The following is a 57,671-nucleotide window of genomic DNA, read 5'->3' as shown; positions in this document are numbered from 1 at the left end:
CCCAAACCTGCCGCCAAGGAAGTCGGCAGGCTCGAGAGCGAGGGCGGAGGGGGCGTTGCCGTGGGCAATGCCGATCAGGCGGGCGAAGCCGACTACAGCCATCAAGGCCAGACCCATACCTTGCGCGACGGGGCCGTGGTCATTGCGGCCATCACCTCCTGCACCAACACCTCCAATCCCAGTGTGATGATGGCGGCTGGGCTTGTGGCCAAAAAAGCCCTCGAGAAAGGTTTGCAGCGCAAGCCATGGGTTAAAAGCTCGCTGGCACCGGGGTCCAAGGTAGTCACCGAATACTTCGACGCGGCCGGTCTCACGCCCTACCTCGATGAGCTCGGGTTCGACCTGGTCGGTTATGGCTGCACCACCTGCATCGGCAACTCAGGTCCGCTGGACGAGCCTATCGAAAACGCCATCAGCAGCGCCGACTTGACCGTCGCCTCGGTATTGTCCGGCAACCGCAACTTCGAAGGCCGCGTGCATCCACTGGTCAAAACCAATTGGCTCGCCTCACCGCCCCTGGTCGTGGCTTATGCACTGGCTGGCAGCGTGAAAGTCGACCTGACACACGACCCACTGGGCACTGACAAGCAGGGGCAGCCGGTCTATCTGAAGGATATATGGCCTAGCCAGCAAGAGGTGGCCGAGGCGGTGGCCAAGGTGAGCACAGCCATGTTCCACAAGGAATATGCCGAGGTGTTCGCAGGCGACGAGCAATGGCAGGCTATCGAAGTGCCACAGGCTGCCACGTACGTGTGGCAACCGGACTCGACCTACATTCAACACCCGCCTTTCTTCGAAGGCATCGAAGGACCGGCGCCGCGGATCACCGATATCCACAGCGCCCGCATCCTGGCCCTGCTGGGCGACTCGGTGACGACCGACCACATCTCTCCGGCCGGCAACATCAAGGCCGATAGCCCTGCGGGTCGTTACCTGCGCGAAAAGGGCGTGGAGCCTCGCGATTTCAATTCCTACGGGTCACGGCGCGGCAACCATGAAGTCATGATGCGCGGTACGTTCGCCAATATTCGCATCCGCAACGAGATGCTTGCAGGCGAAGAAGGCGGCAATACCGTGCATGTGCCAAGCGGCGAGAAGCTGTCGATCTACGACGCCGCCATGCGCTATCAGGAGCAAGACACGCCCCTGGTCGTGATCGCCGGCCAGGAATACGGCACAGGCTCCAGCCGCGACTGGGCTGCCAAGGGCACGAACTTGCTTGGCGTTAAAGCAGTGCTGGCCGAAAGTTTCGAGCGTATTCACCGCTCCAACCTGGTTGGCATGGGCGTGCTGCCGTTGCAGTTCAAGGCAGGCCAGGATCGTAAACAGCTTGGCCTGACAGGCAGAGAGCAGATCGATATCACTGGCCTGGAAGGGACGGCCATTGTGCCGGGCATGAGCCTGGCACTGACCATCACCCGCGAAGACGGCACGAAGGAGCAGATCGAAGTGCTCTGCCGGATCGACACCCTCAATGAAGTCGAGTACTTCAAGGCGGGTGGGATCCTGCACTATGTGCTGCGTCAGTTGATCGCCGCGTAGGCCCCGCGAGGGTGCCAGTCTGCGCGCAGGCTGGCACCCTCTTCCCAAGCGGGCATTGCTAGCCCATGCCACCTCAAGGTACTCATGTAGAACCCCGTGCGAACCAACGGCGAGCAACTGCCAGTAGCTCACCCGTACCTGCCATGCACTGCCATGGATCAACCCCTGTAAATATCCCCTCAATAATCCGCGCACCGTGCCGATACCAGTCCAAAGCCCTGCGGACATCCTAGCCATGCGCAACAACCAGCCCATTACCCAGAGAGAACGGACTTTCCCTGCCAAGCAGCGGTTGATTTCCACCACCAATGCCAAAGGTGTGATCACTTACTGCAACGATGCCTTCATCGAAATCAGTGGTTTCACCCGCGACGAATTGATGGGCGCAGCGCACAACCTGGTGCGTCATCCTGATGTGCCGCCTGCCGTGTTTGCTCACATGTGGCAGACCCTCAAGCAGGGCCAGCCCTGGATGGGCATCGTCAAGAACCGCTGCAAGTCGGGTGACCACTATTGGGTCAACGCGTATGTCACACCGATTTTCGACAACAACCAAGTCGTCGGCTTCGAGTCGGTGCGCGTCAAGCCCACCGCTGAGCAGATTCGTCGTGCCGAGGCCCTGTACCTGCGTATCAACCAAGGTAAACCGGCAGTACCGCGGCGTGACCGGTGGCTCCCCATCTTGCAGGACTGGTTGCCCTTCATCCTGATCAGCCAGATCGGCTTCCTGATCGGCAACTGGCTTGGACACTCATGGGGCTTTGCCTTGGCAGCAGCGTTGTCTGTCCCCCTGGGCCTGCTTGGGCTGACCTGGCAACAACGTGGGCTCAAGCGCTTGTTGCGCCTGGCCGAGCAGACCACGTCCGATCCGCTGATTGCGCAGATGTATACCGACAGCCGCGGCGTGCAGGCGCGCCTGGAAATGGCCATGCTCAGCCAGGATGCCCGGATGAAGACCTGCCTGACACGGTTGCAGGATAGCGCCGAGCATCTGAGCGATCAGGCCCGTCAGTCCGACGAGCTGGCGCATATGAGTTCATCAGGCCTGGAACGCCAGCGCGTGGAAACCGAGCAGGTCGCTGCCGCAGTGAACCAGATGGCTGCTACCACCCAGGAGGTGGCCAACCATGTGCAACGCACCGCCGATGCGACCCAGCAGGCCAATCGCTTGACAGGCCAGGGCCGTCAAATTGCCGGTGAGACCCGAGCAGCCATCGAACGCCTGTCGGCGGCCGTTGGAGAAACTGGGCAGACCGTGACGCAATTGGCCAAGGACAGTGACGAGATCGGCGGTGTGGTCGATGTCATCAAAGGCATTGCCGACCAGACCAACCTGCTGGCGTTGAACGCCGCCATCGAAGCGGCACGGGCAGGCGAAATGGGCCGGGGCTTTGCCGTGGTTGCCGACGAAGTGCGGCAGCTGGCCCAGCGCACGGCTGAGTCGACCGGGCAGATTCACGGCCTGATCGCCAAGCTCCAGCAAACCGCCAGCAACGCCGTGACGACCATGGAAAGTGGTCACCGCCAGGCCCAGGAGGGTGTCGATCGGGTGATGCAGGCTGACGAGGCGCTAGTGGGCATCAGTGAAGCTGTGGCGAACATCACCGACATGGCCACGCAAATTGCCGCTGCGACCGAGGAGCAGACTGCGGTAGCCGACGAGATCAGCCGCAACATCAGCACCATTGCCGACCTGGCCGACCAGACGGCCGAACAGGCACAGCATTCGGCGGTGTTGAGCGAGGCCCTCAACAGCACGGCGGGTAGTCAATATTCACTGGTTGAGCGTTTCAACCGCTAGACCTGACAGCCTGCGAGGGGTCGGCATCGCCGGCCCCTCGTATTGACCAGCGCTACCAATCAAGCCGCAGTTGGGTTTCGAAATGGCGAGTTTGCCCGGTCAACGGGTCATCGAAGCGCAGACTTTGCGCCAACAGTTTCAGCGGCCGTTGATAGTCATCCTGACCCTCGAGCAATGACGGATAGAACGGATCATTGCTGATGCCCGCCCCCAGCGCAGCCATGTGCACCCGCAGCTGGTGCGTCTTGCCCGTGATGGGCGAGAGCTCATACCGCCACTGCTCCCCGTTCTTTTCCAATACGCGGGCGTGCGTCTCGCTGTTGGTCGGCCCCTGCACCTCATGCATGCGAAAGAACGGCTCTGCGTGTTCCAGGCGGCTGCGGTGCACCAATGGAAACACGTGTTGCTCAAGGGGGGCAGCAATGGCCTGGTAGCGTTTATCGATCCGCCGCTCTGGAAACAAGCGTTGGTAAGCGCTGCGTGACTCAGGGTTGGCTGAAAACAGTACCAGCCCGGCCGTGTGCCGATCGATACGGTGCAGGGGCACCAGGTGCGGATTGTCCAGACGATGAATGAGACGGCGTAGCAAGGTCTGCTCCACGTACTCACCCCCCGGCGTTACCGGCAGAAAATGGGGTTTGTCAGCCACCACCAGGTGGTCGTCCACATGCAGTATCGCTTCCTGCACGGGAATCACCCGCTCGTTCGGCACCTCGCGAAAATAGTGCAGGCGCAGGCCGCGCTTATAGGGATGATTTGCCGAAATGGCCTGGCCGTCGGCGCTCAGCACACGCCCCCGGGTAAAACGGTCCACCCACTGGCTACGGTCGATGGCCTTGAAGTGATCGCACAGGCAATCGAGCACCGTAGCCCATTGACCTGGGGGCAGACATACCGTGCTGGCTTGCAGTCGGGCGGGGTCGAATGAGGTCATCGTTGGGCTCGGAACCTGGCTTGGCGGCGTATTATCCTTCAAGCCCCGCCGATCAGCCAGCCTGGGCCAGCGACTCGCTGCGCGCCTTGAGCCAGCGCAGCACCTGAACAGGCTCCCAGCGGCTGGGGTCGTACAGCGCATACACCAGCCCTTCATAACCCACCACATCCAGCCCTCGGTGATAGCCAGCCCGCTGAAACAGCGCCTCGACCTCGGCGAAGCAGGTATTGAAATGCACCTTGCCGAAAGGCGTGCGATCATCGGTGACCAGACCTTCAAACCGAAGCTCCAGGACAGCGTCGGCCACCCTGTCGACGGGCATCCGGTTGACGCTGTACTTCAATTGCTCGACGTTGAGCATGGACTCACCCTAATACTGTATTTATGTACAGCATACGAATATCCTTCCGTTGCCGTCAATCGATGTCATACCAGCCCAGGCAGGTAACCGTCCCCCCCGCGCAAGGTGAGTACCTGTCGGCGTGGTACGCCATGGGTCACGGACAGATGCACCCATTTGTCGAACTCCAGTATGAGCTGATCGAATGCGATCGGGCTTGTGCTTATCCGGCGCGCCGTGTCCCTGGGGGATAGCCCGCTGACCGTAAAATCAGCGGCAAGCCCTTGCAGGTGCTGACTACTGGCGGCGCCACCCACTAGCCGATTGAGGTGTTCGCTGCGATAGCCGCTGCTGATGATGATCGGCGCCGCGAGCAATCTGCGCACCTGCTCAAGGGTGGTGCAGAGCATTCGAAGGTTGTCGATGACCGGTTGCGGTGGGGTGTTGTCCAAACCTTCCCGAGCGGCGACCCGAGAAATGATCATTTCATCGAGCGTAAAATGTGGAGTGAGCAACATGGCATAGAGGTCCGATGGCGATTGGCGAGGTCGGCACCAGAGGCTTGGTAGGTGCCTGGACGCGATCATCGGACAGGCGCCCGCTGCAATGGAGCAGGGTCACGGCTCCTATAGAGGGTTGATTACCTCAGGAAGGCCGCTACTTGATCGGCATCGAACGGCCAGGCTAATTCAGCCTCGTTATCGCAGCGGCGCAGGACGGGGATGACGAGACCGTAGCGTTCAAACAGCGCTTCGCTCTCGGCGATGTCGACCAACTCGACCAGTAACCCATGGTCGACGAAAGGCATCAGCACGGCCTCCGCCACCTCGCACAGGTGGCATCCCAAGGTGCTGAACAGCTGGCATTCTGGCAACATGACACGCATCCCCAATGGCTTTCGCAGGTCATTATTCTAGGCCGCACTGCCGATGCCTGCACCTCTAGCCTGTCAGTCCTGGCTTGTGGCGCCTATGCGATGCAAGGACAGGTCAGCCCCTTCGAACTCCTGTTCGTGACTGAGCCGCAACCCCAGCACCTTGCGGATCGCGCCGTAGACCGCCAGGCCGCCGATCAGTGCCACCCCTACCCCGGTCAACGTTCCCAATAGTTGACTCCAGACGCTGACCCCACCCAAGCCACCCATCCAGACCTGGCCAAAAACGCCGCAGGCGATACCGCCCCACACCCCACACAACCCATGCAGGGGCCAGACACCCAGGACATCGTCGATCTTCCAGCGATTCTGCGCAGCGGTGAATGCCCATACGAACAACGCTCCCGCCACCAGACCCGTAGTCAGCGCGCCCACGGGATGCATGAGGTCGGAGCCTGCACAAATGGCGACCAGCCCGGCCAGCGGGCCGTTGTGCAGGAAACCCGGGTCGTTGCGACCGACCAGCAAGGCGGCCAGGGTACCGCCGACCATGGCCATCAATGAATTGATAGCGACCAGGCCGCTGATGCCCTGCAAGGTTTGCGCACTCATCACGTTGAAGCCGAACCAGCCGATGATCAGTATCCAGGAGCCCAAGGCCAGAAAAGGGATACTCGATGGCGCGAACGCGACCAATCGCCCTTCACGGTAACGCCCGCGCCTGGGGCCCAGCAGCAGGACCGCAGCCAGTGCCAGCCAGCCGCCCATGGCATGCACCACTACCGAGCCGGCAAAATCATGGAACGGCGCTCCAAAGTGCTCATGCAACCACCCTTGGACACCGAAGTTGCCATTCCACACCAGCCCCTCGAAAAACGGATACACCAATGCCACGATCAACGCCGTAGCGCACAGTTGCGGTGCAAAGCGCGCTCGCTCCGCGATCCCGCCCGAGATGATCGCCGGTATAGCCGCTGCAAACGTCAGGAGGAAAAAGCATTTGACCAGGCTGTAGCCGTTATCGATAGCCAGTGTGGCAGCAGGCTGAAAAAACTCGACCCCGTAGGCTACCCAATAACCGATGAAGAAATAGGCAATTGCCGACACGGCAAAATCGCTCAGAATCTTCGACAGTGCGTTGACTTGATTCTTGTAGCGCACGGTGCCGACTTCAAGAAACGCGAAGCCGGCGTGCATGGCGAGCACCAGAATGGCGCCTACCAGAATGAACAACGTGTTTGCACCGTTGACCTGAGACTGCATCGCGCTTGATGTCATATCCATGAAGCAAAAGCACCTGTCGGCACCATTAACGCTCAGTCGAGGCTCACCCTGCACCGATTCGGTGCCAGGCAAGGCGGGTTGGGCGCTTGCCACGAATGGATGAACGCCGTATCTGGCAGTCTGGGCATTTTGGGTTAATGTTTAGGCATGGCGGTGGGTACACGCCCCGAAGCGGCGCAGTGCATTCAACAGATGCCCTGCAACGATGCAAAACTTAAGCAAAGCCTGTACCAGTGTGGTGACTTGAACCTTCCAGCAGCCACGTCACTCGAAGTACCAACATCAACCGACAGGGAGAGACACATGGCCAGCAATTCGGCAAAGCATGCACAAGATGTACTGATGGCTGACTTCCAGGCACTGGTCCGCGACACGGAGAAGCTGCTGGCCGATACCGCCAACTTGGCAGGTGACCAGGCGCAAGCGCTGCGCGAACAGATGCACGAGCGCCTAGCGCAGGCACGCGAAACGCTGGAAGTCACACAGGAATCGCTGCGCGAACGCAGCCAGGAAGCACTGGGCAGCGCCGAGCAGTATGTCCAGGAGAAACCCTGGCACGCCATTGGGATCGCAGCCGGCGTGGGCCTGGTGATCGGCCTGCTGGCGAACCGTCGTTGAGGGGTTTTCATGGACAATGACGCCATCGGCACCGGCGCCACCGGCAAACGGCTCGGTGCAGCTGTTCTGGGGCTGCTACACAGCCATATAGAACTGTTCGGCATCGAACTGCAGGAGCAGAAAGGACGCACACTACGCCTGTTGCTGTTCGCAGGTCTGGCACTGGTTTTCGCGCTGCTGCTGTTGACAGCGCTTTCCGGGTTGGTGCTGGTTTTGCTCTGGGACACCTACCGCCTGGCCGGCATCATTGGTCTGTGCGTGTTTTATGGACTGGCAGCGCTGTATTGTGGCCTGCGCCTCAAGAGCGCGGTGTTCGACGAGTCCTCGCCCTTCCACTCCACGCTTGAGGAACTGGCCAAAGATCGGGAGCGCCTTCTGCCATGAACCTGCCTGACTTGCCCAATACACGTAACCCGCGGGAACTGCGCAAGGCGTTGCTGCGCTTGCGCATGGAAATGCACCGCCAGGAAATCCGCCATGAAACCGGCCAACTGCTCGAACCTGTACGGCGCATACGCGGCATGGGAAGCTCGCTGCATGCCGGGCTCGGCATCAAGCATGCGCCACTGTGGGGCATAGGGGCGGTAGTGGCCATGGGCTTTTTGACTGGCAAGGGCGTTCGAAGTGGTGGCCTTCCCCGCCTTGTGCGCCTGGGTGCCAGTTTGATTCCCCTGGTGAAGCTGTTCATGCAGAGCAACCGTCGGCGCCGGTAACCCACACCTCACGCCGCGTCAGGGGTTCATCGCGCACAGGAACCCCTGACACGGCGTATGCTCGGCTCTACCCCTTCAGGAGACTGCGCCTTGGATTGGCATACCCTGCTTACCCGCGAACGCCTGGGCAAAGCGCTATACAGTGCTGAAGAATTGGGGCGCAGCCCTTTTCACAAAGACCATGACCGCATCATTTTCTCCGGCGCTTTTCGTCGCCTGGGGCGCAAGACCCAGGTTCATCCTGTCACCAGCAACGATCATATCCACACGCGCCTGACGCATTCGCTGGAGGTGAGTTGCGTAGGCCGCTCGCTTGGCATGCGCGTTGGGGAAACGCTACGTACGAGCCTACCCGACTGGTGTGAACCGAGTGATCTGGGCATGGTGGTGCAGTCAGCCTGCCTTGCCCATGACATCGGCAATCCCCCCTTCGGACACTCCGGCGAAGATGCCATCCGTCATTGGTTTCAGCAGGCCGCCAATCGTGGTTGGCTGGACGACATGCGCGACGATGAACGGGCTGACTTCCTCAATTTCGAAGGCAATGCCCAAGGCTTTCGGGTACTGACGCAGCTGGAGTACCACCAGTTCGATGGGGGCACCCGCTTGACCTATGCCACCCTCGGAACCTATCTCAAGTACCCCTGGAGCGCTCGTCATGCCGATGCCCTGGGCTACAAAAAGCACAAGTTCGGGTGTTACCAAAGCGAATTGCCTCTGTTGGAGCAGATTGCGAGTCGTCTGGGCCTGCCCCAGGTAGATGATCAGCGCTGGGCACGTCATCCCCTGGTGTATTTGATGGAGGCTGCCGATGACATCTGCTATGGCCTGATCGACCTGGAAGATGGCTTGGAAATGGAGCTTCTACAGTACGCTGAAGTCGAAGCGCTGCTACTCGATCTGGTGGGCAACGACCTGCCAGAAACCTACAGGCAGCTCGGTCCAGGTGACTCAAGGCGTCGTAAGTTGGCGATCCTGCGCGGCAAGGCGATCGAACATCTGACCAATGCGGCGGCACATGCCTTCGTGGAACAGCAAGATGCACTGCTTGCCGGCCAGTTGACCGGCGATCTTGTCGAGCACATGCACGGCCCCGCCAAACGCTGTGTACTGCACGCCAAGGCGATGGCGCGGAACAAGATTTTCCAGGACAAGCGCAAAACGCTTCACGAGATCGGTGCCTACACCACGCTGGAGATCCTGTTGAACACCTTCTGTGGCGCCGCATTGGAACAACAGGGTGGCCGCACGCCCTCGTTCAAGAGCCGCAGGGTGTTGGATCTGCTCGGCAACAATGCCCCCGACCCCCATGGTTCGCTTTATCAGGCCTTCCTGCGCATGATCGATTTCATAGCCGGGATGACGGACAGTTACGCCACCGAAATGGCACGGGAGATGACAGGTCGTTCCGGTCCTGCCTAAACACGCCTGGAAAGTCGCCGACCTTCGCCTTCAAACGGTCCAGTAGGGAAAACCTTACTTCAGATTCAACCAACGCTGGACACTGAGTTGAAACCCTAAACATCAGTTAACAAACAAGGTTTGACTTTAGCTATTAATGCAATTGTACGTAAGTAGTTTTGGTTAAGTTTGTAGGCCATTTCCTATATACGGTTATTGAGCCGCCCTCGCATTACTTGCCGCTTTCAACTGGGTTAAGGTGCCAACTGTCACCCTCATTGATAGCAGGGAAGTAAAACATGTACTCCATATTCATCGTCGACGACCATCCGGTGATCCGGCTGGCAGTGCGCATGCTTCTGGAAAATCAGAATTACACAATCGCTGGCGAATCGGACAACGGCGTGGACGCCATGCAGATGATCCGCGAAACCAACCCAGACTTGATCATCCTGGATATCAGCATCCCCAAGCTCGATGGCCTGGAAGTGTTGGCAAGGTTTCAATCCCTGGCAATGCCACAGAAAATCCTTGTGCTGACCGCGCAGTCGCCGGCGCTGTTCGCCGTGCGCTGCATGCAATCAGGGGCGGCGGGCTATGTCTGCAAGCAGGAAGACCTGAGCGAACTGCTCAGCGCGGTAAAGGCGGTATTGGCTGGGTACAATTACTTTCCCAGCCAGGCCATGCAGCCTCATCTACCTGTTGACAACGACTTGCAACTTCTAAGCACTGTCAATGATCGGGAACTGATGGTTCTTCAACTTTTTGCACAAGGGCGGACCAACAAGGAGATTGCAAAGGGCATGTTTCTAAGCAGCAAGACGGTCAGCACTTACAAGAAACGCCTCATGCACAAACTCGAAGCCAGCACGCTGGTCGACCTGATCGACATGGCCAAGCGCAACGCACTGGTCTGAGGGCTCCATGGCACGTTCTATCGCCCTCCTGCTCCTGGTCGCCATGCTGCTGGGCAACCTGGCTAACGCCGGGCAGCAAGGCGCGTCCCAGTTGTCCTTGGTCGCCCGCTCCACTGCGCGACCCGCCATACCTGCAATTACCCCAGAACAGCAGCAATGGTTGAATGCTCGCCACGAACTGGTGATTGGCACATCTGCTCCGGATTATCCACCTTTCGACATCAGCAGTGGCGGGCGCGACTATCAGGGCCTCACCGCAGAGTACGCCAGCCTATTGGGCAAGGCGCTTGATCTGCCGGTCCGCGTGCTGCGCTATTCAAGCCGCCAAACGGCGCTGCAAGCGCTCAAACAAGGCGACATCGATCTGCTGGGCAGTGCCAACGGCTATGACGCCAACTATGAAGGCGTGGTGCTGTCGCACGCCTACGCCATCGACCAACCCGTGCTGGTCACCCGCGAAGACGAACACCGGGCGCTGGATACTGGCCTGTCAGGCATGCGCCTAGGCATGCTGTATCACTACCTGCCGAGGAAAGAGGTACTCAGTGTCTATCCCGATGCCAAGGTCCTGGCCTTCGGGTCATCCAGCGAAGCCCTGAATGCGGTGGCGTTCGGCCAGGCAGACGTCTTCATCGGCGACACGATCTCCACCCACTACCAACTCAACCGCGGTCACCTTCCAAGGCTGCGCATGGCCAGCTTTGGCAACCATGAAGCGTTTGGCTTCGGCTTCGCCCTGCGCGAACAAGACACGGTGCTGCTCGCGCTGGTCAATGCGACGCTCGACAGTCAGTCCTCCGCCCTGCGGTCGAGCATATTCAAACGCTGGAGCGCAGGCAGCGATCTGCTTCTGACCGATCGCAAGCTTCGACTGACGCGTACCGAAGCGCAGTGGTTGCAGCGACATCCGGTCATGCGTGTCGTTGTCGACGGTACGGCAGCGCCATTGTCATACTTCGACAACTCGGGTTATTTTCGTGGCATCACCGCCGACCTGCTTGAGCTGATCAGCCTGCGTACGGGCTTGCGCTTCGAGGTGCAACGGGCCAGTGGCATCGCGGACATGATCGCACGGGTCAAGGACGGCCGCGCCGATGTCATCGCCGCCTTGGCAAGCGGCAGCATCGACCAGAACGATCTGCAGATCAGCCAGGCGTATCTGGACAGCACTTATGTGCTGGTCAATCGCAAGGGCAACGCGGCAGCCACTTCGCTGGACGAACTGCGCGGCAAGCGGATCGCAATCACACGCTACAGCGCCCTGGACACCATGCTCTCGCGCTATCACCCGCAAATCGGCTGGATCGAAACGGAAAGCTCGTACTATTCCATGGCCCTGCTCAACAGCGGAGCAGTGGACGCCGTCATCACAACGCTGATCGACGCCAACCACGCGTTGGCCAGCAATCCTGACCTGATCATCCGCACCACAGTGGGCAGTGAGCCTGCCAGTTATGCCATGGCCACCAGCACACCTTCCAAAACCCTCATTTCGATTCTGGACAAGGCGCTTTCGAGCATTTCACCTGAAGAGCTGGGGGTGATCAACAACCGCTGGCGAGGCTACACCCTGTTCGAAGATACCCAGGGCGAGGGCTTTCGCCGCTTGACGGTACTTGTAGCCCTGGGTGCAGCGGTATTGCTGTTGCTGGCATTGCTGTGGAACGCCCGTCTGCGTTTGCAGATCCATCAACGCCAGCAAGCGGAGCGCGCCCTGAACGATCAGGTGGCATTCATGCGTGCATTGCTCAACGGTACGCCACACCCAATGTACGTTCGTGATCGAGAGGGTTGCCTGCAGAGCTGTAACTACAGCTACCTCGAAGCGGTGCAGGCCAGTGCCGAGGAGGTCCTGGGCAAGCAACTGGAGAGCAGCCTGTTTGCCGACCGCGAGCAGACCCGACAGATCCAGGACGACTATCGCAAGGTGATGGCGGCCGGGTCGCCCTTGATCATGGACAGGCCCTTGCACATCAAGGGCCGGGAAATCACCATCTACCACTGGATCCTGCCCTACCGGGATTCGCTGGGCGAGGTCCAGGGCATCATTGGCGGATGGATCGACATCAGCGACCGCCGCCAGTTGGTCAACGAGTTGCGCCAGGCCAAGCAGCAGGCCGATGACGCCAACCGAGCCAAGAGTACCTTCCTGGCCACCATCAGCCATGAAATCCGCACGCCCATGAACGCAGTCATCGGCATGCTCGAACTCGCCGTCAAGCGTGCCGAGCAGGGCCAGGTCGATCGCGGCGCCCTTCAGCTGGCTCACCATTCGGCCAAGGACCTGCTTGGCTTGATTGGCGACATACTGGACATCGTGCGCATAGAGTCAGGGCACCTCACCCTGGTCCCCGAGGTGGTGGATCTGGCTGCATTGCTCGAGTCGGTGGGGCGTATCTTCGAGGGCCAGGCCCGGCAGAAAGGGTTGGCGCTGGAAGTCATCATCGAGCCAGCGGCACGTTGCCATGTGCTGCTAGACCCCTTGCGCTTCAAGCAGGTGCTGTCCAATCTGGTGAGCAATGCCATCAAGTTCACCGAGCACGGCCAGGTACGCATCCACGCCAGGCTTGTACAAGACACAGACAGCGCCAGCTCGCTGCTGGACATGGAGGTGCGTGACAGCGGCATCGGTATCCACCCGGACGACGTACAACGGCTGTTCAATCCGTTCGTTCAGGCGAACCCGCACAGTCAGGGGGCACGCGCCGGTACGGGCCTGGGCCTTACCATTTGCCGTACACTCTGCGAAATGATGGGCGCCGACCTCAGCATCAAGAGCCTGGAAGGCCTGGGCACCCAGGTCCGGGTGAAGATGCCGTTGCAACAAGCTGATCCTGCAGTGCGATCGACACCGGCAGTCGAGCGTTTGCAGGCACCTGACCCCCACCTCAACGTACTGGTGATCGATGATCACCCTGCCAACCTGCAACTGATGGCACAGCAGCTCGGTTACCTCGGGCTGCAGCACGCCACGGCCACGGACGGTCGCGAAGGCCTGATGGCCTGGCGTGCAGGCGACTTCGACGTGCTGGTGCTCGATTGCAACATGCCCCACATGAACGGCTACCAGTTGGCGACGGCGGTACGCACCGAAGAGCAGCGGACAGGACGAAGGCGCTGCACGATCCTGGGCTATACCGCCAACGCACAACCCGAGGTACGGCGCAAATGCCTGAGCTCGGGCATGGATGATTGCCTGCTCAAGCCCATCAGCCTCAGCACCCTGAGTCAACGCCTTGCAGCAGTGAACATGCAGCGTCGGAAAAAGAACCGGTGCAAGCCGTATTGCCTTAATGGGCTCAGCGCGGTGGTCGGGCATGACCCGGCTGACCATAGGCGATTTCTCCAGACGCTGCTACAAAGCCTGGAGACAGACTTCACGCTTTTGATGGAGCTGCAGCCTGATAAAGATCAGCAGGCAATCGCCGCCCATGCGCATAAAGTCCTGAGCGCAGCACGCATGCTAGAGGCGGCAGCGCTGATGCGAGCGTGCATCGCCCTCGATTGTGACGAACTCACACCTGCCCAAGTGCGACTGCGACGGCAAGCCCTAGCCCGGCACATGCGGCGCGTGCACCGAGCGCTGACGCTGGACCTGTCGACAACCACGTGCACGCAGGCGGGCAACCGGGCGTGTTAACTGATAGACTGCGCGGCGTTATTACCTAAGAGGATTGTTTCATGGCCACAAACCGCTCCCGTCGTCTGCGCAAGAAGCTGTGTGTCGACGAGTTTCAGGAATTGGGCTTCGAGCTGAACCTGGAATTCAAAGAGGATCTGGATGACCAGGCAATCGATGCATTCCTCGACGCGTTCCTTGCCGAAGCCATGGATGCCAACGGCCTCGACTATGTCGGCGGTGACGATTACGGTCTGGTGTGCTCGGTCAAGCGTGGCTCGGTTACCGAAGAGCAGCGCGCTGCCGTCGAAAGCTGGCTCAAAGGCCGCAGCGAATTGACCAAGGTTGAAGTCAGCCCGCTGCTCGACGCCTGGTACCCGGAAAAGCCGATCAACAAGGCAGAGTAATGCTCTGTCGGGTTCGTTCGCAGAAGGCCACCCCCAGGGGTGGCCTTTTTACTTTCGGGTCTGCGCAAAAGCTGCGGTGCTTAACACACACTCGCCGCGGCGGCCTGATGTGAAACCCATGTGCATCGAACTGGCGCAACCCCGGGGGGCTTGGGGCATAATGCGTGTGCATTCGTTCTGGGGCCATCATCCATTTATAGCCCCAATGCCCTTTCTCCTCGTTGCAGGGTATCTGTTTATCATGATCAAAACGCTCCGCCCCATCGTACTCGCCGGCCTGTTGCTGCCTTTGGCCCTGACCAGCCAGGCAGCTGCGGTCAATACAAACCTTCCACCCAAGGTGCAACAGGCACTCAAGGCCAATAAGCTGCAAGACACGGCATTGTCATTGGTGATGCTGCCCTTGGATGGCCCCGGTACAGCCACGGTGTTCAACGCCGACGTGTCCGTCAACCCTGCCTCGACCATGAAACTGGTCACCACCTATGCCGCGCTGGAGCTGCTGGGGCCGACCTACCAGTGGAAAACCGAGTTCTTCACCGACGGTACGCTCAGCAACGGTGTACTTAACGGCAACCTCTACCTCAAGGGTGGGGGCGATCCGAAGCTGAACATGGAAAAGCTGTGGTTGCTGATGCGTGACCTTCGCGCCAACGGCGTGCGCACCATCACAGGTGACCTGGTGCTCGACCGCAGCCATTTCGTGCAGCCCAACCTGCCGCAATTCAATGACGACGGGGGTGATCAGAACAAGCCGTTCCTGGTGAAGCCTGACGCGTTGCTGGTCAATCTCAAGGCCTTGCGCTTCGTGGCGCGTAACGACGGCGGCAGGGTCAGCGTTGCCGTGGAGCCGCCGATTGCCAGCATTCGCATCGACAACCAGGTCAAGGCTGTCAACAGCAAGAATTGCGCCGGCGACGTACGCTACAACCCCGTGCCACAGCCCGACGGCATCACCGTGACCGTCAGTGGTCAGTTGGGCGATGGCTGCAACTCCCAAACCTACCTCTCGCTGCTCGATCATCCGACCTATGCCGCCGGCGCGGTGCGTGCCATCTGGAACGAGCTGGGGGGTACCATCCAAGGTACCGACCGCATCGAAAACGTGCCTAAAAGCGCACGGTTGCTGGCGCGCGCTTTCTCGCCGGACCTGGTGGAAATCATCCGTGACATCAACAAGTACAGCAACAACACCATGGCTCAGCAGTTGTTCCTGAGCCTGGGTGCCCAGTTCCGTACCGATGCCGATGGCGATGACGCCCGTGCCGCGCAGCGTGTCGTGCGTCAGTGGCTGGCCAAGAAAGGCATCACCGCGCCGCACCTGGTGATGGAAAACGGCTCAGGGCTGTCCCGCGCCGAACGCGTGAGCACGCGTGAGATGGCAGCCATGCTGCAAGCGGCCTGGAAAAGCCCCTACGCGGCCGAGTTCATGAGCTCGCTGCCGCTGGTGGGTATGGATGGGACCATGCGCAAACGCCTCAAGCGCACCGCCATGACCGGTGAGGGCCACATCAAGACCGGCACGCTCAACACCGTACGGGCAATCGCGGGTTTCAGCCGTGACAGCAACGGCCATACCTGGGCAGTGGCCGCTATCCTCAACGACCCCAAACCGTGGGGCGCCTCGCAGGTGCTGGACCAGGTGCTGCTGGACCTCTACCGCCAGCCCAGCGCAAACGCCAGTACAGCCGCCAAGTGACCTGCATGGCCTGTGCCCCCGCAAGGGCACAGGCGTCGGCGCATCACCGCAACTGCAGCTTCCAGGCGCGATGGATGCGGTTGTTGCGGGCGAAGTCCGGGTCAAGCGTCTGGGCGGTGATCTCTTCCACGGCGTAACGAGCAGACAGGTGCTCGTCGAGCTGGAACTTGCGGAAGTTGTTGGAGAAATACAGCACACCACCCGGGGCCAGCCGCGCCATCGCCAAGTCCAGCAACTGAACGTGGTCGCGCTGAACGTCGAACACACCTTCCATGCGCTTGGAGTTGGAGAACGTGGGCGGATCGATGAAGATCAGGTCGTAGCTTTCACGCTCGGCCTCCAACCACGTCATGACATCCCCTTGTTCCAGACGATTGCGCTCTGAAAAGCCGTTGAGCGCCAGGTTGCGCCGCGCCCAGTCCAGGTAGGTTTTCGACAGGTCGACGCTGGTGGTGCTGCGCGCCCCGCCCTTGGCTGCATGCACGGTAGCCGTCGCGGTATAGCAGAACAGGTTCAGGAAGCGCTTGCCGGCCGCCTCACGCTGAATGCGTAAGCGCATCGGCCGATGGTCCAGGAACAGGCCGGTGTCGAGGTAGTCGGTCAGGTTGACCAGCAGCTTGACCCCCGCTTCCGACACTTCCTGAAAGCGACCTTCCGTGGCCTGGCGCTCGTACTGGCGGGTTCCGCTTTGACGCTCCCGGCGCTTGAGCACCACGCGTTGTGGCGAAATACCAAGGGCCTGGGGGATCGCCGCTAGCGCGTCGAGCAGGCGCGCTTGTGCCTTGTCGGGATCGATCGAACGCGGCGCGGCGTATTCCTGCACGTGCACCCAGTCCTGATACATGTCTACAGCCAGGGCATACTCGGGCATATCCGCATCGTACAGTCGATAGCAGCTGACCTGTTCGCGGCGAGCCCACTTGCCCAGCTGCCGAAGGTTTTTCTGCAGGCGGTTGGCGAACATCTGCGCACCCTCGGACAGGCGAGCAGGCTGGCTGGCCACCTGCGCTGGCTGGTGGGCTTGCAGGGCTTCAGCCGGTTCGGTACGGCGCTCGCCGGTCACGAACTGGTCCGGCTGGACCTTGAACAGCAACAACTTGCAGGGCAGTGCACCGTTCCAGAATGCGTACTGCTTGTGGCTGCGCAGGCCCATGCGCTTGCCCAGTTGCGCAGCGCCCGTAAAGACGGCGGCTTCCCAACCCATGCATGCCTGACGCAGGCGTTCGCCAAGGTTCTGGTAAAGGTAAAGCAGGCTGGCTTCGTCACCCAGACGCTCCCCGTAGGGTGGGTTGCTGATGACCAAGCCTTTCTGGTTCTGGTCCGGGCGCGGCTCGAATGTACTCACTTCACCCTGATAGATCTTCACCCAATCGCTCAGGCCTGCGCGTTCGACGTTGTTACGCCCTGGTTGTATCAAGCGAGGATCGGCTTCATAGCCGCGGATCCACAACGCAGGTTTGGCCAGGCCAGCTTCAGCCCGCGCCTGCGCCTGATCATGCACCTTGCGCCAGAGCGCAGGCACATGGCCCAGCCACGCCGTGAAGCCCCAACGCTCACGCTTGAGGTTGGGGGCGATGTCCGCGGCGATCATTGCCGCCTCGACCAGGAATGTGCCGACACCACACATGGGGTCGGCCAGTGCGCCGCCCTGGGCAGCGATGCGTGGCCAGCCGGAACGAATCAACACGGCGGCAGCGAGGTTTTCCTTGAGCGGTGCTGCACCTTGCTGCAGGCGATAACCACGCTGATGAAGGCTGTGACCGGAGAGGTCCAGCGACAGGATCGCCTCACCCCGGTCAAGGCGCAGGTGCACGCGCACATCCGGGTCGATCTTCTCCACCGACGGGCGTAGGCCTTCACGGTTGCGCAGTTTGTCGACAATGGCGTCCTTGACCTTGAGAGCGCCGAAATGAGTATTGTCGATCCCTGACCCATGACCGCTGAACTCAACGGCCAGGGTGCCATCAGCGGCCAAGTGGTCAGCCCACTCCACGGCATTGACACCGTCATACAGGTCGTCGGCGTTTTTCATGGAAAACCGCTTGAGCACCAGCAATACGCGGTTTGCCAACCTGGACCACAGGCACAGACGGTAGGCTGTCTCCATGTCGGCAGCCCCGCGAATAGCCGAGGTGTGTTCACGCACCTCATCCAGGCCAAGGCTGCGGGCCTCTTCTGCAAGCAGGCTTTCAAGGCCTTTGGGACAAGTGAGGTAGAGTTCGAAACGGTCCGACATGAGTTATCCAGCACAGTAGGGCTATTAGACTGGCGCTGCGACGCATCGCGACGCCCTGTTTACCTGCACCCTTTTCCGACAGGTGTGCAAGTGGCCACGCTCCCTTACGCAAGAGCGATGACCGGGCCGCCCGACTTACCCATCCATGCCTGACGGCACAAACAGCTTAGATCATCGAGCAGTACATACATTCTCGCGACACCGGGACCTAGGTGACCCTTCGTCGCATTTCGAGGTATTTCAAATGCCTCACAGAGGCGATGGCAAAATGGCGTCAAACTTCGGCTAACCCCCGATCCTGCGGGGCTGCGGCGGGAATAAGGATGAGTCGCATTTATTTACTTATCCCCTGACCCTTGGAAAGGTTACGTGCTTATGACAAATCGATCATTCCCACCGTCACCTGCATTGGTTAGAACTGAGCACAGGCCGCATCGCAACGAAGCGGCACTTCAGGCTCGCGACGCCGGCAGCGAGCCCATACCGGCAGAACGATTCTGCCCGGCCTCCATGAGGCCGACGGGACATTACAGTCAACAAGTGAGGGCAACACCCTATGAGAAGACTTAAGCGTGATCCGTTGGAAAGAGCATTTTCACGTGGCTACCAATATGGAGTCACCGGCAAATCCCGGGAGCTTTGCCCCTTTACCCTGCCATCTGTTCGTCAAGCCTGGATCAACGGCTGGCGGGAGGGCCGTGGTGACAACTGGGACGGTATGACTGGCACCGCCGGTATCCACAGGCTCAACGAAAATCACGCCGTAGGCTGATAGAGGACATTCACGCGATTTACCAGGCACGCCCCACCAGGGCGGCGGGCTGAGGCCCAAGGGCCCCTTCATGGGGCCCTTTTTTTGTGGGCAAGCTTACCGCTTGGGCATGGCGGCGATGGCATCCACGGCTTCTCGAATGAGCGCCGGCCCTTTATAGATGAAGCCCGAGTAGATCTGCACCAGGCTCGCACCGGCGGCGATCTTCTCGGCCGCATGTTTTCCTTCCGTGATGCCCCCTGCGGCAATGATTGGCAGCTTGCCGCCCATCTCACCGGCCAACACCTGAACGATACGTGTGCTCTTCTGGCGTACGGGGGCACCTGAGAGCCCGCCTGCTTCACCGCCGTACGGCAGGGCCTCCACGCCTTCGCGCCCGAGCGTGGTATTGGTCGCGATGACCGCGTCCATGCCTGACTCGACAAGCGCAGCGGCCACCAGCGCCGTTTCTTCATCGCTCATGTCAGGGGCAATCTTGATGGCCAAGGGCACATGCCGGCCATGACGGGCGCTCAGCTGTGCCCGACGTTCCGCCAAGGCATCGAGCAATTGCTTGAGCGAATCCCCGAACTGCAGGCTGCGCAGCCCCGGGGTGTTGGGTGAGCTGACATTGACAGTGACGTAACTGGCCGCGCTGTAGACCTTGTCCAGGCAGATCAGGTAATCGTCCACCGCGCGCTCGACTGGCGTGTCGAAGTTCTTGCCAATATTGATACCCAGCACGCCCTTGTAACGGGCAGCGCGTACACGGCCCAGCAGATGATCAACCCCAAGGTTATTGAAACCCATGCGGTTGATGATGGCAGTTGCCTCTGGCAAGCGGAACAGCCGAGGTTTGGGGTTGCCAGGTTGCGGGCGAGGCGTGACAGTGCCGATCTCGACGAAACCGAAGCCCAGCTGGGCGAAGCCGTCGATGGCCGTACCGTTCTTGTCCAAGCCAGCCGCCAGACCTACCGGGTTGGCGAAATCCAGGCCCATGACCTTGACCGGCAATGAGGCCGGGCGCTTGCACAGCTTGCCGTTCAAGCCAAGCCGGCCGCCGGCACCGATCAGGTCCAGCGACAGATCATGAGAAGTTTCCGGTGACAGTTTGAACAGCAGCTGGCGGGCCAGGGTATACATGGGCAGGCAAGACTCGGGGTGAGTGAGGGGGCGATTATAGCTATCACCAACGGCACAGGACAGCCCGATGTTGGCCTGCAGGTTTTCTGCGGAGGGCTGCCTGGGCAGATGAACGTACAGACAAATGTCTAGCAGGCAAGCACTGCCTTGGCTGGGCCTTACACCAGTGCTTGCCTGCTAGACATCACATGCTGTCATGCAGGCAAAGAAAAACCCGGCCGAGGCCGGGTTTTTCATGAAGCTTCAAACCAATTACTTGGCCTGGGCTTCTACCTGAGCTTCAACGCGACGGTTGATAGCACGGCCTTCTTCGGTGGCGTTGTCGGCAACCGGGCGGGTTTCGCCGTAGCCAACCGAGTCAACACGGCTGGATTCTACGCCGTACTGCTGGGTCAGGACCTGCTTGACAGCGTTGGCACGACGCTCGGACAGCTTCTGGTTGTAAGCGTCTGGACCTACGGAGTCAGTGTGACCTTCAACCACGGTGGTGGTCTGTGGGTACTGCTTCATGAAGTCAGCCAGGTTCTTGATGTCGCCGTAGCTGTTAGGCTTGACGACCGACTTGTCGAAGTCGAACTTGACGTCCAGCTCAACGCGAACGACTTCGGCAACAGCCGGGCAGCCGTCGGCGTCAACAGTGACGTTGGCCGGGGTGTCTGGGCACTTGTCGACGTTGTCGCAAACGCCGTCGTTGTCGGAGTCGGAGCAGACTTCAGCAACTGGAGCAGGTGCAGGAGCAGCCTGGTTCTTCGGGCTACCGCCGAAGTTCAGACCAACACCAACGCTTGGAGCCCACTCGGTGTCGCCCTGGTCGATGTTGTACTGAGCTTCTACGCCGGCACGGGCGTAGAACATGTCAGTGATGTACCACTTGGCGCCAGCGCCAACGTTGGCGAAGGTGGAGTGGTTACGACCACCACGGCCGGTCTGGCCGATCGACTGGTGCGAGAAACCAGCGGAAACGTACGGACGGATGGCGTCGTACGGGTTGTTGAAGTGGTAAACGGCGTCCAGGGCGGTGTTGGAGCCCTTGATGTTCTTGCCGTCGTCGCCACGAGCGTTGTGGACTTCGTCGTAGCCCAGACGCAGTTCAACGTCGTCGGTCAGGAAGTAACCGATGGAGCCGCCGAACAGGTTACCGTCGTTTTTGAAGTCGCGCTGGCTGTCGAAGAATTCTTTCTTGTAGAAGATTTCAGTTTCGACGGCGCCTTGGCCTTGTGCCATAGCGCCAATCGAGGTGGCGGCTACGAGCGAACCAATGGCCAAGCCCAAGGTGTTTTTCAGTTTCATCCGTTAAATCCCCATCTGGTGATAGTTAAGCAGTCCCACCAAAACCGGGGGGACAACTCGTCGGCGAGTCTAGCAGAACTCGCCGGTTCGTTAGAGATATTTGCTGGTCGTTAAGTTTCATCCAGACCGGCAAATTTCTCCCGAAGCTTGTCAAGCGCACGCTTGTATCGCATTTTCGTCGCGCTGAGCCCCATGTGCATGATATCCGCGATCTCCTGGAACTCCAGCTCGGCGACGAATCGCAGCACCAGGATTTCCCGATCGATCGGGTTCACATGGACCAGCCACTTGTCCAGCCCGCCCTTTTCTTCGGCCTTTGGGGCCTTGTCCTCGGACGCCTCTTCAACAGGGTCCAGGCTCAAGGCATCCATCAACCTGCGCTTGCGGCGCTCCTTGCGGTACTGGGTAATGCATTCATTGTAGGTGATGCTGTAAAGCCAGGTCTTGAATTTGGATTTTCCCTCGAAATTCTTGAGACCATAGAGCACTTTCAACATGACTTCCTGACAGACATCATCCGCGTCCCGGTCGTTCCCCAAATAACGTGCACATACGTTGAACAGGGTTCGCTGATAGCGACGCATGAGCTCCTCATACGCGCGGGTGACGTGATACAGCTCCTCATGCGAGCGCGCCACCAACTCTTCGTCGGTGAGTTCGCGGGGGTCGTAGCGCATGGGCGGCGTGGGGACTTTATTCAAAACGAATCTGGCCGACAGTCAGGTCAATGTCGCCGCAAACGCCCAGGAGGGTCGGTTTTTGCGGCGGCATACATTAACAGCTTTGTGCGGTCAGCGGCTATTGACCCGCTGCTCAAGCAATTCTCGGTTGGACAGGGAAACCAGCTCGTCATCGTCGGTGAGGATCACCGTCTTGACCGTGCCGATTTCCTCGATATGCCCTTCTACCTCGCCAATGCGCACCTGCTGGCCCACCTGGAACAGCTCGCGGACGTAGATGCCCGCCAGGATCTGACCCGCGATTTCGCGGCTACCCAGGCCCATGGCCAGCGCAACGGCCAGACCAACGGTAATCAGGCCGATAACGATCACATGGTTGAGCAGGTCGGTCTTGACCTCCAGCTGGCTGATAGCCACTGAAATGCTGATGATGATGACCAGGCCCTGAACGATGCGTCCAAGCCCCGCGGCGTACTCAAGCCCCACGCCTTCGGCAGCGCCGCGCACCAGGCCGTTGGCCACCTGCGCCAGGAGCACGCCCGCGAGCAATATCAACGCTGCACCGAACACCTTGGGCAGGTACAAGGCCAGCATGTCGAGCGTGGCCGAGACGCGCTCCAGGCCCAGCGACTCGGCGGCCGATACGAGGAAGATCAGCAGCACGAACCAGTAGACGATCTTGCCGATCAGGGTAGAAATCGGTACCTGAATGCCAACCCGGCCCAGCATCTTGGTCAGACCCGTACCGGCCATCAGGCGATCAAGGCCAAGCTTGGCCAGCAGTTTGGAGAGCAAGGTATCGAGCAGCTTGGCTACCACAAAGCCCAGCAGCACCACCACCAACGCGCCGAACAAGTTGGGGATGAAGTTCGCCACCTTGGTCCATAGGGCGGTCATGGCGGTGACCAGGCTCTGGGTCCAGAGATCGAGTTCCATATTCAGTCGGCCTTATCAGCTTTGCTGCCAGCGGCAGCGTTGCGGGAAGAATGTCTGCGCACCGGCGCGACGTGCGCCGAGCCATTGTTGATGGCGATCATCAGCGCCTGGCTCCAACGGCCAAGCAAGCTGAACAGATCACCGGCGCCAACCTGACGGTTGGCGGTCTTGAGCACGCGACCCAGGCAGGCGGCATCATCCTGGTCATGGCGGTCATTGCCGGACGGGGATGCCTTGAGCAGGTCACGCAGGGATTGTTCGAACGGATCGTGCATGGGCACCTCGCGTAGTATCAGCAAGAGACGAGACGGCCTGGCGACGGGTCACACCTTGTGTCGACCTGGCTGCTGGCGCGCTGGCGGCTATACCCACTGCAAGCGCCGGAACAACCACCATTGCCCTGCTGCCAGCCCCACCACCACCAGGCACGCCATGAGAAACCCGTAAGGGTTCTGCGCCCCAGGAATGCCACCCACGTTGATGCCCAACAGCCCGGTGATGAAGCTCATTGGCAGAAAGATGCAGGTGATGATGCCAAACCGGTACATGGTGCGGTTCATCCGTTCGCTGCGGCGGCGGTCTTCGCTCTCAAGCACCAATGCCGCACGTTCGCGGGTCAGTTCGAGCTCTTCGAGATAGCGGATCAGGCTGTTGTTCAGCTCGTTCCAGTAATCGGCATCGACCTCGGCAAACCAGCTCCACTTGCTGCGTGAAAGATGTGCATAGATGTCGCGCTGCGGGGCCAGGAAACGTCGCAGCCCAGCCGCGCGGCGGCGGATCTGCTGCAAGCTGCCCTGATCAGGCAGGTGTCGCTCGTCAACCTCTACCTTTTCTTCTTCGAGGTCGACCAATTCGGACAGATCGCTGACCAAACCCTGGACTTTCTCGGTCAGCAGTTCGCCCATCAGCAACAGCAACTCGGAAGCTGTCTTCGGCCCCCTGCCCTGCTCCAGTTGCAGCAGGACTTCGTCGCTGGCCCGGAGCGGGCGCAAGCGCAGCGAAATCACGCGCTGGGCCTGGGCGAAGATTCGCACCGAAACCATGTCCTCAGGCTCGGCACCAGGGTTGAGGTTGACCCCACGCAGAAACAGCAACAATTGCTCGTCGGCCATCGGCAGCAAGCGCGGCCGAGTGTTCTCTTCCAGCAACAGCTCGCAGGCGAATTCACTAAGGCCACTCTCGCTCAGCAGCCATGACCGGGTTTGGGGGTGGCTGCGGTCCCAGTGCAACCAGAGGCTTTGCTCAGGTTGCAGTTGCAAATCGGCCAGCTCGGTTCGGGCGATGGCGCGTGCCCCGCCCTTGCCATCGAGCACCAGGGCATGCACCAGCCCCCACTGCGCGTTGTCTTCCTCGAACATCAAAGCTCCATCAGCGCCAGCGGCGCGTCACTCCGGCATCTGCAACGGGCTTGGCGAGACCAGTACGCCGTTGTTGTCGGCGTACACGTATTCACCGGGCCTGAAGGTCACGCCCGCGAAACTCACCACGACGTTGAGGTCGCCAATGCCACGCTTGTCGGTTTTGAGCGGGTGGCTGGCCAGCGCCTGCACACCCACGTTGGTCTGGATCAGTGCGTCGACGTCGCGCACGCAGCCGTAGATCACCAGGCCTTCCCAGCCGTTTTTCGCCGCTTTTTCGGCAAGCATGTCGCCCAACAGGGCGCGACGCAGCGAGCCGCCGCCGTCGACCACCAACACCTTGCCCCGGCCATCGAGTTCGACCTGCTCACGCACGAGCGAGTTGTCCTCGAAGCACTTGATGGTGACGATCTGGCCACCGAACGAATCGCGGCCACCAAAGTTGCTGAACATCGGCTCCAGCACCTGCACGAGGTCCGGATAGGCGTCACACAGGTCGGGCGTTACGTAATGCTGCATGGCAAGCTCCTGTCAGTCACAACGAAAGCGATTGAGGGCCAAGGCTACACCTTGGAGCACACCGCAGTCACCCGAGACCGCACGGTCAGCGCCTTTCATAGCGCGGGCACGAGCGCCAAGGCCTCGATGGACGCATGCACCGGCAACCTGGGCTCACGCAGCCAGCGTTCTACCAGCGGCCATACCTGCACGTGGGCAGCCTGGCTGGCCAGCATGTCCGCATGGCCAAAGGCATCGAAGCCCGCCGCAGGCCCAAGGCAGAGGAACTGCTTGTGCGCGCCACCGAGTTGCTCGAACAACGTGCGGCAGGCCCACGGCGGGCTCTGCTGGTCGGCCGTGGCTGCGACGGCCAGGGTCGGCACGTCGACTTGAGCAAGGCCTGCCCACCAGTCGCCCTGCTTGTCGCCAAAACGCCCGAACAATCCGTGCCAGCGCATGTGTTCCAAGGCAAGGCCGACGGGTTCATCCTCTGGCCCGCGCCCAAAGCGCGAGCCAGACAAATGCCCCCAGCGGCGCAGCAGCCAGCGCATGCCCCACACCACCGGAGGCACTTTCAACGGCCAGTAGCTGCGGCTTACCTGGGAACCGAATAGCGCTACACCCGACACATGCTGCGCAGCCAACGCGCCGCTCCCCAGGGCGACCGCCAAGGTAGTGCCGCCCAACGAATGCCCAATCCACAGGGGCGCCCTGCCCGCTTTCTCATGCACGAAGGCACCGATGGCCGGTACGTCGTCGCGCGCGTAGGCGGCCACCGTGTTCTGTGCCCAATCCCGATTGCGCGGCGACAGCCCGTGACCACGCATCTCGGGGATCCATACATCGAAGCCGGCCCGGGCCAGGTAGGCCCCAAGGCCACCGCCCTTGGGTGAATACCAGAAACGCCGATTGGAAAAGCTGCCATGCAGCAAGATGACCGGAATACCCAGGGCGGTGTTCTGGTCAGCCAAGCCCAGCCGGGTCACGGCCAGCTCCACGCTGGGATCGGGACCCAAGCCGGCCTTGATGCGATAGACGTCTTCACTGAGGTCGCCGCGACGCTCGGCACTGAGCAAGGCGACGGGAAATAATGTACTGCTGCTTTGCATAGGTCGGTTGCTTGTCGCACAAAAAAGGGCGAAATCCATCGCTGGAACTCGCCCTGGAAAAAACCAGGCGAGGGACGCCAGACGCCCCTCGCGTTTTGCGGTATCAGGTCGCGCTTTGGCCTTCGGCCAGGTAGAACCAGGTTTCGAGCACCGAGTCCGGGTTCAGCGATACGCTGTCGATGCCCTGCTCCATCAGCCATTTGGCCAGGTCTGGGTGATCCGAAGGGCCCTGACCGCAAATACCGATGTACTTGCCGGCCTTGTTGCACGCCGCGATGGCGTTGGCCAGCAGCTTCTTGACCGCAGGATTTCGCTCATCGAACAGGTGGGCAATGATGCCCGAATCACGGTCCAGACCCAACGTCAGCTGAGTCAGGTCGTTCGATCCGATGGAGAAACCGTCGAAGTATTCGAGGAACTCGTCGGCCAGGATGGCGTTGGACGGCAGTTCGCACATCATGATGACGCGCAGGCCGTTGTCGCCACGGGCCAGGCCGTTTTCAGCCAGCAGGTCGACCACTTGGCTGGCCTCACCGAGGGTACGCACGAACGGCACCATGATCTCGACGTTGGTCAGGCCCATTTCGTTGCGCACGCGCTTGAGTGCGCGGCACTCGAGTTCGAAGCAATCGCGGAACGCCTCGCTGATGTAGCGCGAGGCCCCACGGAAGCCCAGCATCGGGTTTTCTTCTTCGGGCTCGTACAGCTTGCCGCCGATCAGGTTGGCGTACTCGTTGGACTTGAAGTCCGACAGGCGAACGATCACTTTCTTGGGATAAAACGCCGCTGCCAGGGTGCTGATGCCTTCGACCAGCTTCTCCACATAGAAACCGACCGGGTCGTCATAACCGGCGATGCGCTTGTCGACGCTGTCCTTCAGGTCGGCCGGCAGGCCGGCGTAGTTGAGCAATGCCTTGGGGTGCACGCCGATCATGCGGTTGATGATGAACTCCAGGCGGGCCAGGCCTACACCGGCGTTGGGCAGCTGGGCGAAGTCGAAGGCGCGGTCCGGGTTGCCGACGTTCATCATGATCTTGAACGGCAGCTCGGGCATGGCGTCCACCGAGTTCTGCTTGATGTCGAAGCCCAGTTCACCCTCGAAGATGAAGCCGGTATCGCCTTCGGCGCAGGAGACGGTCACGCCCTGCCCATCTTTGAGAATCTGGGTAGCGTTGCCGCAACCGACGACCGCCGGAATACCCAGTTCACGGGCAATGATGGCCGCATGGCAGGTACGCCCGCCACGGTTGGTGACGATGGCACTGGCACGCTTCATCACCGGCTCCCAGTCCGGGTCGGTCATGTCCGAGACCAGCACGTCGCCTGGCTGCACCTTGTCCATCTCGGAGACGTCGTTGATCACGCGGACCTTGCCGGCGCCGATGCGCTGGCCGATGGCGCGGCCTTCGACCAGCACGGTGCCCTTCTCTTTCAGCAGGTAACGTTCCATGACGTTGGCGCTGGCGCGGCTCTTCACGGTCTCAGGGCGGGCCTGGACGATGTACAGCTTGCCGTCGTCACCGTCCTTGGCCCACTCGATGTCCATTGGGCGCTGATAATGCTGCTCGATGATCATCGCCTGCTTGGCCAGCTCGTTGACTTCGTCGTCGCTCAGGCAGAAGCGGGCACGCTCGGCGCGATCGACTTCGACCGTCTTGACCGAGCGACCGGCCTTGGCTTCTTCGCCATAGACCATCTTGATCGCCTTGCTGCCCAGGTTGCGGCGCAGGATGGCCGGACGGCCAGCCTGCAGGGTGTGTTTGTGTACGTAGAATTCGTCAGGGTTGACCGCGCCCTGGACCACGGTTTCACCCAGGCCGTAGGCACCGGTGATGAACACGACGTCACGGAATCCCGACTCGGTGTCCAGCGTGAACATCACGCCGGCGGTACCGGTTTCGGAGCGAACCATGCGCTGCACGCCAGCCGAGAGCGCGACCAGCTTGTGGTCGAAGCCCTGGTGCACACGGTAGGAGATGGCACGGTCATTGAACAGCGAGGCGAACACTTCCTTCGCAGCACGGATCACGTTGTCCACGCCGCGGATGTTGAGGAAGGTTTCCTGCTGGCCGGCGAACGAGGCGTCTGGCAGGTCTTCGGCGGTGGCCGAGGAGCGCACGGCCACGGCCATGTTGTCGTTGCCATTGGCCATTTCGGCGAAGGCGGTACGGATCTCGGCATCCAGGCGCGCCGGGAATTCGGCTTCCATCACCCACTGGCGAATCTGCGCGCCGGTCTTGGCCAGGGCGTTGACATCGTCCACGTCCAGGGCATCGAGCGCCGCATGGATGCGGTCGTTGAGCCCACTTTGCTCGAGGAAATCACGGTACGCCTGAGCCGTAGTGGCAAAGCCGCCCGGCACGGACACGCCGGCACCGGCAAGATTGCTGATCATCTCGCCCAGGGATGCGTTCTTGCCCCCCACATGCTCCACATCATGGACGCCGAGCTTTTCGAGGGAAACTACGTACTCTACCAAGGTGATCTCTCCACTAGCTGTATTGGAAAAGCTCAACGGCGCCCGCCTGTCTTCTTGACTGGGCCGGACGCATGTGGCCTGTACCTGGAAAATAAGTGAGAATGCCGACAGCCGCATTCGGCAAAGCGAACTTATCATAATCAAGAAACGTCATCATCACTAAGGCCCCGATCGCAAATGAAACGAACCGCGTTCTTCATCTCCGACGGCACCGGCATCACTGCCGAGACCCTGGGCCAGAGCCTGCTCGCGCAGTTCGAGAGCATTCCTTTCAGCAAATTCACCCGGCCCTACATCGACTCCCCCGAAAAAGCGCGCAACATGGTTCAGCAGATCAATGCGGCGGCCGAGCGCGACGGCATGCGGCCGATCATCTTCGACACCATCGTCAACCAGGACATCCGCGAGATCCTCGCCACCTCCAATGGGTTCATGATCGACATCTTCTCCTCGTTCCTGTCCCCGCTGGAGCAGGAGTTGACCGCCCATTCCTCGTATTCGGTGGGCAAATCCCACTCCATTGGTGGCAATTCCAACTACATGGAGCGCATCGAGGCGGTGAACTTCGCTCTGGACAACGATGACGGCGCACGCACCCATTACTACGACAAGGCCGACCTGATCCTGGTGGGTGTGTCCCGTTGCGGCAAAACCCCGACGTGCCTGTACATGGCCATGCAGTTCGGCATCCGCGCGGCCAACTACCCGCTGACCGAAGACGACATGGAGCGCCTGCAACTGCCGGCGGTGCTGAAAAAGCACCACAGCAAGCTGTTCGGCCTGACCATCGACCCCGACCGGCTGACCGCCATTCGCCACGAGCGCAAGCCCAATAGCCGTTACTCGAGCTTCGCCCAGTGCGAATTCGAGGTGCGAGAAGTCGAGAGCCTGTTCCGCCGCGAGAACATTCCCAACATCAATTCCACGCATTTTTCGGTGGAAGAAATATCGGCCAAGATCCTGGTGGAGAAGGGTGTGGAGCGGCGGTTCAAGTAAGGCAGTGGCGGGCTTGGTCTGGTGATGTCGTAGGGTTTGAGCGCAGACATCGTGAGCAACGCCTGTCTCTATCGTTGGCTTATGGGTGCTGCTCGGTGCCGGCGGCGGGCATCAGCGGCCTCGGTACTTGAGTTCTGCATCACAGATCACTGGGGCCGCTGCGCGCCCCGTTGACCGTCATTCCATAACCAATCGCCCAACACCTCACCCACAAAAAAGCCCCGGCATCACGGCCGGGGCTTTTTCATTTCAGCAATGACTCAGGACGGCATTACAGTCGCCTGCCCACTCATGGCCAGATCGACCAGTTCGCGGTTGGCCACTGCATACATCGCGTAGTCATGGCCCGAGGCGCTGCGCAGGTCATCGAGCATGGCGCGCCAGCGCTCCACCATCACCCGATGCTGCTCGGCCCACAGCGCGACGCGGGCATCCATGTCCTGCGGTGCATCGGCCATCTGCAATACCGAGATGGTGATGGCGCGTTGTTGCAGGTCGATGTCGTCGCGGAAGGCTTCCCGGGCCAGGGCCTGCCAGTTGTTCTCCACCGGCAGATTGCTGATTTCCTGCAAGTACCAGGTCAGGTCCAGCGCGCTGCCCACGGCGAAGAACGCCTTGGCCACCTGCGCCGGCTCGTGACCGGTCACATCAGCCGCCTCGATGATCGGCAGCAAGGTGTACAGATGGCTGGTACCGGCCACCATGCGTGCCAACAGCTCCGGCACCCCCGCATCGACGAAGCTCTGGTAGCGCACCATCCAGCGTTCGCGGGTCGGGCCTTCGAGCAGTTCGTCGAGCTTGAGCCCAAGCTGGGCGATCTTCGGCCCAAAGTGGGCGCAATCACGGCCAGCGTCTTGCTCATTGCGACGGCTACGCAGGAACCAGCGCGTGGCTCGACGACCCAGGCGCATCAGTTCGTCCATCAGGGTCAGCTGGATCTCGGCGGGGACCTGGTAATCCAGCGCCTCGATCTGACGGAACCAGTGCGGCAGGTGGAAGATGTCGCGCACGATCACGTAAGCCCCGGCCACGTTGGCAGGGCTCATGCCGGTCGATTCCTTCAACCGCTGCACGAAAGTGATGCCCATGTTGTTGACCAAGTCGTTGGCGATCTGGGTGCTGACGATCTCGCGCTTGAGGCGGTGGCGGCGCATGGAGTCGGCGAACTTGCTGACCAGCGACGGCGGGAACGCGGTTTCCATGTCGCGGGTCAGGTAATCGTCGTCCGGCACCTGGGACTTGAGCAACTGCTCCTTCAAGTCGATCTTGCTGTAGGAGATCAGTACCGAGAGCTCTGCACGGGTCAGGCCCTGGCCGGCGGCGAGGCGCTCGGCCAGCTGTTCCTCGGAAGGCAGGAACTCGATGGCCCGGTCAAGCTTGCCACGGGCCTCGAGGTCGGCCATCAGGCGCTTGTACTCGGCAATGCGCTCGCGCACGCGACGCGCTGCCAGCGACAGCGCCTGGGTCTGCTTGTAGTTGTTGCCCAGCACCAGGCCGGACACTTCCTCGGTCATGCTACCGAGTAGCTGGTTGCGCTGCTTCTCGGTCATGTCACCACCCTGCACAACCTCGTTGAGCAGAATCTTGATATTGACCTCGTGGTCGGAGCAATCCACGCCGCCGGCGTTGTCGATGAAGTCGGTGTTGGTGGCGCCGCCGTGCAGGCCGAATTCCACCCGGCCAAGCTGGGTCATGCCCAGGTTGCCGCCCTCGCCTACCACCTTGCAGCGCAACTCGTTGCCGTTGACACGCAAGGCGTCGTTGGCCTTGTCGCCAACGTCGGCGTGGCTTTCGCCACTGGCCTTGACGTAGGTGCCGATGCCACCGTTCCAGAGCAGGTCAACGGGCGCCTTGAGCAGTGCATTGAGCAGCTCGGTGGGCGTCAGGCGGTCGGCCTCGATGGCGAAGCGTTCCTTCATCTGCGCCGTGATGGCGATGCTCTTGGCGCTACGCGGGAAAATGCCACCGCCTTCGGACATGATGCTGGTGTCGTAGTCGGTCCACGCCGAACGCGGCAAGTCGAACAAGCGCTTGCGCTCGGCAAAGCTGGACGCCGGCTCCGGGTTGGGGTCGATGAAGATATGCAGGTGGTTGAAGGCCGCTACCAGTTGCAGCTTGTCGGACATCAACAAGCCATTACCGAAGACGTCGCCGGCCATGTCGCCCACACCGATCACCGTGATCGGATCTTCCTGCACGTTGATGCCGCGCTCACGGAAGTGACGCTGCACGCCGACCCAGGCACCGCGGGCGGTGATGCCCATTTTCTTGTGGTCGTAGCCTGCCGAGCCACCCGATGCGAAGGCGTCACCCAGCCAGAAGCCATAGTCGATGGCGATGCCGTTGGCGATGTCCGAGAACGTGGCGGTGCCTTTGTCGGCCGCCACGACCAGGTACGGGTCGTCATCGTCGTGACGCACCACGCCGACCGGCGGCACGACGCCACCGTCCTTGAGGTTGTCGGTAATGTCGAGCAACCCCGAGATGAAGATGCGGTAGCACGCCACGCCCTCTGCCGCGATCTCGTCACGCGTGCCGCCCAGTGGCAGGCGACGTGGCAGGAAACCACCCTTGGCGCCGACAGGTACGATTACCGAGTTCTTCACCTGCTGCGCCTTGACCAGGCCCAGCACCTCAGTGCGATAGTCTTCCTCGCGGTCCGACCAGCGCAGGCCGCCGCGCGCAACGTTGCCAAAGCGCAGGTGCACACCCTCGACCCGAGGGGAATAGACGAAGATCTCGAACTTGGGCACCGGCTTGGGCAGTTCGGGCACAAGCTTGGGGTTGAACTTGAAGCTGAAATACGACTTGTTCTGGCCGTTGGCATCGAGCTGATAGAAGTTGGTGCGCAGGGTGGCCTTGATCAGGTCCAGGTAGCGGCGCAGGATGCGGTCCTCGTTGAGCACCTGCACCTCGTCCAGCGCATTGAGGATCGCTTGCTCAAGGCGCTGCTGCTTGTCCTCGAGGTCGTCCTGGGTCAGCTTGCGGGCCAGGTAGAAACGCGTCTTGAACAGGCGGGTAAGCTCGCGCGCGATGTCGGTGTGGTTGTTCAGCGTGCTGGCAATGTAGCCCAGGTCGAAGCCCAGACGGATTTGTTTCAGGTAGCGTGCATAGGCACGCAGCAATGCCACGTCGCGCCACGGCAGGCCCGCGGTCAGCACCAGGCGGTTGAAGGCATCGTTTTCGGCATCGCCGCCGACGATGTGGATGAATGCATCCTGGAAGGTGTCATTGAGCTCCTGAATGTTCAGGCTCAGGCCTTCGCTGTAGGTGAAGGCGAAGTCGTGAATCCAGTATTCGCGGCCATTGGCGTGGCGCAGTCGATAGGGGAACTCTCCCAGCACGCGCAGGCCGAGGTTTTCCAGAATCGGCAGTACGTCCGACAGCGCCAGGGGGGTGTCGGCGTGGTACAGCTTGCAGTGCAGGGTGCGCTCGCCAACCCGCGTGAGCGGCTGGTAGAAACTCATGGCCAGTGGCTTGCTTTCCGACAGGGCCAGCACATGCTGCAGGTCCACCACCGCCGAATGGGCGGCGAAGCGCTCGCGGTAGCCAGCCGGGAAGCCTTTGGGGAAATCGGCCAGGATGTTGGTGCCTTGGGCTTCGCCGAAGTTCTCCACGACAAGCGCCGAGAAATCGTCCTGCCAGGAACGGCAGGCCTGGATGACTTCACGCTCGAGCTGCTGCGGGTCGATGTCGATACGGTTCTTCGGGTCCACGCGCAGGATCAGTTGCACACGGGCCAGTACCGACTCGGAGAAGAAGGTCCAGAACTCGCAATCGCTGGCCTTCAGGCGTTCCATCAGCACCTGCTGGATTTTCTGCCGAACCTCGGTGGAATAGATTTCACGCGGTACATAGGCCAGGCAATAGCAGAAGCGCCCGTACGGGTCTTTGCGCAGGAAGACGCGAATCTTGTTGCGCTCCTGGATCTGCACGATGGACATGACCGTGCTGAACAGCTCATCGACCGGCGTCTGGAACAGATCGTCGCGCGGCAGCACCTCGAGCACCTGCGCCAGTTCCTTGCCCAGGTGAGCCTTGGTATCGAAGCCGGAACGGCGCTCCACTTCGGCGACCTTGACCCGGATGTAGGGGATGGCGTGCACGCTTTCGCCATACACCGTGGAGGTGTAAAGGCCCATGAAGCGGTGTTCCTTGAGCACGTTACCCGAGGCATCGAGCTGACGGATGGACACGTAGTCAGGGTAGCCCGGGCGGTGTACCCGGCTTGGCAGCGCAGCCTTGGCGAAGGAGAGCAGCAGCGGCTCGGCCAGGTAGGCCACGGCGTAGTCTTCGATGCGCAGCTCTTCGGGGGTCAAGCCAACGCGCAGGCGACGCGGCAGCCCAAGGAACGACTGCGCGTCGTAAACCATCTGGCCACCGGCCTGATCGGCCTGGACGGTGAACTCTTCATACCCCAGGAAGGTGAAGTGGTTGTCCAGCAACCACTCCAGGAACGCCTTGACCTCGCCCTTTTCGTGCTGGGCCGGCCCGTACGGGGTCTGCTCGACCAGCGCCACGACTTCACGCAGCTTGTCCTTCATCGGCTCGAAATCATCGACCGCCACGCGGACCTCGGCCAGCACCTGCTCGATTTCCCGAGCCAGCACGCTCAGCTCCGCAGCGTTGGCGCAGCGATCGATCTCCAGGTACATCAGCGACTCGTGCCCAACCCCTTCACCGTGGGTACCCTTGGGCAGCAGCTCCAGCAATTCGCCCTTGGCGTTGCGGCGCACGCTCAATACCGTGGTCTGCAGCGTATGAATGCTGTAGCCACGGCGGTTCAGCTCGGTGCGGACCGAGTCCACCAGAAACGGCAGGTCATGGTGCAGCACCTCGACGACCGTGTGGGTCGACTGCCAACCGTTGCGTTCGTAATCGGGGTTGTACACGCGCACCTGCGGGTGCTCGGGGTCGAAACGCTCGACGATGCGCCAGGCCGACAGGGTGCAGCCGGCCAGGTCGGAAAGCCTGCGCTGGGTGAGTTCGTCCAGAGAGATGATGCCGAAGAACTGTTCGGCGAACAGCGCCACTTGTGGCAGGGACTGTTCGCTGATGTGCTGCGCCAGGGCCGCTTGCAGTTGATGCTGGAAGTCGGCTTTGCTGGCCGCGGTGAAGAACGCCATCTGTGGTACTCCGCTTGGGCTTTGTAATAGTTGAAGCGTCGCTGCGTGCGCCGTGCCGGGATCAACGATAGACGATTGCAGGCAGGGCGAACGATGAAAACCAGGCGTTGAGCGTGCGCATGCACGCCCAGGACTGGGCGAAGCTTAACGACTGACCGGTCATCAAGGCTTGCAGCGCTGCGACAATTTCGTTCAAGGGGCGGTAACTTTACGTTTATGCATGTAAGCAAGACTGTCAGAATTCCCTTCCGTTTCCTTTGATCCGAGCCCGCCATGCAAATCGACACCGCCGTGCTGTTCGCCACCCCCTGCGATGAAGAGGAGGACAACATGGCCACCCTGTGCTGCCACAGCGACAAAGGCCAGATGTTCCTGCTGACCCGCTACCCCGACGAAGACACGGTCGACCTGACCCTGGATGATGAGCCCTCGACCCTGGACGGCTTGAAAGTGACCTTGAGCGCAACTGGCCTGTTGATCGAAGTGGCGGCAGGTGACCGGGACGCCTTGCGCGGTGATGAGGTGCTTCAGATCAACCTGACCAGCACGCTGAGCGATCTGGACGAGATCAGGCAAACCTTGGAAAACATCCTGAGCGGCACCGGCACGTTCATCTGCGAACTCTAATCCACCGATCACTGCGCAGGCTTGCCATAGGCCGCAGGGGCTAGGCCAGTGCGCGCTGCATCGCCTGCGCCTGCTCGCGCAGTGTCTGACAGAACGGCTCGACCGCCGCCGAGGCCGGCCGGTGGTCTGGCCTGACCAGCATCACCTGGTAGGCGATCGAGATCTCCAGCGGCCTGATGGGCAAACCACTCTGGGCCGCCTCCAGCCCGCTCAGGGGGTTGATGATGGCGACGCCCAGGCCCTGCCTGACCATGGCGCACACCGAGGCGGCGCTGGTGGTCTCGATGACCGTGCGACGGTTCACCCCGGCCGCGCGAAACTGGTGGTCCAGACGCTGGCGATAGGTGTCCAGGCTGGCCAGGTTGATGAAATCGATCTCATGGAAGTCCGCCAGGCTCAGCCGTGACCTGGCCTGCAACGGATGGTGCTCAGGCAGCACGCAGACCATGTTGGCGCTGAACAGCAATTCCCCGCTCGCCCCGCGGGGTATCTGCGCGACCTCCGTCAGGCCCAGGTCGTGCTGCTGGGTGGCCAGGGACTCTTCCAGCAGTGGTGACTCCTGGGCCACGATGCTCACGCTCACCCCAGGGTGCTGTTTGTGGAAACGCTGGCAGACCTTGGGCAGTAGCGTCTGCGAAAACAACGGCAGGCAGGTGACGGCCAACTGGCCCTGCTGAAAATTGCGAATGGCCTGGGCAAAACGGTCGATGCGCTCAAGGCCTACATACGCCCGCTCTACTTCATCGATCAGCAGCAACGCCTGGGCGGTGGCTTCCAAGCGACCGGCCGTGCGTTCGAACAGATGCAGGCCGGTCACGTGCTCTAGCCGCGCCAGCTCACGGCTGATCGTCGGCTGCGAGGTGAACAGCAGACGCGCCGCGCCCGTCACGCTGCCCGAGACCATGATGGCGCGGAACACTTCGATGTGGCGGGCGGAGAGTTTCATGGCAGCACCGACGGTATTCACAGGTCATATCAGGTCTGAATGGGTGGCGCAAAAATAGCTATTTTTCTGAATCAAGTCTATGGGCCATGCTCGCTACTTCCCCCTGTCCGGAGTCCTTCGATCATGAACCATCCTTACGCTGTGCTTGCCGACGCCGTTCGCCAGCACGGTTCACCCCTGTGGGCCTACGACGCCGCCACCATCATCAGCCGGATAGAACAGCTCAAGCCATTCGACACCGTACGCTTCGCCCAGAAGGCCAACCCCAACCTGCAGGTATTGCGCTTGATGCGCCAGCACGGGCTGGTGCTCGATGCGGTGTCGCTCGGGGAAATGGAACGCGCCTTTGCAGCCGGCGCCAGTGTGGCGGGCGAGCCTGCGGGGGTGGTGCTGACTTGCGACGTGCTGGACCGCGCCACCCTGGCGCGCGCGGTCGCGGAAAAGATCGAAGTCAACGCAGGCTCCATCGACATGCTGCGCCAGTTGGGCGAGCACTCGCCAGGGCACCGTGTCTGGCTGCGCATCAACCCAGGGTTCGGCCATGGCCATAGCCGCAAGACCAATACCGGGGGCGAGAACAGCAAGCATGGCATCTGGCACGAGGACCTGCCGCAGGCGCTCGCCTGCATCCGGGCCCATCGCCTGCACCTGGTAGGCGTGCACATGCATATCGGCTCTGGCGTTGACTACTCCCATCTGGAACAGGTGGCTCGTGCCATGATCGAGCTGATCGTGCGCCTGGACACCGACATCGAAGCGTTCTCGATCGGCGGTGGGCTCTCGACGCCATACCGCGATACCGACACGCCGGTGGACCTGCAGCGCTATGCGCAAACCTGGGCAGTGGCACGGCAGGAAATCGAAGCCGTGCTCGGCCACCCGGTGCGCATGGAGATCGAGCCAGGGCGTTTTCTGGTAGCCGAGTCGGGCTATCTGGTGACCGAAGTCCGTGCCGTCAAGCAGGTGGGCCGCAACACATTCGTGCTGGTCGATGCTGGCTTCAACGACCTGATGCGTCCTGCGATGTACGGGGCCTACCATGCCATGACCCTGCTCGATGCCGACGGCCACCCCGTAGACCGCCCGCGGCAACCGACCGTGGTCGCCGGCCCACTGTGCGAATCGGGGGACGTGTTCACTCAGGATGAACAGGCGCTCTGCCCTCAGGACTTGCCCCAGGCCGTGGTTGGCGACTTGCTGGTGATTCACGATGCCGGTGCCTACGGCGCCTCCATGTCGTCCAACTACAACAGCCGGCCTTTGCTGCCAGAGGTGATGATCGAAGGCCAAGCCGTACGCTTGATCCGCCGTCGGCAGACCATTGACGCGCTACTCGCGCTTGAGGCCGGCTTGTAACTTCCAATTCCCTGCATGCCGACCGCCATGGCGAGCCGGCATTGCGGGGATAGACCACCCAGTGCTCCCCACACACTTCGCTCGTTAATAGAATGTGAACTGTGAAAACCAAATAGCTCGCAATAAATTCTTATCTTTTCCTAGAATCAAGCAATTCAGTCACATTCAAACCGCACACTACCCCACCCTTTGCAACCTCCACACACGATCCCCCTTTACAATTGGATCCATTCCAACGATGGATCCCCCACATGCAGACACTCGAAATGGATTACGCCCCCGGCGATCACGTCGCCAGCCACTGCCACGCCCACGACCAACTGATCTACGCGGCCAGTGGCATTGTGCATGTGAGTACCGATTCGGGAAGCTGGGTGATCCATGGGGGTAATGCGTTGTGGGTGCCGGCCGGCGTCAGCCATGCCATTGTCATGGAAGGCGTCGTCAGCATGCGCTCCCTGCTGCTGACGCCCCATGTCGGCCACTGCCAGGTGATCGTGGTGACGGGGTTGCTGCGTGAATTGATCCTGGCAGCCTCGCGAATGCTCGGTGTCCGGGAGGGCGAGCACGTACGGGCGCTCATTCTCGGCGAGCTCGCCCATGCAAGGCGCATCGACACGTTCGTTGCAATGCCGACGCACGCGCGCCTGAGGGCCTGGTGCGAGCGCATGCTGCGGTCACCCGCCGAGGCGCATTCGCTTGAAGAGTGCGCCACTGCGCTGAACATGAGCACGCGCAATGTGGCCCGGCTGTTTCAGCGCGAGTTGGGCATGTCCCACGGCCAGTGGCGCGCTCGGGCGCGGGTGATGCTGAGCCAGCAGTGCCTGGCGGCAGGCCGTCCGATCATCACCGTGGCGCTCGAACACGGCTACCAGAGCCCAAGCGCCTTTGCAGCCATGTTCAGGCGTATTCTGGGATACGCGCCCAGCGACTGGCAGGACGGGAGCGCACGCCCCCGCTGAAGCGGTTCGAGTTGTCCCGCTGGCGCGCACGGTTGTCCCGCTTGCGGCAGCCTTGACCTGACCGGTCTCTCTAACGTTGCATCATGACTGACAAGCGATGTTCATGATGCCCACTTCGTCGATGATCCCCTCCCCCGTACAGCTTTGCGCTGTGCTGACGTTCGGCCTGCTGGCAGGTTGCACGCACCCTGTCGCCTCCGAACAGCCCCCTGCGGCCATGCGGGTCAACCCTTTGGCCGAGACCCAGGCCGGGGTTAGCGCGCAGCCTTTGCCCGAGCGCTGGTGGCAGTTGTACCAGGACCCGCAACTCGGACGCTGGGTGGAGCGCGCATTGGCCAACAACCAGGACCTGGCCCAGGCCGAAGCCAACGTGCGGGCACTGCTGGCTGGCATCGGCGAGTTTGAGGCGCAGCGCCTGCCTGCTACCTCGCTGGGTATTGCTGCAACCTACGGCAGGGACAGTGACGATCAGACCCTGGCCCAGGCCCGTGACAGCCATGCTTCCGCCTCCTGGCACTTCAATCCGGGCGTGGCGCTGGCGTATCAGGTGGACGTGTGGGGGCAGGTGCAAGCCCAAATCGATCGCGCCAAGGCGCAAGCGCAGGCTGCGAACGCCGCGCACGATGCCGTGAGACTGCTGGTGGCCGCCCAGACCAGCCGTGCCTACATCGAACAATGCGTCTACACCGCCCGCCTGAGCCAGGCCAGGCAAGCCCTGCGCACCCTTGATCGCAGCCTGCTGTTGAGCGACCGCCAGCGTCAGGCCGGCATCGCCACGGCGCTGGACGGCGAGCGGCTGCTCGGCCTGCGTGAACAGGTGCGCGCCCGGATACCTGTTTTCGAGGCGCGGCGCCAGGTGGCGCTGTTCGAGCTGAGCACCCTGGCCGGTGACGCCACGGTTGATCGCACACACCCCTGCGCTGCCATCCCTTCGCTCACGGCAACGCTGCCCACAGGCGATGGCTGGCACCTGCTCGAACGGCGCCCCGACGTACGCCAGGCTGAACGAGCGTTGGAAGCCGCCGGCCTGGAAACGGACATCGTGCGCGCCGACCTGTACCCCAAGGTTCTTTTTGGCGCCCAACTGGCTAGCGCTGACCGTCACATCAGTGGCCTGGGGGCTAGCCGCGCCATCACCTTTGGCGTCGGCCCATTGATCAGCTGGGAATTTCCCAACCTGAAAGCCAACCGCGCCCGGTTGGGCAAGGCCCAGGCTTTGCAGCAGGCCCAGCGCGCTCACTACCGCAGCGTGGCGCTCAAGGCCCTGAAGGATGTGCGCCAGGCTTTGGCCCGCCATGCCGGCGAGCAGCAGCACCTGTCTTCGCTGCAGGCTGCGCTCGAGCACAGCCAGCGCGGCTTCGCCCTGGCACAGGCCAGCTACCGTGCGGGCACCCAGGACGGGCTGGCCCTGCTTGACAGCGAACGCGAGCTGATCGCCCTGCATGACCAGCTCCTCGAGGCGCGCGGCAAGGTGGCCAGTGCCCAGATCGACCTGTTCCGCGCACTGGGCGGCGGGTGGTGAAGCCGCCACGCCCAAGGCTCCGCCGACGCTTGCAAAGCGCAACCGCCTCCACTGGACAATGGAACCCCACCATGAACGCTGCTGCACAAACGCACCCCTCAACCCCGACTGCCGAGCAGGCGACCCTTCGCACACGACGGCGGTTGCTCTATAGCGCAGCCGCATGCCTGGGCGTGCTGGCGCTACTGGCGCTCGCTGGCTACTGGTTCTCCACCGGGCGCTACCTGGAAAGTACCGACGACGCCTACATCCGCGCCGATTGGGTTGCATTGAGTTCGCGCGTGGCGGGCTATGTGGCAACGGTGGAGGTCGAAGACGACCAGCCGGTTGAAGCCGGCGCTGTGCTGGTCCGGTTGCAGGATCGCGATTACCAGGCCCGCAGGGATCGCGCGCGCGCTGCCGAACATCAGGCGCAGGCGGCCATAGACGCGGCGCGGGCTCGCCGCGAGCTGGCCGTGCAGCGCATCGAGCAGCAGGCGCAGGCCACCCTCAAGGCCGAGGCCGCCGTGCACAGTGCCAGCGCCGAACGTCGTCGCAGCCAGCTGGACCTGCAACGCTACCAAGGCCTGGTACGCGACGAGGCAGCCACGACCCAACGGCTGGAGCAGGCGCTGGCCGCTGCCAACCAGGCCAAGGCTGTCGAGCAAGGGGCGAAGGCAGCATGGCGGGAACAACAGGCGCAGCAACGGATGGCCAAGGCCGGCGCTGCCCAGGCCAAGGCTGACCTGCAGCAGCACCTGGCCGCCTTCGAAAGCGCCAGGGCCGAACGCCGACTGGCCGAACAGGACGCCCAGGACACCGTGCTGCGCGCACCGGTGGCAGGCGTGGTGGGCAAGCGCCACGTGCGTGCAGGGCAATACGTGGTGCCGGGCCAGCCGTTGTTGGCAGTGGTGCCGGTCGCGCAGGCCTATGTCGTCGCCAACTACAAGGAAACCCAGTTGGCTCGGATGCGCCCAGGGCAGCCTGTACAGGTACAGGTGGACAGTTTCCCTGGCCAGGCATTCGAAGGTCACGTAGCAAGCTTCTCGCCGGCCTCGGGCAATGTTTTCGCGTTGCTGCCGTCGGACAATGCCACAGGCAACTTCACCAAGATCGTCCAGCGTTTTGCGGTGCGCATCCTGCTCGACCTGCCCGTAAACGGGCCGCAGATACTGCCCGGCATGTCGGTGGTGACCACCGTCAACACGCGCACGCCGGAGCCTGCCGATGCGCGCTGAACAAGCGGTATCCCTGCGCGCCTGGGTGGCTGTGCTGGGCGGGCTGTTCGGCTGTTTCATGGCCGGCATGAACGTGCACGTCACCAGTGCCGCACTGCCCGAGATACGCGGCTCGCTGGGCGCCAGCTTCGAGGAAGGGTCATGGATATCCACCGCCTACCTGGTGGCAGAGATCGTGATGATCCCCCTGACGGCCTGGCTGGTGGAGGTGTTCTCCCTGCGCCGGGTGATGTGGACGGGCTCGCTGGTCTTCCTGATCGCGTCGGTGGCCTGTTCGTGGGCGCCGAACCTTGAAACCATGATCGTGATCCGGGTAATCCAGGGCGCCGCCGGCGCCGTGCTGATCCCGCTGTCGTTCCAGCTGATCATCACCGAACTGCCGGCCAGCCGAATGGCCATGGGCATGGCGTTGTTCAGCCTGGCCAACAGCGTGGCGCAGGCAGCGGGCCCTTCGATCGGCGGCTGGTTGACCGATGCGTACTCCTGGCGCTGGATCTTCTACCTGCAGCTGTTTCCTGGTATTGCCCTGCTGTGCGCCATTGCCTGGTCCATCGAGGCCAGGCCGATGAAGTTGCAGTTGCTGCGCCACGGTGACTGGCTCGGCATCGCCGCCATGGTGATTGGCCTGGGCGGGCTGCAGATCGTGCTGGAAGAAGGCGGCCGGTTGGACTGGTTCGGGTCTTCGTTCATTACGGGCATGACCGTGGTGTCAGCATTGGCCCTGGTGCTGTTTGTGACGACCCAGCTGTTCGGCCCGCGCGCGTTCATCAATCTGCGGTTGCTGGGCCGTTACAACTTCGGCGTGGCCAGCCTGGCGATGTTCATCTTCGGGGCGGCCACCTTCGGGCTGGTGTTTCTGGTACCTAACTACCTCTCGCAACTGCAAGGCTTCAGTGCCCGGGACGTGGGTGTGGCGTTGATCGCCTACGGGCTCGTGCAGTTGCTGCTGGCGCCCTTGATGCCGCGCCTGATGCGGTGGACCAGCGCCAAGTTCATGGTGGCCAGCGGGTTCCTGATCATGGCGCTGGGCTGCTGGATGGGCGCCAGCCTGACGGCCGACAGTGCCGACAATGTGATCATCCCCTCCACCGTGGTACGGGGTATCGGCCAGCCGTTCATCATGGTTGCGTTGTCCGTGCTGGCAGTGGCCGGGCTGGACAAGCGCGAGGCCGGGTCGGCCTCGGCGGTGTTCTCGATGCTGCGCAACCTGGGTGGCGCCATCGGCACGGCTGGCCTGACCCAACTGGTGGCCACGCGCGAACGCCTGCACAGTGCGCGCATCCATGAGCATGTGACCGTGTTCGAGCCGCAACTGCACACACGCCTGGATCCGACCGTGCAGACATGGCTCTGGCATTCGCAGCAGTGGCTCGAAGGGTTGTCGGGCTCCATCCGCCGCGAAGCCTACCTGATGGCCTACAGCGATGCCTTCTACCTGGCTTGCCTGGCGTTGCTCGGCTGTGCGGTGGCAGCATTGCTGCTGAGGTCGCACAAGGGGTAATGAGGCGATGGCGGGCGCTTGGCTCGGGAGCGACGAACGGCTGGTACACTGGCGCCTTTGTACAACGTCCAGACAGGTTCTACCCATGCACCAAGCCCGCTATGCCACTGTGGCCAAGGACTTGATCGAGGCAATCGCCAGCAGCCGCTATCCGGTCGGGGGCTTGTTGCCCACTGAAATCGAACTGTGCGCGCTCTACGGTGTGAGCCGGCATACGGTTCGCGCGGCGGTCGAGCAGTTGCAGAGCCTGGGCCTGGTGTCGCGGCGCAAGCGCATTGGGACACGCGTCGAGGCGCGCCACCCTCAGATCGGCTACCGGCAGTCGATAGCGAGCCTGGCAGAGCTCTCGCATCATCTTCAGGCACCCGTGCGTCAGATTCGCGCTGTTCGCCAATTCGTGGCTGCCCCTGACGAGGCCGAGCGACTGGGGCTGGTGCCAGGGGAACAGTACTTCTGCATCGAGGCGTTGCACAGTACCTCTGCGGGCCACCCCTTGGTGGTGTGTGCAAGCGCCGTCTATGCCCAATCCGACTACGCGCAGGTGATCGAACTGGCCCAGGCACATCCCGAGCAGTTGATCGCCCGCCTGATCGAGCAGCACTACGAGCGGGTGATCGCCGTGATCGACCAGCACGCTCAGGCACAGTCACTGACCCTTGACCAGGCCCGTGTATTAAGTGCCGAGCCGGGGGCACCGGCGCTGTGCGTGGTGCGCCACTACCGCGAGGAAAACGGCGACCTGATGGCGGTCTGCGAAAACCTCTACCCCGCTGATCGCTACAGCCTGGTCAACCAGTTACGTCGCGACCGCATGCCCGCAAGCGCCGCGGCTGTCCCCCCAGCGTTCTGACGCCCCCCAGTACACCCATTGGAGATCCACTCGCATGGCAGCAGAATCGACACGGATGCTTACCGTAGGTGAGGTGGCTCGCCGCAGCGGTATCGCGGTATCGGCACTGCATTTCTACGAAAGCAAGGGTTTGATCGCCAGCACGCGCACGGCTGGCAACCAACGCCGCTATCCGTCGCTGGTGCTGCGCACCCTGGCGATCATCAAGGTGGCCCAGCGCACCGGTATTGCCCTGGATGAAATCAAGCAGGCGCTGGGGCGCTACCCGCCCAACAGCAAGCTCACGGCAGCCCAGTGGGGCGAAATGTCCAGTGCGTGGCGAGAAGACCTGAACCAGCGCATTCGCCTGCTCCAGGCGTTGCGCGACAACCTGGACAACTGCATCGGCTGCGGCTGCCTGTCGCTGGAGCAATGCCCGCTACGCAACCCACAGGATGTACTGGGCGAGGAAGGCAGCGGGCCCAGGATCTTGGAACGGCACGTGCGTGAGGGCACGTAACCGCAGCAGGTGCACGGCGCGGTAGTATCTGGCGCCGCTTTGGTTGGAACCAATCGGCGGCGCTAACGCCCTAACCTTTTGCTATTTAACCAATCCCGTTAGCGAAAGGATGACCGAACCATGAAACGCGAACAGATCGAAGGTGTAGCAGAGAACATTGCGGGTAAAGCCCAGAGCGCTGTAGGCCGTCTGATCGACGATCCGGCCCTAGAAGCCGAAGGTGAAGGCCGTCAGGCTGCTGGCCAGGTGACCAAGACTTACGGCGATGCCGTGAACTGCGTCTCGTCCTTCGTCAAGGAAAAGCCGTTTGCTGCCGTGGCCATCGGTGCCGCGCTGGCCATGGTGGTGTCGCGTCTGCTGCGCCGCTGACCGAATGCATCAGGCCCACGCGGGTGCGTGGGCCTGATGGGCTTTCAATGCAGGCTGAACTCAGTTATCCAGTTCATCCTTGACGATACGGCCATCTCGCGGGTCGACCTTGAACTCGTACTGCTTGCCGTCAGCTTTCATCCCCTCGCCTTCCCAATGACCGTCATCGGCTTCGATCTTGGTGATCTGGGTGTAGCCGGCGCCTTTGAGGGCAGCTTCGGCCTGATCCTTGTTTACTTTCCAGTCGGCGCCGGGCTGATCGGCCCAGGCAACAGAAGCGCCCATCGCGCCAACCAGGGCCAGGCCAGTGAACAGTCGAGTCATCGCTTTCATTGCAGGTTTCCTTCTTGGAGGGTGTGAACATGCGACCGACAGTCGGTACGCCGCGTTCATTCCAATCCTCCCAGTGCCGCACGGACGCGAGTGGCTCAGCGCCCTCAACCCGGCTGGCTGACCAGTGCATTACTGACACTGCGCCCGAGCACCAGCACCGTCACGAAACCGCAACCTACCAGTGCCGTGGCCATGCTCAGCAGCACGCCGGTGCCCAGGTGATCGACCACCTGCCCACCAAAGAACGACCCTACGGCGATGATGACCTGGAACATGGCCACGAACAGCGGCATGCCCCGCTCCACATCCTTGGGCGCGACCACGAACATCCAGATGTTCGCGCAGGCAGGAAACGCCCCGAAGGCAAAGCCCCATAACGCGATCAGCATCGCAGCGCCTGTCATGCCAGTGGCAAAGTGCGGGAACAGCGCCGTGCTCACGGCAATCAGCAGCGCCACCAGCAGCAAGGTATGCCGCACGCTGCGGTTGGCCGCAAAGCCTGCGAAGATATTGCCCATGAACCCCGCCACCCCGTAGAGCAGCAGCAATGAGCCAATGGTTGGGCCATCGAAGCCGGCGTTTTGCTTGAAGAAAGGGGCCACGTAGGTGTAGGCGGCAAAATGCGCCAGCCCGATCAGCAACACGGCAATCAGGCCCACGCGCGCCTGTGGATTGATGAACAACGCCGGCAGGTCGCTGATGCGAATGGCCTTCTCCGGCATCAACCGGGGCAGGAGCATGACCTGCGCCAACAGTACCGGCACCCCTACCACGGCAGTGACCAGGAACGTCATCCGCCAGCCCATCAGCCCGCTGAGCCAGGTACCCACCGGCACACCGATGACCGTGGCCAGGGTAACGCCGGCCATGATGATCGAGTTGGCCTTGGCCACCCCGACGCCATCGGGCGCCAGGCGGCTGCTCAAGGCAATGGCGGTCGCCCAGAAGCCACCGATACTCACCCCCAGCAGCACGCGTCCCAGCAGCAACAGGTGAAAATTACCGGCAAACGCGACGATGGCGTTGGCCAGGATCATGATCAACGTCAGGCCGATCAGCAGGTAGCGCCGGTCCAGGTTGCCGACACCGACAGAAATGGTCGGCGCCGCCAGGGCTGCCATGATGCCGGGCAAGGTGACCATCAGCCCGGCAAGGCCTGCACTGATGCCCAGATCGTTGGCGACGTCGTTCAGCACGCCGACTGGAAGAAACTCGCTGGTCACCAAGGCGAACGCGCCCACGGCCACGGAGAGAATGGCCAGCCACTGCTGGAGCAGGCTTTGTTGTTGGTGTTCGGGCAGACCACGAGGGGCCGGGCTGACGCTTGGCATTGTGCACAATTCCATGACATGGCGCCTGAACGAGGCGCACGAGAGGCTAAATCTGGCCGCGAGTATAAAGAGCACGGGCCGCCAGGCGAGAGGCCGGCCGCTCGATAGTGGTTATCGCTGTGATCGATAGAGCGCAGGGCTCAGGGTTACGCGGGACTTGGAACGGCTTGACCGGGGCGCCGGACTGGCCGCGATGGACTGTGATGGGCAGCGCAGCAAACCCAGGATTTCAACGCTACGGCACTTATCCCGAGGACCGCGCTGATCTTCTGATAGGCCGCCCCTCAGATAAATTTCCAAGCCGCCATTGGTCGCCACCCCCTCGGATGGATTAAAGTATCAACCCTTGCCGGGCCGCTGCCATCAGCCGCCTGGTCCTCTATCAGGAACCGTCGCCGATGGAACACCGTGAGGCGCTGATCGCGCTGCGCACCTTTCTCGCTTCCCAGATCCTTGGCCAGGAAAAGCTGGTCGAGCGGCTGCTGATCGTGCTGTTGGCCGATGGCCACATGCTGGTGGAAGGTGCGCCGGGCCTGGCAAAGACCAAGGCCATCAAGGAACTGGCCGAGGGCATCGAGGCGCAATTTCACCGTATCCAGTTCACCCCCGACCTGCTGCCCGCCGACATCACCGGCACCGAGATCTATCGGCCCGAGACCGGGAGCTTCGTGTTCCAGCAGGGGCCGATCTTTCATAACCTGGTGCTGGCGGACGAAATCAACCGGGCGCCGGCGAAGGTGCAATCGGCGCTGCTCGAAGCCATGGCCGAGCGCCAGGTCAGTGTGGGGCGAAGCACCTACGACCTGTCGCCGCTGTTCTTGGTCATGGCCACGCAGAACCCGATCGAGCAGGAAGGCACCTATCCCCTGCCCGAGGCGCAACTCGACCGTTTCCTGATGCATGTCAAGATCGGCTTCCCCGACGCTGCCGTGGAGCGCCGCATCCTGGCCCAGGCTCGCGGCGAGGCGCTGGGCGGTGAGACCAAGCCCGAGCGGCGGGTCAGCCAGCAGGCGATCTTCGCAGCTCGCAAGGAAATCCTCGGCCTGTACATGGCGGACGCGGTGGAGGAGTACCTGGTGCAACTGGTCATGGCCACGCGTACGCCGGCCAAATTCGACAACGAACTGGCCGACTGGATTGCCTATGGCGCCAGTCCGCGCGGCTCGATTTCCCTGGACCGCTGCGCACGGGCCCATGCGTGGCTTGCCGGGCGCGATTTCGTCAGCCCTGAGGACATTCAGGCGGTACTGTTCGACGTGTTGCGCCACCGCATCATCCTGTCGTTCGAAGCCGAGGCGGCGGGGGTCGACCAGGACCGGGTCGTGCAACGTATCCTCGACGTCGTGGCCGTTGCCTGACCCCATGTCCAGCACCCCGCTGATCGAGCCCGGCATTCGTATCACCCTTGCCGAACTCATCGACATGCGCCACCGCGTGCGCGAAATCCAGCTGTTCTCCAACCCCGGCCAACGTAGCCCGCTGGTGGGCCTGCACCATTCCAAGCTGCGGGGCCGGGGTGTGGACTTCGATCAGGTTCGGGTGTACCAGGCCGGTGACGATGTGCGCAACATCGACTGGCGGGTCACTGCCCGCACCCAGGAGCCTCACACCAAGCTATTTCACGAAGAACGCGAGCGGCCGATCTTCATTCTCGTGGAGCAGAGCCAGCGGCTGTTCTTCGGCTCCGGGCTGGTGTTCAAGTCGGTACTGGCGGCTCAGGCGGCGGCCCTGTTCGGCTGGGCCGCGCTGGGGCACAACGACCGGATCGGGGGGCTGGTGTTCGGTGACAACGATCCCCACGAGATCAAACCCAGGCGCAGCAAGCAAAGCCTGCTGCAACTGCTCAATCGTCTGGCCAAGGTCAACCAGTCGCTGCACACCGAAGGCGTCGCCCAGGCCGATAGCCTTGGCCTTGCGCTGCGCAGGGCGCGTGAAGTATTGAGGCCAGGCAGTCTGGCCATCGTGATTTGCGATGAGCGCTCGCTGACGCCCCAGTGCGAACAACACCTGGCCATGCTCTCGCGACACTGCGACCTGTTGCTGATGCCGGTATCGGACCCGCTGGACCACGCTCTGCCAGCGGCCGGCTTGCTGAGGTTTGCGCAACGGGGCGCGCAGCTGGAGCTGGACACGCTGGACGAAGGGCTGCGCCAGGCCTACCGGCACCAAGCCGAGGCGCGCATCGAGCGCTGGGAATTGATGGCGCAAAAGCTCAGGGTGCTGCTGATGCCACTGACCACGCAAAGCGAGATGATCGAGCAATTGCGCGATTACCTGAGTGCCCAGCGCATGGGCAGCGCCTCGTGAACCCGCTTGACCAGTTGCAGCCATTGATCGCGCCCCCGCCGATCAGCCCCTGGCCACCGGCGCCTGGCTGGTGGCTGCTGTTGGCGTTGTTGCCCGTGCTGGCCTGGGGCCTGTGGCGCGTGCGTCGCTGGCGCCCACGCAAACGGCCCCTACCACGCACCGAGCAGCCGCTCGACCCGGTGCGCGTGGCGGCGCTCGAGGAACTGGCGCGTCTGCCCCGCCCCTACGACAAAGCGCCTGCCGGCGCCTGGCTGCAGCAGATCAATGCCCTGCTCAAACGGCTGTGTCGCAGTCACTACCCCTTGGCCAATAGCCACACGCTAAATGGCCGGCAATGGCTGGCCTTTCTTGACAACCGCTGCCCGGCAGCAGGCCTGACCCGCTGGATGGTGTTGGTCGAAGGGGCCTACAAGCCCGAATGCCGCCTGGACGACAAGGCCATCGCCGGGCTTAGCCAGGCGGTGGAAACCTGGATTCGCAAGCATGTTTGAACTGGCCTGGCCGTGGATATTCGCCTTGCTGCCCCTGCCTTGGCTGGCACGGCTCGTGCTGCCTGCCGCCGACAGTGGAGAGCCTGTCCTCAAAGTCGGCTTCCTGCAAGAGCTTGAAAGCCTGGCGGGGCGCCGCGCCCGCCTGAACCTGCCGACCTGGCGCCAGCAGGCCCCGTTCGTCGTGATCTGGCTGCTGTTGCTGTGCGCCGCCGCTCGCCCCCAATGGCTGGGCGAGCCGATGCCGGTGGCAGCCAGTGGGCGCGACCTGCTGGTGGCAGTGGACGTGTCCGGCTCGATGGACTTCCCGGACATGCAGTGGCAGGGCGAAGACATCAGCCGGCTCGACCTGGTCAAGGCGCTGCTGGGCGACTTCTTGCAGGACCGTGAAGGTGACCGGGTGGGGCTGATCCTGTTCGGCAGCCAAGCCTACCTGCAGGCCCCGCTGACCTTCGACAGGCGCACGGTGCGCACCTTTCTCGATGAAGCCCAGATCGGCATCGCCGGCAAGAACACCGCCATTGGCGATGCCATCGGCCTGGCCGTCAAGCGGCTGCGCCAGCGGCCCTCGCAGAGCCGAGTGCTGGTGCTGATCACCGACGGGGCCAACAATGGCGGGCTGATCCACCCCCTCACCGCCGCCCGTTTGGCCGCTCAGGAGGGCGTGCGCATCTACACCATCGGCATTGGCGCCGATCCGCAAGCCACCGGCACCCCTGGCCTACTGGGCCTGAACCCAAGCCTGGACCTGGATGAAGCGTCCTTGCGCGAAATCGCCGAGACCACCCAGGGCGCGTACTTCCGCGCCCATGATGGCGCCGAACTCGATGCCATCGGTGACACGCTTGACCGGCTTGAACCGGTGGCGCAACAGCCGACCCAGGCGCGTACGGCAAAGGCCTTGTATGCCTGGCCACTGGCCTTGGCGCTGCTGCTGAGCGTGCTGCTGGTGATCAGCGTGCAGTGGCCGGACAACCCGCTGCAACGACAATTGCGCAAGCCGCGCTTTCTGCAACCGCACCCACAATGGCGGCAGCGCCTCAAACGCCTGCGCCTGAGGAGGCCGCGATGATCGATCTATGGCCCCAATGGTTGCGCCCGCTGTGGTTGCTGAGCATTCCCGTGCTCGGCTGGTTGCTGTTCAAGCTTTGGCACCGGCGCAGGCGCGCCGGGCGCTGGCAAATGATCCTGCCCCCGGCCTTCCATAACGTGCTGCTCGGTGGCGGCAGTGGCAACACCAGCAAGCTACCCTGGATAGCCCTGGGCCTTGCCTGGCTGCTGGTGGTGCTGGCCCTGCTGGGCCCGAGCTGGCAACGCGTGGAGGAAAGCCGCCAGCGGCCTGCCGATCCTCTGGTCATCCTGCTGGAACTGACCCCGCAGATGCTGGCCGAGGACAGCCCGCCCAATCGTCTTGAGCAGGCGCGTCGCAAGATACTCGACGTACTCGAGCACCGCCGTGACAGCCAGACCGCACTGGTGGTCTACGCAGGGTCGGCGCATACCCTGGTGCCGCTGTCCGACGACCTGGCCACAACACGCAACCTGCTCGAAGCACTCGACCCCTCGATCATGCCCAAGCCCGGCCAGCGGGCAGACCTTGCCGTGCACAAGGGCCTGGCCCTGCTCGCCCAGAGCGGCCTTGGCCAGGGCCGCCTGCTGCTGGTCGGGTCCTCGCTCAGCGCCGCCGAGCGCCAAGGCATCAGCCAGGCCCTGGGTCGCCATGGCCCAAGCCTGCTGATGCTGGGCATCGGCAGCCGTGACGGGGCGCCAGTGCGCCAGGCCAACGGGGAATTTCTCAAGGACGACCAGGGCGCGATCCTGTTGCCACGGCTGGACGGCGCGGCGCTCAAAGGCTTCATCAATGGCACTGGCGGGCGTTACCGGCATGCCCGCATCGATGACCTGGACCTGCGCGGCCTAGGGCTGTTCGACAACCCGCGCAGCACACGCAGCGAAGGCCAGACCCTGCAACTGGACAGCTGGGCCGACCAAGGCTACTGGTTGCTGATTCCGTTGCTGCTGCTGGCGGCCTGTGCCGGTCGGCGGGGTTGGCTGTTCTGCCTGCCGCTGTTGCTGGCCCTGCCCCAGCCCGGCCAGGCGTTCGAGCTCGACGATCTGTGGCTGCGCCCCGACCAGCAAGGCCAGCGCCTGCTCGAGCAGGGTCGAGCGGCCGAAGCGGCCGGCCGCTTCCGTGACCCGCAATGGCGAGGCATGGCCCTGTACCAGGCGGGTGACTATGCCGGCGCTGCCGAGGCGTTTCTGCAGGTCGACACGGCCGCCGCGCACTACAATCGCGGCAATGCTCTGGCATACAGTGGTGAACTGGAAGCGGCGCTGGACGCGTATGATCAAGCCCTGGAGCGTCAGCCAGACCTGCAGGCGGCGCTGGACAACCAGGCACTGGTCGAGCAAATGCTGGCCCAGCGCCAAGGCAAGGCTGCCGAACAGCCCGGCAGCACCGACGCCCAGGATTCGCCTGGTCGTGAAACCGAGGGCAACAGCAGCGCGCAAGGTAGCCCGGCAGAGCCTGCGCCCGGTTCCGACGAGCAGGCGGGGGACGGCGCCTCGGCCCAAGGCGACGGCGGTGACCAGGGTGCATCTGGCAACCCGCCAGGCGAGGATGACGATGTGGTCGACCCACCCCACGCGCCTGTCACCACCGCGCTCGATGCCGAGCAACGCCAGGCGCTGGAACAATGGCTCCGAGAAATCCCCGACAATCCCGCGCAGTTGCTACGGCGCAAATTCTGGTACGAACAGCAATTGCAACAGGAAACCCCACGATGAGTCGCTGCGGCGTCTTTCTCCTCATGCTGCTCTGGAACGTGCTGGCTCACGCCGAGCCGTCGCTCAAGGCCAGTGTCGACCGTACACGTCTGGAAGCCGGCGAGAGCCTGGAGCTGACCCTCGAAAGCCAGGATGTGACCGAGTTCGGCAAGCCTGACCTGCGGGCACTGGAAGGTGACTTCGAGGTGCGCAGTACCCGGCAGTTGAACAGCCTGCACACCCTCGATGGCGAGACCCGCGCCAGCACCCGCTGGATCATCACGCTCCTGCCCCGGCGCAGCGGCAGCCTGCAGATCCCTGCCCTGCAATTGGGGCAGTCGTTCAGCCAGCCGGTAGACCTGCAAGTGCTGCAAGCCGATGCCAACCGCCAGGACAACGCCCAGGTGTTCATCGAGGCGACCCTGGACAGCACCGATGTCTACGTGCAGGCCCAGGCTGTACTGACCCTGCGCATCTACCATTCGGTTGCGCTGTATGACGACAGCAGCCTCAGCCCGCTGCAACTGGAAAACGCCAAGGTCGAGCCCCTGGGCGAATCGCGCACCTACGAAAAGGAAATTCAGGGTGTGCGCCATGGCGTGATCGAAACGCGCTATGCCGTCTATGCCCAGCAAAGCGGCACCCTGGACATTCCTTCGCTGACCTTCACCGCCACGGCTGCGGCCAATAGCCAGGGCGAGCAGAACGGCAACGGCGCTGCCCGTGCCGGCCGCCAGGTACAGGTAAGCTCTACGCCGCTGCGTCTGACGGTACGGCCCGTCCCGGCCCAGTGGCCGGCCGGGCTGCCCTGGCTGCCCGCGCGTAGCCTGACCCTGGAGGAACGCTGGAGCCCCGATCCTGCCGCCCAGCAGACCCAGATCGGCGATTCGTTGACCCGCACCGTCACCCTGCGCGCCGAAGGGCTGTCCAGCGCTCAGTTGCCGCCAGTGCCGCCCACCGAAGCCAATGGCCTGCGCCGCTACCCCGATCAACCGTTGTTGCGCAACGAGATCAGCGAACGGGGCATGACCGCCACCCGCGAGGAACGCGAGGCGCTCATTCCCACCCACAGCGGCCCGCTGGCCTTGCCTGCGCTGGAAGTGACATGGTGGAACACCCGCGAAGATCACCTCGAGCACAGTGGCCTGCCTGCACGCTCGATCACCGTGCAGGACAACCCTGCCCTGGTGGCCGAGGCCCCGGTGGTGGGCAATGGCAGCAGCACACTGCTGTGGCCTTGGCAGCTGGCGACCCTGGTGCTTGCGTTGACCACGCTGCTGGGCTTCACCCTGTGGTGGCGCGCCCGTTCGCAGCCAGCGGTGCTGCGTGCGGCGCAGACAGGGCCGAGCCCGCGCACCCTGCTGGACGACCTCAAGCGCGCCTGCCTGGCCAACGACCCCCAGGCCACGCGCCAGGCCCTGGATGCCTGGGCGCGGCAACAGCCGCAGACCCTGGCCGAGATGGCGGCGCGCTTCGTACCCTTGTCCGACGCCCTGGATGGGTTGAACGGCGCGCTGTACAGCGAAAGCGGCCAGCACTGGCAAGGTGAAGACCTGTGGCGGGCGATCGGCACCATTCCACCGGCCGAACAGGTGCTGCTGCCCACCGGCGAGAGCGCCAGCCTGCCACCGCTGTATCCCAAGTGAGCATGTGGCGGCGCGTCATCGACCGGGTTCGCGCCGTGTACCGACCGGCTTTACCGGCCCGCACAGCGCCGCGCCCATGGGGTACCATAACGCCCTTGCCCGCTCGCCCGACTTCATACCCACAGGTCATCCATGCGTCTGTTTCACACTTCCGATTGGCACCTAGGCCAAAGTCTCCATGGCCAGGAACGCGACTTCGAACACGCCTGCTTCCTCGAGTGGCTGCTCGGCCAGCTGCACCTGCGCCAGCCTGATGCGCTGTTGATCGCAGGCGACGTCTTCGACACCGTCAACCCGCCGGTCAATGCCCAGGAGCGCTTGTACGATTTCATCGTCAGGGCCCACGAACAGCAGCCGAAACTCGACATCGTGATGATCGCCGGCAACCACGACTCCGGCTCGCGCATCGAGCTGCCTGCACCCTTGATGCGCCGCCTGCGCACCCATGCACTGGGCCGTGTGCACTGGCTGGACGATGGACAACTGGATGTCGAGCGGCTGCTGATTCCGCTGACCAACGCGCGCGGCAAGGTGACCGCCTGGTGCCTGGCCTTGCCGTTCCTGCGGCCGGCGGAGGTGACCGGCCTGCAACTGGGCGACGACTACCTGCAAGGCATCACCCGGGTCCACCAGCAACTGATCGCCGCCGCCCAGGCCAGGCAGCGCAAGGACCAGGCGCTGATCGCCATCAGCCACGCCCACATGGCCGGCGGTGCGGTCTCCGAAGACTCCGAGCGCAGCCTGATCATCGGCAACGCCGAGGCATTGCCGGCCAAGCTCTTCGACAAAGCCATCAGCTACGTCGCCCTGGGCCACCTGCACAAGCCCCAGAAGGTCAATCGCGAAGAACGGATCCGCTACAGCGGGTCGCCCATCCCGTTGTCGTTTGCCGAGGTGAACTACCCCCACCAGGTGCTGGAAGTCACCTTCGACGGCGCGGCGCTGGCCAGTGTCGAGGCTCGCCCAGTTCCGCGTGCGGTGCCGTTGCAACGCATAGGGCCGGCCCCACTGGACGAGGTCCTGACGCAACTGGCCGACTTGCCGGTGGTGGACCTGCTCGATGATCCCAACCGCCAGCCTTGGCTGGAGGTGCGCGTCGTGCTGAACGAGCCGCAGCCCGACCTGCGCCAGCAGATCGAAACCGCCCTGCACGAAAAGGCGGTACGGTTGATTCGCATAGGTGCCGAGTACGCCGGCCGAACGGCCGATGACGAAGGCCCGGCGTTCGTCGAGCTGGCCCAGATGACCCCGCAAGACCTGTTCAGCCGTGCCTGGGCGCAAGCCTATGGCGACCCTGCCGATGAGCAGACGCTGGCCGATTTCGCCCTGCTGCTGCAGGACGTACAGCACGAAGAAGAGCAACCATGAAGATTCTTGCCATTCGCCTGAAGAACCTGGCATCGCTGGCGGGCCCGATCGATATCGACTTCACCCAGGAGCCCCTGGCAGGCGCGGGTCTGTTTGCCATCACCGGCCCCACGGGGGCGGGTAAAAGCACCCTGCTCGACGCGCTGTGCCTGGCGCTGTTCGGTACGGTGCCACGCCTGAATGACATCGGCCGTGAGGCCAAGGTGCCGGACGGCGATGGCGAGATACCCACCTCGGACCCGCGCAACCTGCTGCGCCGCGGTACCGGCAGTGGCTTTGCCGAGGTGGATTTCGTCGGCGTGGACGGGCGCCGCTACCGGGCGCGCTGGGAAGCGAACCGCGCCCGCGAGAAGGCCAATGGCAAACTCCAGCTCAGCCGCCAGAGCTTCTACGACCTGGACAGCGAGCAGGTGCTGGGCAGCGGCAAGAACGAATACAAGCAGCTGATCGAGACGCGCCTGGGCCTTAACTTCGAACAGTTCACCCGCGCCGTGATGCTGGCGCAAAGCGAGTTCAGCGCGTTTCTCAAGGCCGACGACCGCGAGCGCAGCGAACTGCTGGAGAAACTGACCAACACCTCGATCTATTCGCGGCTGGGCCAACGGGCGTTTGCCCGAGCCCGCGAGGCCGGCGAGGCGCATGCCGCCTTGAAAGAGCGAGCTAGCCACCTGTTGCCCATGCCAGTAGACGCCCGCGCCGAACTGGACCAACGCCTGGAACAGGCGCAGCACCAGCTCAAAGCCGACCAGGCTGGCGAGCGACAGCTGGAGCAGCAACGCAGCGGGTTGATCGAGCAGGAGCAGCTTCAAGCCCAGCACGCGCAGGCCCGCACTGCCCTGGAGGCTGCCGAGCAGGACTGGCAAGCCTTGGCCGAGCCGCGCCTGGACCTGGCGCGCCTTGAGCGTCTTGCCCCGCAGCGCCATCAGTTTCACCGCCAGCAGGCACTGGCAGCGCAGCGCGCGCCGATCACCGCCAAACTTGACGAACACACCCGGCAGCTCGCCGAGCTGCAGCAGCGTACGGCCGAGCAGCAGCAGGCGCTGGAAACAGCCCGTCTTGCGTTGACCGCCGCCCAGGCCGCCCATAGCGACGCCGGTCCCTTGCTGCGTCAAGCCTTCACTGCCCAGGACAACTTGGCCCGGCTCGATCAGCAACTGGCCGTCCAGCGCAGCGACAGCCAGCAGGCCGAACATCAGGTGGCTGAGGCCCAACAGCAGTTGCAGCAACTGCACGCCAGCCAAGAACGCAGTCAACAGCAACTGGCCCAGATCGACACGGCGTTGGCCCACAGCCAGCACCTGGCCGGGCTGGCCAGCGCGTGGCATGCCTATCTGCCGCAGCTCAAGCAGGTGATGCTGATCGGCGGCCGCCTGGGCAAAGGCCGCGAGGAACTGCCCGGCCTGCAGGCTCAAGCCAGCCAGGCCACTGCGCACCTTCAGGCCGAACGCGACGCCCATGACGCCCTGTTCCGGGAAGCCAAGGCGCAGCCCGACGCCCTGGCAGAACAAATCGACCTGCTCGGCAGCATGCTGCAGGACAACCGCAAGCAGCATCGCGCCGTGGAGCAATTGACGCTTGTACACGCCCGCGTGCTTGAGTTGCATCAGCAACAGGCCACCCTGCGTGAACGTCAGCAGCAAGCCATGGTCGAGCGCCAGCGCCTGATCGGCGAAGGCACGGCCGCCAAGGCTGAGCTGGAAAGCGCCGAGCAGGCACTGAACCTGACGCGCCAACTGCTGGAGCGCCAGCGGCTGGCCCGCAACACCACGGTCCAAGCCCTGCGTGAGCAACTGCGGGGCGGCGAGCCCTGCCCGGTGTGCGGCAGCGCCGAACACCCGTTCCACCAACCCGAGGTGTTGCTGCAAAGCCTGGGCGAACATGACCAGGCCGAAGAAGCGGCTGCCCAGCGTCAGGTCACAGCGCTCAATACGCGCCTGGTGGAACTGCGCACCCAGCTAGGGGTGGTCAATGCCCAGCTCAAGGACTATCAGCAACAGCTGCCGGTATTGGACGAACACTTGCAGCCTTTGGTCGCGCAGCTTCATGAGCACCCCCTCTGGCCTGCATTGGCACCCCAGGACGATCATGCCCGCAGCAGCTGGCTCGACGGCCAACTACGGCGCCTGGATACCGAAATCGGCAACGACGAGACGCGCCAGCGGGCCTTGCTCACCCTGCAAAAAGAGGCCGCTCGCCTCAACCAGCAGCTGCAAGCCGCCCAGGACGCGCACCAACAAGCGCAGCGCCATCTGGAGCAACAGCACCTGGCACTGGAAAACGACGAGCGCCTCCTTCAGCAAGGGCTCGCGGACTTGGCCGGGGTACTGCCCGACGAAGCGCTCAAGGCCCTGCAAGACGATCCGGCCAATGCGTTTCTTGCCCTCGACCAACAGATCGCCCAGCGCCTGCACCAGCTCGACCAACGCAACGATGAGCTGGAAGAACAGCAAGCCCGCCAGGTCCAGCTGGACAAACTGCACGATCAACACCAGGTGCGTGTGCAACGCCTCGCGCAGCTTGGTGAGCAGCTCAGAGGCTTGGAGGAGCAGCGCCAGCACGCAATGGCCATGCTCGCGCAATTACTGGGCGAGCACATCAGTGCCGAGGCCTGGCAACAGCACATGGACACCGCGCTGGAGCACGCGCGCGCGGTCGAGGCGGACCTCGCCCAGCGCCTGCAAGGCTTGCATACCCAGGCTGTGCAAGTGGCCGGTGAGCTCAAGGCCAGCACCGAGCAGTTGCAGGCGCTGGAGCAAGAAGCCAGGCAGCTGCATGATCAGATCGCCCAGTGGCGCGACGCGCACCCGGAGCTGGACGATACAGGGCTCGATC

General features: G+C 62.6%; 49 protein-coding genes (2 of these 49 cut by a window edge). 29 read left to right on the top strand and 20 right to left on the bottom strand.

Annotated elements, in window-relative coordinates; all coding sequences use genetic code 11:
* Together acnA and CRP40_RS19555 are read left to right on the top strand one after the other, a co-directional pair.
* Positions 1 to 1,542, top strand: partial view of an aconitate hydratase AcnA gene (gene acnA, locus CRP40_RS19560; RefSeq protein WP_027916559.1) — the 3' portion only. It extends 1,200 nt beyond the left edge of the window; only the last 1,542 of its 2,742 coding nucleotides appear in the window; its start codon lies off the left edge, out of view; its stop codon occupies positions 1,540 to 1,542.
* A gap of 235 nt (positions 1,543 to 1,777) precedes the next feature.
* Positions 1,778 to 3,343 (top strand): PAS domain-containing methyl-accepting chemotaxis protein, encoded by a 1,566-nt coding sequence (locus CRP40_RS19555; RefSeq protein WP_027916558.1) that lies wholly within the window; start codon positions 1,778 to 1,780, stop codon positions 3,341 to 3,343.
* Between the two features lie 52 nt (positions 3,344 to 3,395).
* Here the strand turns inward: CRP40_RS19555 and CRP40_RS19550 are convergent, their stop codons facing one another.
* From CRP40_RS19550 to CRP40_RS19530, 5 genes are all read right to left on the bottom strand, one after another.
* On the bottom strand, positions 3,396 to 4,277 hold the full coding sequence (locus tag CRP40_RS19550; protein ID WP_027916557.1) for a pseudouridine synthase: 882 nt from the start codon (positions 4,275 to 4,277) through the stop codon (positions 3,396 to 3,398).
* 52 nt (positions 4,278 to 4,329) lie between these two features.
* Positions 4,330 to 4,638 (bottom strand): hypothetical protein, encoded by a 309-nt coding sequence (locus tag CRP40_RS19545; protein ID WP_027916556.1) that lies wholly within the window; start codon positions 4,636 to 4,638, stop codon positions 4,330 to 4,332.
* A 65-nt stretch (positions 4,639 to 4,703) separates the two neighbouring features.
* Entirely contained in the window at positions 4,704 to 5,135 is a 432-nt protein-coding gene (locus CRP40_RS19540) for a D-Ala-D-Ala carboxypeptidase family metallohydrolase (RefSeq protein WP_027916555.1), read from the bottom strand.
* A gap of 122 nt (positions 5,136 to 5,257) precedes the next feature.
* Complete coding sequence (locus CRP40_RS19535; protein WP_027916554.1) at positions 5,258 to 5,494, bottom strand: glutaredoxin family protein; 237 nt, start codon at positions 5,492 to 5,494, stop codon at positions 5,258 to 5,260.
* Positions 5,495 to 5,566: 72 nt separating this feature from the next.
* Positions 5,567 to 6,775: an ammonium transporter gene (locus CRP40_RS19530; RefSeq protein ID WP_027916553.1), complete on the bottom strand. Its 1,209-nt coding sequence runs from the start codon at positions 6,773 to 6,775 to the stop codon at positions 5,567 to 5,569.
* 303 nt (positions 6,776 to 7,078) lie between these two features.
* Between CRP40_RS19530 and CRP40_RS19525 the strand changes: the two genes are divergently transcribed.
* The 8 genes from CRP40_RS19525 to dacB all read left to right on the top strand — a co-directional run bounded on the left by CRP40_RS19525 (position 7,079) and on the right by dacB (position 16,149).
* A complete protein-coding gene (locus CRP40_RS19525; RefSeq protein ID WP_027916552.1) occupies positions 7,079 to 7,393 on the top strand; it encodes a DUF883 family protein in 315 nt (104 codons plus the stop codon).
* Between the two features lie 9 nt (positions 7,394 to 7,402).
* Complete coding sequence (locus CRP40_RS19520) at positions 7,403 to 7,777, top strand: phage holin family protein (protein WP_023533670.1); 375 nt, start codon at positions 7,403 to 7,405, stop codon at positions 7,775 to 7,777.
* Complete coding sequence (locus CRP40_RS19515) at positions 7,774 to 8,106, top strand: hypothetical protein (protein WP_027916551.1); 333 nt, start codon at positions 7,774 to 7,776, stop codon at positions 8,104 to 8,106. The genes CRP40_RS19520 and CRP40_RS19515 overlap by 4 nt, the downstream gene beginning before the upstream one ends.
* Before the next feature lie 90 nt (positions 8,107 to 8,196).
* A complete protein-coding gene (locus tag CRP40_RS19510; protein WP_027916550.1) occupies positions 8,197 to 9,528 on the top strand; it encodes a deoxyguanosinetriphosphate triphosphohydrolase in 1,332 nt (443 codons plus the stop codon).
* 278 nt (positions 9,529 to 9,806) lie between these two features.
* Entirely contained in the window at positions 9,807 to 10,424 is a 618-nt protein-coding gene (locus CRP40_RS19505) for a response regulator transcription factor (RefSeq protein ID WP_027916549.1), read from the top strand.
* 7 nt (positions 10,425 to 10,431) lie between these two features.
* Entirely contained in the window at positions 10,432 to 14,064 is a 3,633-nt protein-coding gene (locus CRP40_RS19500; protein WP_027916548.1) for a transporter substrate-binding domain-containing protein, read from the top strand.
* A 41-nt stretch (positions 14,065 to 14,105) separates the two neighbouring features.
* Positions 14,106 to 14,450 (top strand): YggL family protein, encoded by a 345-nt coding sequence (locus tag CRP40_RS19495; RefSeq protein WP_023533709.1) that lies wholly within the window; start codon positions 14,106 to 14,108, stop codon positions 14,448 to 14,450.
* Between the two features lie 241 nt (positions 14,451 to 14,691).
* On the top strand, positions 14,692 to 16,149 hold the full coding sequence (gene dacB, locus CRP40_RS19490) for a D-alanyl-D-alanine carboxypeptidase/D-alanyl-D-alanine-endopeptidase (RefSeq protein WP_027916547.1): 1,458 nt from the start codon (positions 14,692 to 14,694) through the stop codon (positions 16,147 to 16,149).
* A gap of 43 nt (positions 16,150 to 16,192) precedes the next feature.
* On the opposite strand, the gene rlmKL is transcribed toward dacB, so the two are convergent.
* Positions 16,193 to 18,385 (bottom strand): bifunctional 23S rRNA (guanine(2069)-N(7))-methyltransferase RlmK/23S rRNA (guanine(2445)-N(2))-methyltransferase RlmL, encoded by a 2,193-nt coding sequence (rlmKL, locus tag CRP40_RS19485; RefSeq protein ID WP_027916546.1) that lies wholly within the window; start codon positions 18,383 to 18,385, stop codon positions 16,193 to 16,195.
* Positions 18,386 to 18,941: 556 nt separating this feature from the next.
* Between rlmKL and rmf the strand changes: the two genes are divergently transcribed.
* Complete coding sequence (rmf, locus tag CRP40_RS19480) at positions 18,942 to 19,157, top strand: ribosome modulation factor (protein WP_023533691.1); 216 nt, start codon at positions 18,942 to 18,944, stop codon at positions 19,155 to 19,157.
* 96 nt (positions 19,158 to 19,253) lie between these two features.
* On the opposite strand, the gene CRP40_RS19475 is transcribed toward rmf, so the two are convergent.
* From CRP40_RS19475 to ppsA, 9 genes are all read right to left on the bottom strand, one after another.
* A complete protein-coding gene (locus CRP40_RS19475) occupies positions 19,254 to 20,279 on the bottom strand; it encodes a quinone-dependent dihydroorotate dehydrogenase (protein ID WP_027916545.1) in 1,026 nt (341 codons plus the stop codon).
* A gap of 252 nt (positions 20,280 to 20,531) precedes the next feature.
* A complete protein-coding gene (locus CRP40_RS19470; RefSeq protein WP_023533705.1) occupies positions 20,532 to 21,569 on the bottom strand; it encodes an OmpA family protein in 1,038 nt (345 codons plus the stop codon).
* Between the two features lie 110 nt (positions 21,570 to 21,679).
* Positions 21,680 to 22,246: an RNA polymerase sigma factor SigX gene (gene sigX, locus CRP40_RS19465; RefSeq protein ID WP_023533721.1), complete on the bottom strand. Its 567-nt coding sequence runs from the start codon at positions 22,244 to 22,246 to the stop codon at positions 21,680 to 21,682.
* Positions 22,247 to 22,360: 114 nt separating this feature from the next.
* Positions 22,361 to 23,185, bottom strand: a complete 825-nt coding sequence (locus tag CRP40_RS19460) for a mechanosensitive ion channel domain-containing protein (protein WP_027916543.1) — start codon at positions 23,183 to 23,185, stop codon at positions 22,361 to 22,363.
* Positions 23,186 to 23,187: 2 nt separating this feature from the next.
* Positions 23,188 to 23,460: a hypothetical protein gene (locus CRP40_RS19455; protein WP_023533663.1), complete on the bottom strand. Its 273-nt coding sequence runs from the start codon at positions 23,458 to 23,460 to the stop codon at positions 23,188 to 23,190.
* A gap of 87 nt (positions 23,461 to 23,547) precedes the next feature.
* A complete protein-coding gene (locus CRP40_RS19450; RefSeq protein WP_027916542.1) occupies positions 23,548 to 24,543 on the bottom strand; it encodes a zinc transporter ZntB in 996 nt (331 codons plus the stop codon).
* 27 nt (positions 24,544 to 24,570) lie between these two features.
* Positions 24,571 to 25,062, bottom strand: coding sequence for a ribonuclease E activity regulator RraA (gene rraA, locus CRP40_RS19445; protein ID WP_023533704.1), 492 nt, complete (start codon positions 25,060 to 25,062; stop codon positions 24,571 to 24,573).
* A gap of 95 nt (positions 25,063 to 25,157) precedes the next feature.
* On the bottom strand, positions 25,158 to 26,150 hold the full coding sequence (locus CRP40_RS19440; RefSeq protein WP_239930235.1) for an alpha/beta fold hydrolase: 993 nt from the start codon (positions 26,148 to 26,150) through the stop codon (positions 25,158 to 25,160).
* Positions 26,151 to 26,253: 103 nt separating this feature from the next.
* Positions 26,254 to 28,629, bottom strand: a complete 2,376-nt coding sequence (gene ppsA / locus CRP40_RS19435; RefSeq protein WP_027916540.1) for a phosphoenolpyruvate synthase — start codon at positions 28,627 to 28,629, stop codon at positions 26,254 to 26,256.
* 177 nt (positions 28,630 to 28,806) lie between these two features.
* Here ppsA and CRP40_RS19430 point away from each other — a divergent pair, with 177 nt between their 5' ends.
* Complete coding sequence (locus CRP40_RS19430; RefSeq protein ID WP_027916539.1) at positions 28,807 to 29,625, top strand: pyruvate, water dikinase regulatory protein; 819 nt, start codon at positions 28,807 to 28,809, stop codon at positions 29,623 to 29,625.
* 260 nt (positions 29,626 to 29,885) lie between these two features.
* Here CRP40_RS19430 and CRP40_RS19425 read toward each other — a convergent pair whose 3' ends face one another.
* On the bottom strand, positions 29,886 to 34,751 hold the full coding sequence (locus tag CRP40_RS19425) for an NAD-glutamate dehydrogenase (RefSeq protein WP_027916538.1): 4,866 nt from the start codon (positions 34,749 to 34,751) through the stop codon (positions 29,886 to 29,888).
* A gap of 61 nt (positions 34,752 to 34,812) precedes the next feature.
* The gene (locus tag CRP40_RS22310; protein ID WP_255212324.1) at positions 34,813 to 34,947 is read right to left on the bottom strand and encodes a hypothetical protein; all 135 of its coding nucleotides are present in this window, start codon (positions 34,945 to 34,947) and stop codon (positions 34,813 to 34,815) included.
* Positions 34,948 to 35,024: 77 nt separating this feature from the next.
* Here CRP40_RS22310 and CRP40_RS19420 point away from each other — a divergent pair, with 77 nt between their 5' ends.
* Positions 35,025 to 35,378 carry a hypothetical protein gene (locus CRP40_RS19420; protein ID WP_027916537.1) on the top strand — a complete coding sequence of 118 codons (354 nt, stop codon included), beginning with the start codon at positions 35,025 to 35,027 and terminating at the stop codon, positions 35,376 to 35,378.
* Between the two features lie 40 nt (positions 35,379 to 35,418).
* On the opposite strand, the gene CRP40_RS19415 is transcribed toward CRP40_RS19420, so the two are convergent.
* Positions 35,419 to 36,324, bottom strand: a complete 906-nt coding sequence (locus tag CRP40_RS19415; protein WP_027916536.1) for a LysR family transcriptional regulator — start codon at positions 36,322 to 36,324, stop codon at positions 35,419 to 35,421.
* A 123-nt stretch (positions 36,325 to 36,447) separates the two neighbouring features.
* On the opposite strand from CRP40_RS19415, the gene lysA reads away from it, so the two are divergent.
* From lysA to CRP40_RS19375, 8 genes are all read left to right on the top strand, one after another.
* Positions 36,448 to 37,680: a diaminopimelate decarboxylase gene (gene lysA, locus CRP40_RS19410; RefSeq protein WP_027916535.1), complete on the top strand. Its 1,233-nt coding sequence runs from the start codon at positions 36,448 to 36,450 to the stop codon at positions 37,678 to 37,680.
* A gap of 251 nt (positions 37,681 to 37,931) precedes the next feature.
* Positions 37,932 to 38,642, top strand: a complete 711-nt coding sequence (locus CRP40_RS19405) for a helix-turn-helix transcriptional regulator (RefSeq protein WP_027916534.1) — start codon at positions 37,932 to 37,934, stop codon at positions 38,640 to 38,642.
* Positions 38,643 to 38,748: 106 nt separating this feature from the next.
* Positions 38,749 to 40,164, top strand: coding sequence for a TolC family protein (locus CRP40_RS19400; protein WP_027916533.1), 1,416 nt, complete (start codon positions 38,749 to 38,751; stop codon positions 40,162 to 40,164).
* A gap of 71 nt (positions 40,165 to 40,235) precedes the next feature.
* Complete coding sequence (locus tag CRP40_RS19395) at positions 40,236 to 41,381, top strand: HlyD family secretion protein (RefSeq protein WP_027916532.1); 1,146 nt, start codon at positions 40,236 to 40,238, stop codon at positions 41,379 to 41,381.
* Complete coding sequence (locus tag CRP40_RS19390) at positions 41,371 to 42,882, top strand: MDR family MFS transporter (RefSeq protein ID WP_027916531.1); 1,512 nt, start codon at positions 41,371 to 41,373, stop codon at positions 42,880 to 42,882. Before CRP40_RS19395 ends, CRP40_RS19390 begins: the two co-directional genes overlap by 11 nt.
* A gap of 85 nt (positions 42,883 to 42,967) precedes the next feature.
* Positions 42,968 to 43,732, top strand: coding sequence for a GntR family transcriptional regulator (locus CRP40_RS19385; RefSeq protein ID WP_027916530.1), 765 nt, complete (start codon positions 42,968 to 42,970; stop codon positions 43,730 to 43,732).
* A 34-nt stretch (positions 43,733 to 43,766) separates the two neighbouring features.
* Positions 43,767 to 44,231: a redox-sensitive transcriptional activator SoxR gene (soxR, locus tag CRP40_RS19380; protein ID WP_033695215.1), complete on the top strand. Its 465-nt coding sequence runs from the start codon at positions 43,767 to 43,769 to the stop codon at positions 44,229 to 44,231.
* 120 nt (positions 44,232 to 44,351) lie between these two features.
* Positions 44,352 to 44,600, top strand: coding sequence for a CsbD family protein (locus CRP40_RS19375; RefSeq protein WP_023533700.1), 249 nt, complete (start codon positions 44,352 to 44,354; stop codon positions 44,598 to 44,600).
* A gap of 60 nt (positions 44,601 to 44,660) precedes the next feature.
* Here the strand turns inward: CRP40_RS19375 and CRP40_RS19370 are convergent, their stop codons facing one another.
* Complete coding sequence (locus tag CRP40_RS19370; RefSeq protein WP_027916528.1) at positions 44,661 to 44,933, bottom strand: PepSY domain-containing protein; 273 nt, start codon at positions 44,931 to 44,933, stop codon at positions 44,661 to 44,663.
* 104 nt (positions 44,934 to 45,037) lie between these two features.
* A complete protein-coding gene (locus tag CRP40_RS19365; RefSeq protein WP_027916527.1) occupies positions 45,038 to 46,264 on the bottom strand; it encodes an MFS transporter in 1,227 nt (408 codons plus the stop codon).
* Positions 46,265 to 46,662: 398 nt separating this feature from the next.
* On the opposite strand from CRP40_RS19365, the gene CRP40_RS19360 reads away from it, so the two are divergent.
* From CRP40_RS19360 to CRP40_RS19325, 8 genes are all read left to right on the top strand, one after another.
* Positions 46,663 to 47,622, top strand: a complete 960-nt coding sequence (locus CRP40_RS19360; protein WP_027916526.1) for a MoxR family ATPase — start codon at positions 46,663 to 46,665, stop codon at positions 47,620 to 47,622.
* 4 nt (positions 47,623 to 47,626) lie between these two features.
* Positions 47,627 to 48,571, top strand: coding sequence for a DUF58 domain-containing protein (locus CRP40_RS19355; protein ID WP_027916525.1), 945 nt, complete (start codon positions 47,627 to 47,629; stop codon positions 48,569 to 48,571).
* Positions 48,568 to 49,062, top strand: coding sequence for a DUF4381 domain-containing protein (locus CRP40_RS19350; RefSeq protein WP_027916524.1), 495 nt, complete (start codon positions 48,568 to 48,570; stop codon positions 49,060 to 49,062). The genes CRP40_RS19355 and CRP40_RS19350 overlap by 4 nt, the downstream gene beginning before the upstream one ends.
* On the top strand, positions 49,055 to 50,131 hold the full coding sequence (locus tag CRP40_RS19345; RefSeq protein ID WP_027916523.1) for a VWA domain-containing protein: 1,077 nt from the start codon (positions 49,055 to 49,057) through the stop codon (positions 50,129 to 50,131). The genes CRP40_RS19350 and CRP40_RS19345 overlap by 8 nt, the downstream gene beginning before the upstream one ends.
* Positions 50,128 to 51,846, top strand: a complete 1,719-nt coding sequence (locus CRP40_RS19340) for a tetratricopeptide repeat protein (RefSeq protein ID WP_027916522.1) — start codon at positions 50,128 to 50,130, stop codon at positions 51,844 to 51,846. The genes CRP40_RS19345 and CRP40_RS19340 overlap by 4 nt, the downstream gene beginning before the upstream one ends.
* Positions 51,843 to 53,471 (top strand): BatD family protein, encoded by a 1,629-nt coding sequence (locus CRP40_RS19335; protein ID WP_027916521.1) that lies wholly within the window; start codon positions 51,843 to 51,845, stop codon positions 53,469 to 53,471. Before CRP40_RS19340 ends, CRP40_RS19335 begins: the two co-directional genes overlap by 4 nt.
* A gap of 132 nt (positions 53,472 to 53,603) precedes the next feature.
* Positions 53,604 to 54,839: an exonuclease SbcCD subunit D C-terminal domain-containing protein gene (locus CRP40_RS19330; protein WP_027916520.1), complete on the top strand. Its 1,236-nt coding sequence runs from the start codon at positions 53,604 to 53,606 to the stop codon at positions 54,837 to 54,839.
* Positions 54,836 to 57,671: the 5' portion of an AAA family ATPase gene (locus CRP40_RS19325; RefSeq protein WP_027916519.1), read on the top strand. Its footprint extends 809 nt past the window's final position; 2,836 of the gene's 3,645 nt are visible here — the first part of the coding sequence; its start codon is at positions 54,836 to 54,838; the stop codon falls past the right edge of the window. Before CRP40_RS19330 ends, CRP40_RS19325 begins: the two co-directional genes overlap by 4 nt.

The sequence above is a fragment of the Pseudomonas sp. URMO17WK12:I9 genome, assembly GCF_900230165.1.
Lineage (GTDB): Bacteria > Pseudomonadota > Gammaproteobacteria > Pseudomonadales > Pseudomonadaceae > Aquipseudomonas > Aquipseudomonas fulva.
Note: the sequence above shows the minus strand (reverse complement) of the source record. Positions and strands in the feature narration are given on the sequence as shown.

Bases quoted from the DNA above. Each gene is read 5' to 3' on its own strand.
- CRP40_RS19450 (WP_027916542.1), bottom strand. From the start codon at position 24,543: ATGTTCGAGGAAGACAACGCGCAGTGGGGGCTGGTGCATGCCCTGGTG.
- rlmKL (WP_027916546.1), bottom strand. From the start codon at position 18,385: ATGTCGGACCGTTTCGAACTCTACCTCACTTGTCCCAAAGGCCTTGAA.
- CRP40_RS19415 (WP_027916536.1), bottom strand. From the start codon at position 36,324: ATGAAACTCTCCGCCCGCCACATCGAAGTGTTCCGCGCCATCATGGTC.
- CRP40_RS19355 (WP_027916525.1), top strand. From the start codon at position 47,627: ATGTCCAGCACCCCGCTGATCGAGCCCGGCATTCGTATCACCCTTGCC.
- CRP40_RS19345 (WP_027916523.1), top strand. From the start codon at position 49,055: ATGTTTGAACTGGCCTGGCCGTGGATATTCGCCTTGCTGCCCCTGCCT.
- lysA (WP_027916535.1), top strand. From the start codon at position 36,448: ATGAACCATCCTTACGCTGTGCTTGCCGACGCCGTTCGCCAGCACGGT.
- CRP40_RS19455 (WP_023533663.1), bottom strand. From the start codon at position 23,460: ATGCACGATCCGTTCGAACAATCCCTGCGTGACCTGCTCAAGGCATCC.
- CRP40_RS19430 (WP_027916539.1), top strand. From the start codon at position 28,807: ATGAAACGAACCGCGTTCTTCATCTCCGACGGCACCGGCATCACTGCC.
- CRP40_RS19500 (WP_027916548.1), top strand. From the start codon at position 10,432: ATGGCACGTTCTATCGCCCTCCTGCTCCTGGTCGCCATGCTGCTGGGC.
- CRP40_RS19375 (WP_023533700.1), top strand. From the start codon at position 44,352: ATGAAACGCGAACAGATCGAAGGTGTAGCAGAGAACATTGCGGGTAAA.
- CRP40_RS19425 (WP_027916538.1), bottom strand. From the start codon at position 34,751: ATGGCGTTCTTCACCGCGGCCAGCAAAGCCGACTTCCAGCATCAACTG.
- CRP40_RS19470 (WP_023533705.1), bottom strand. From the start codon at position 21,569: ATGAAACTGAAAAACACCTTGGGCTTGGCCATTGGTTCGCTCGTAGCC.
- CRP40_RS19395 (WP_027916532.1), top strand. From the start codon at position 40,236: ATGAACGCTGCTGCACAAACGCACCCCTCAACCCCGACTGCCGAGCAG.
- CRP40_RS19330 (WP_027916520.1), top strand. From the start codon at position 53,604: ATGCGTCTGTTTCACACTTCCGATTGGCACCTAGGCCAAAGTCTCCAT.
- rraA (WP_023533704.1), bottom strand. From the start codon at position 25,062: ATGCAGCATTACGTAACGCCCGACCTGTGTGACGCCTATCCGGACCTC.
- CRP40_RS19360 (WP_027916526.1), top strand. From the start codon at position 46,663: ATGGAACACCGTGAGGCGCTGATCGCGCTGCGCACCTTTCTCGCTTCC.
- CRP40_RS19365 (WP_027916527.1), bottom strand. From the start codon at position 46,264: ATGCCAAGCGTCAGCCCGGCCCCTCGTGGTCTGCCCGAACACCAACAA.
- rmf (WP_023533691.1), top strand. From the start codon at position 18,942: ATGAGAAGACTTAAGCGTGATCCGTTGGAAAGAGCATTTTCACGTGGC.
- CRP40_RS19555 (WP_027916558.1), top strand. From the start codon at position 1,778: ATGCGCAACAACCAGCCCATTACCCAGAGAGAACGGACTTTCCCTGCC.
- CRP40_RS19505 (WP_027916549.1), top strand. From the start codon at position 9,807: ATGTACTCCATATTCATCGTCGACGACCATCCGGTGATCCGGCTGGCA.
- CRP40_RS19515 (WP_027916551.1), top strand. From the start codon at position 7,774: ATGAACCTGCCTGACTTGCCCAATACACGTAACCCGCGGGAACTGCGC.
- CRP40_RS19420 (WP_027916537.1), top strand. From the start codon at position 35,025: ATGCAAATCGACACCGCCGTGCTGTTCGCCACCCCCTGCGATGAAGAG.
- dacB (WP_027916547.1), top strand. From the start codon at position 14,692: ATGATCAAAACGCTCCGCCCCATCGTACTCGCCGGCCTGTTGCTGCCT.
- CRP40_RS19535 (WP_027916554.1), bottom strand. From the start codon at position 5,494: ATGTTGCCAGAATGCCAGCTGTTCAGCACCTTGGGATGCCACCTGTGC.
- sigX (WP_023533721.1), bottom strand. From the start codon at position 22,246: ATGCGCTACGACCCCCGCGAACTCACCGACGAAGAGTTGGTGGCGCGC.
- CRP40_RS19400 (WP_027916533.1), top strand. From the start codon at position 38,749: ATGCCCACTTCGTCGATGATCCCCTCCCCCGTACAGCTTTGCGCTGTG.
- CRP40_RS19340 (WP_027916522.1), top strand. From the start codon at position 50,128: ATGATCGATCTATGGCCCCAATGGTTGCGCCCGCTGTGGTTGCTGAGC.
- CRP40_RS19390 (WP_027916531.1), top strand. From the start codon at position 41,371: ATGCGCGCTGAACAAGCGGTATCCCTGCGCGCCTGGGTGGCTGTGCTG.
- soxR (WP_033695215.1), top strand. From the start codon at position 43,767: ATGGCAGCAGAATCGACACGGATGCTTACCGTAGGTGAGGTGGCTCGC.
- CRP40_RS19385 (WP_027916530.1), top strand. From the start codon at position 42,968: ATGCACCAAGCCCGCTATGCCACTGTGGCCAAGGACTTGATCGAGGCA.
- CRP40_RS19495 (WP_023533709.1), top strand. From the start codon at position 14,106: ATGGCCACAAACCGCTCCCGTCGTCTGCGCAAGAAGCTGTGTGTCGAC.
- CRP40_RS19335 (WP_027916521.1), top strand. From the start codon at position 51,843: ATGAGTCGCTGCGGCGTCTTTCTCCTCATGCTGCTCTGGAACGTGCTG.
- CRP40_RS19545 (WP_027916556.1), bottom strand. From the start codon at position 4,638: ATGCTCAACGTCGAGCAATTGAAGTACAGCGTCAACCGGATGCCCGTC.
- CRP40_RS19520 (WP_023533670.1), top strand. From the start codon at position 7,403: ATGGACAATGACGCCATCGGCACCGGCGCCACCGGCAAACGGCTCGGT.
- CRP40_RS19460 (WP_027916543.1), bottom strand. From the start codon at position 23,185: ATGGAACTCGATCTCTGGACCCAGAGCCTGGTCACCGCCATGACCGCC.
- CRP40_RS19440 (WP_239930235.1), bottom strand. From the start codon at position 26,150: ATGCAAAGCAGCAGTACATTATTTCCCGTCGCCTTGCTCAGTGCCGAG.
- CRP40_RS19540 (WP_027916555.1), bottom strand. From the start codon at position 5,135: ATGTTGCTCACTCCACATTTTACGCTCGATGAAATGATCATTTCTCGG.
- CRP40_RS19550 (WP_027916557.1), bottom strand. From the start codon at position 4,277: ATGACCTCATTCGACCCCGCCCGACTGCAAGCCAGCACGGTATGTCTG.
- CRP40_RS19475 (WP_027916545.1), bottom strand. From the start codon at position 20,279: ATGTATACCCTGGCCCGCCAGCTGCTGTTCAAACTGTCACCGGAAACT.
- CRP40_RS19370 (WP_027916528.1), bottom strand. From the start codon at position 44,933: ATGAAAGCGATGACTCGACTGTTCACTGGCCTGGCCCTGGTTGGCGCG.
- CRP40_RS19525 (WP_027916552.1), top strand. From the start codon at position 7,079: ATGGCCAGCAATTCGGCAAAGCATGCACAAGATGTACTGATGGCTGAC.
- CRP40_RS19405 (WP_027916534.1), top strand. From the start codon at position 37,932: ATGCAGACACTCGAAATGGATTACGCCCCCGGCGATCACGTCGCCAGC.
- CRP40_RS19530 (WP_027916553.1), bottom strand. From the start codon at position 6,775: ATGGATATGACATCAAGCGCGATGCAGTCTCAGGTCAACGGTGCAAAC.